The sequence below is a fragment of the Streptomyces hokutonensis genome (assembly GCF_042751305.1).
GTDB lineage: Bacteria > Actinomycetota > Actinomycetes > Streptomycetales > Streptomycetaceae > Streptomyces > Streptomyces hokutonensis_A.
Genome location: NZ_JBHYWD010000025.1, coordinates 112,267 through 155,888, shown reverse-complemented (window position 1 = coordinate 155,888; position 43,622 = coordinate 112,267). Strand labels below are relative to the sequence as shown.

The following is a 43,622-nucleotide window of genomic DNA, read 5'->3' as shown; positions in this document are numbered from 1 at the left end:
GCACTGTCCCCCACCGCCCCACCACCCCCGCACCTCCTGGCCCGCCACTACACCCGCAAACACGGCCCCGACGCCTACTACGGCAACCCGGCCCCGGAGGCGGCTCCCAGCTGACCGCAGCCGTCCACCCAACCGAACGCGATGACCTGCTCGTCCAGGTGCTTGGCCATCGCACTGACCTGTGACTTCGACAGCTGGGTTACGCCCAGGGACTCGGCGAGCTTTTCGACTCGGCGGGTGGAGACCCCCCAGCAGGTAGGCCAGGGGCCCGGCAAAGTCATGAAGTTAGGCCGTGACCTGCGGTGTCATAACTGCCGAGATGGGCCCGGCAGGTCTGAGAGCGGCGGGCGGGGCCCGGGCGGAACGATGGAAGCTCTCACACTCACCGTCGTCTGCCACGAAGGACGCCCGCCCGTTCATGCCATCTTCCTCGCTGACAACTGCTGCCCGCAGCCAGTGCCTTCTTGATCTCCTTGCCCAGCTCGCCGCCCCGCGGAAGAGACGCGGGCGGCGGCACTCGCTGGCTGGGCTGCTTGCCGTCGGCATCGCGGCGGTGACCGCGGGCTCAAGGTCGTTCGCCGCGAGCGGCCAGTGGGCCGCCGATGCCGGGGCCGACGTGCCGGCCGGGCTCGGAGCGGTCCGCGGGTCAGCGGAGGAGTCCACGTTCCGGCGCGCGTTCGCCCTGATCAGCGCTCGGGTACTCGACCAGGTCATTGGCGCCTGGCTTCACGCCAGGGCGACACAGGCCGACAGCTGGCTGGTAATCGCGGTCGACGGCAAGGCCATCCGTGGCGCCCGGAACAGGGAAAGGAAAGCTCCACACCTAGTCGCGGCCCTGGCGCACGGTATCGGCGCGGTCCTCGGCCAGGTCGCCGTGGACGCGAAGTCCAATGAGATCCCTGCCGTCCGGGACCTGCTGAAAGCGTTCGCTGACCTGGCCGGGGCGGTCATCACGGTCGACGCCCTGCACGCGCAGAGCGACACCGCGCAGGCCATCAAGCCGCTCCTCGACGGCATCGCCGAATACGAGCAGGCCATGCGCGACTACGCGTACCACGCACTGCGCATGTCCGCGTTCGTCGGCCAGAAGGTGATCGGGCACCTGCCTCTGCCCGAATAGGCACGAGCGTTGCTCGGGCGGTGCCCAAAAGCACCGCCCGAGGTCGCCGCCCACTCACACCGAACCGGCCACTTCCACAACATGCCGTGGCCGCTTGTAGCCCGACTTGTCTGGCTCCGCTGCGCCGCACGCGTCCGTACATGATCGGTACGTCGGTATCGGGACGACGAGGGGGCGGTGTGGCCGTGGGGGAGGAGTGCAGATCAGGACGGTGGAGGAGGCTGCCGGCCACGAGCTCGTCCTGGCGTTCGGGCGGCTGCAGGCAACGGCGAGCCGAACGGAGTACACCTCGGCCGGGCAGTAGAGGCGGAGCGTGGCATCAGCCATCTGGTCTTCGAGGTGCTGCTGATCCTCGGGCGCGCGGGCGAGCCGGGGCTTTCCGTTGACGGTCCGTCCGGGCCGGGCTCTCTTCCACCTGGCGCCCGGCCCTTCGGCTTACGGGGAGCTTGCACGGCGGAAATCCCTCCGTAACGCCAAACATGTCTACTCATATGCAACATTGATTCATAGCAGTAGACATCATGGAGGGATTCATGGCGACCGCCACCCCGGATCTCGCCGAGCTGGTCCGCGCCGACGGCATCGAGTTCGTCCTGGCCGTCTTCGTCGACCTGACCGGCAAGCCGTGCGCCAAGCTCGTCCCGGCCCAGGCCGTGGAAGAACTCCGGGACGCCGGCGTCGGTTTCGCCGGCTACGCGGCCGGTGCGCTCGGCCAGCAGCCCAGCGATCCCGACGTCATCGCCCGTCCGGACGCCGGCTCGTACACACCCATCCCCTTCGTGAAACCCGGTCTCGCACTGGTCCATTGCGACCCGTACGTGGAGGGGAAGCCCTGGCCCTACGCTCCGCGCGTCATCCTGCGCCGGCTGATCGAGCGGGCCGCCGGGCAGGGGCTGTCCCTCTCCGTGGGCGCCGAGGTCGAGTACTTCCTCGTCAACCGGGACGAGCACGGCGTGCTCAGCGTGGCCGACAGCCGCGACACCGCCGCCCAACCCTGTTACGACGCCCGCGGGTTGACCCGGATGTACGACCACCTCACCGCGGTCTCCAAGGCCATGAACTCCCTCGGCTGGGGCAACTACGCCAACGACCACGAGGACGGCAACGGCCAGTTCGAGCAGAACTTCCTGCACGCCGACGCCCTCACCACCGCCGACCGGGTCATCACCATGCGTTACCTGGTGTCGGTGCTGGCCGAACAGCGCGGCATGACCGCCACGTTCATGCCGAAGCCGTTCACCGACCGCACCGGCACCGGCATGCACCTGCACATGTCGCTATGGCGCGGCGACGACCCCGTCTTCCCGGACGCGACCGACGGGCGCGGACTCGGTCTCTCCCCGCTCGCCTACTCCTTCGTCGCCGGGATAGTCGAGCACGCGCGGGCCCTCCAGGCCGTCATCGCCCCGACGGTCAACTCCTACAAGCGCACCGGCGCGGTCTCCACCCGCTCGGGCGCCACCTGGTCACCGCGCATGGCGGGATACGGCGGCAATGACCGCACCCACTTCGTGCGCGTCCCCGACGGCAACCGCATCGAACTGCGCGGCGGCGACGGCGCCGCCAACCCCTACCTCGCCGCGGCCGCCGCCCTGGCCGCAGGCCTCGACGGCATCGAGCGCGGCCTCGACCCCGGCGAGCCGGGCGCGACCGGCAAGGGCCCCGCACTCCCGCCGACCCTCCTGCACGCCGTCGAGGCTCTCCAGGCGGACGACGTGGTCAGCGGAGCCCTGGACGCGGCCGGGGCCGGGGTGAGCCAGTACTTCGCCGACCTCAAGCGCGAGGAGTTCTTCGACTGGCACGCCACGGTCGGCCCCTGGGAGCTCGACCGCTACCTGACCGCCTTCTGACCACCTTCCGTTTTTGCCCCCTCCAGAAGGGACTTGAGATGTGCGGAATCGTGGGGCTCCATCTGCGTGAGCCCGCTCTCGAACCACGGCTCGGCGAGCTGCTGACTGCGATGCTGGGCCAGGTAGTCGAACGCGGACCCGACTCGGCCGGTGTCGCGGTCTACGGCGACCCGAACCTGTCCCCGCCAGGACGCGCCGTCGTCTCGCTGCTGGGTGTGACCCCGGCCGACGCGGAGGCCGCACTGCCGGGCACGACGGCCATCGCCGCCGACGCCACCACGGTCGTCCACGCGGACCTTTCCGTCGCCGCCCTGCTCGCGGCCGTCGCGGACGCACTGCCGCACACGACTGTCATCGGCTCCGGCACCGGCATGGCCGTACTCAAGGGCACGGGAAATCCCGTGGAGTTGGCCGAATCCTTCGGGCTCGCGAACGTCACGGGCTGGCAGGGCGTCGGCCACACCCGGATGGCCACCGAGTCGGCGGTCACTCCCGAGGGCGCGCACCCCTTCTCCGTCGGCCCCGGTCAATGCCTGGTCCACAACGGGTCGTTCGCCAACCACGCCACCATCCGGCGCGAACTCCGTGCCCGGGGAGTGGAGTTCGACAGCGAGAACGATTCCGAGGTCGGCGCCCGCTTCATCGCACACCAACTGTCCGAAGGCGCCGACCCGGAGAAGGCGCTGCGGCTGCTGTGCGAGCGCTTCGACGGCTTCTACACCCTGCTGGTGTCCACGAGTGACTCCTTCGCCATCGTCCGTGACGCCATCGCCTGCAAGCCGGCCCTCGTCGCCGAGACCGACGCGTGGGTGGCGATGGCCTCCGAGTACCGAGCCCTGGACGTCCTGCCGGGCGTGGAGAACGCCCGCATCTTCGAACCCGAGCCGGAAGAGGTGTACGTATGGCGACGCTGATCGACCTGGCCGAGACCCCGGTTCGGGAGCTCAATCAGGCCCTGCACACACCCTCGGCCGCGACCTGGCGGATTCTCAACCCGCGGGGCGCGCACGCCGTGGCCTGCGGCATCCGCGAAGACCTCGCCGTGGAGGTGGAAGGCCACGTCGGCTACTACTGCGCGGGCATGAACCAGCGCGCCACCGTCACCGTCCACGGGAACGCGGGGACCGGTGTCGCCGAGAACATGATGTCCGGCACCGTGCGCGTGCGCGGCAACGCCTCCCAGTCCGCCGGTGCGACGGCCCACGGTGGCCTCCTGGTGATCGACGGCGACGCCGCCGCGCGGTGCGGGATCTCCATGAAGGGCGTGGACATCGTCGTGGGCGGAAACGTCGGCCACATGAGCGCGTTCATGGGACAGGCCGGGCGACTGGTGGTCTGCGGTGACGCGGGCGACGCCCTGGGGGACTCCCTCTACGAGGCACGTATCTACGTCCGCGGAAGGGTCAAGTCCCTAGGTGCGGACTGCGTGGAGAAGGAGATGCGGCCCGAACACCACGCGGAGCTCGCCGAGTTGCTCAAGGCGGCGGAGCGGGACGAGGACCCGGCCGACTTCCGCCGCTACGGATCGGCCCGCGAGCTGTACCGCTTCAACGTCGACAACACGGCAGCGTACTGAGGGAGTTCGACACCATGGAACCCGCATCCCACGGCCTGCGCGAGTCCGCGACCTTCGACCGCGCCACCATCCACGCCATCCAGCGTGCCGCTGAGACCGGCATCTACGACATCCGCGGCTGGGGCGCCAAGCGCAGCCTTCCGCACTTCGACGACCTGCTGCTGCTCGGCGCCTCCATGTCCCGCTATCCGCTGGAGGGTTACCGCGAACGCTGCGACACGGACGTGGTCCTCGGCACCCGGCACGCCAAGAACCCCCTGCGCCTCGCCACCCCCGTCACGATCGCCGGCATGAGCTTCGGCGCCCTGTCCGCCCAGGCCAAGGAGGCGCTCGGCCGCGGCGCCAGCGAGGTCGGGACCTCCACGACCACTGGCGACGGCGGAATGACCCCCGAGGAGCGAGGTCACTCCAAGCACCTCGTCTACCAGTACCTGCCGTCCCGCTACGGCATGAACCCCGACGACCTGCGTGCCGCCGATGCCATCGAGGTGGTCCTCGGCCAGGGTGCCAAGCCGGGCGGCGGAGGCATGCTGCTCGGGCAGAAGATCACCGAACGTGTCGCCGGTATGCGGACGTTGCCGGTCGGCATCGACCAGCGCAGCGCCTGCCGTCACCCCGACTGGACCGGACCCGACGACCTCGCCATCAAGATCCTCGAACTGCGCGAGATCACTGACTGGGAGAAGCCGATCTATGTGAAGGTCGGTGCGACCCGGACGTACTACGACGTGAAGCTCGCCGTCCACGCGGGCGCCGACGTCGTGGTCGTCGACGGCATGCAGGGTGGTACGGCCGCGACCCAGGACGTCTTCATCGAACACGTCGGCATCCCCACCCTCGCCGCTCTGCCCCAAGCCGTGCGGGCGCTGCAGGAGTTGGGCGTCCACCGCGAGGTCCAGCTCGTCGTGTCCGGCGGCATCCGGGGCGGCGCCGACATGGCCAAGGCCCTCGCCCTGGGCGCGGACGCGGTCGCCATTGGCACGGCGGCTCTGATCGCTCTCGGCGACAACCACCCGAAGTACGACGCCGAGTACCGCCAACTCGGCTCCGCGGCAGGCTACTTCGACGACTACCAGGACGGCCGCGACCCGGCCGGCATCTCCACCCAGGACGAGGAACTCGCCGCCCGCCTCGACCCCGTGGAAGCCGGTCACCGACTCGCGAACTACCTCCGCGTGATGACCCTGGAGGCCCAGACCCTCGCCCGCGCCTGCGGCAAGGCCCACCTCCACCACCTGGAGCCCGAGGACCTGGTCGCCCTCACCATCGAGTCTGCCGCCATGGCGCGCGTTCCCCTGGCCGGCACCGACTGGATTCCCGGAGCCGTACGGTGATCGCCGTCGTCGGCGCCGGACTCATGGGTGCCGCCACCGCGTGGCAGCTCGCCCGGCAGGGCCACGAGGTCACCCTCATCGAGGCGTACGACATCGGCCACAAGCACGGCAGCTCCCACGGCAGTTCACGCATCTTCCGCCGCGCGTACGCCGACCCCTTCTACGTCGGCCTGACGGGGAAGGCGTACGAGGAGTGGCGCGAGCTGGAGCACGACAGCTCGACTCCCTTGCTGCGCACCACCGGTGGCCTCGACCTCGGTGAGGGACGCGACCCGGAGGGCCTGGCCGTCACACTGGGAGCGGCCGGAGTTCCGTACGAACTCCTCGGCCCGGAAGCCGCCTCGGAGCGCTGGCCGCAGATCCGCTTCGAAGGTCCGGCGCTGTATCACCCGGACGCGGGTGTCATCGACGCCTACGAGACCGTCGCGACGTGTGTGCGGCGGGCGATCGACCATGGTGCGGACGCGTGGATCGGGGTGCGCGTCGCGGGCATCGACGTACAGGCGAAGGTGCTGCTGCGCACCGACGACGGGCGCGAGCTGGTTGCCGACAGGGTGGTGGTCGCAACCGGGGCGTGGCTGCCGGAGCTCCAACTGCCCGTTGCGCTACCGCCGTTGAGGATCACCCAGCAGCAGGTTTTCCACTTCCGGCAGTGGGAGCCGTCCGACGCCTGGCCGATCCTGGTCTCCAAGGACGCGTCGATGCAGGTCTTCGGACTGCCGTCCGGCGCCGACGGCGGCCCGTTGCCCGCGGTCAAGGTCGCCGAGCACGACCGCGGCACCCCGACCACGACCACCACGCGCAGCGGGGTCGTCGACCCCGCCTCGCGCGCCCGCGTCGGCGATTTCGTCCACGACCGGCTCCCGGGGCTGGACCCCGAGCCGGTCGCCGAGACGACCTGCCTCTACACGACCACCCCGGACGAGGACTTCGTCCTGGACCGCCACGGCAGCCTCGTCATCGTCTCCCCGTGCTCCGGACACGGCGCGAAGTTCGCGCCGCTCATCGGCGCGATGGCGGCTGATCTCGCCACCGGCCGCAGCGAGCCCCACCCCCGCTTCCGTCTGGCACGCACGGCATAGGATGCGCCGGTGACCGAGCGCGACGAACACTCCGAACCGGCAGCGGACTCCGACGACCAGGCCCTGGAGCGTGTCATCGCGATCCGGGCCCGCGAGTACCGGCAGGCGGCCGGGCTGTCGGTCGGCGAGATGGCGCAGCGGGTCGGCATCTCCAAGGCCATGCTGTCGAAGATCGAGAACGCCCAGACCGCGTGCAGTCTCACCACGCTCTCCCGGCTCGCGCGCGGCCTCGACGTCCCGGTCACCGCCCTGTTCCGCGGCCTGGACGACGAACGCGAGGCCGTCTTCGTCCCCGCCGGACACGGCGCCCGCATCGTCCGGCGGGGCACCCGCGTCGGCCACGACTACGCCCAGCTCGGCTCACTCAGGGGCGCCCACAAGCGCATGGACGCCCTGCTGGTCACCCTCACCGAGTCCAGCGAGGTCTTCCCCCTCTTCCAGCACGCCGGCACGGAGATCATCTACATGCTGGAAGGCGTCATGGTCTACGGCCACGGGAAGTCCAGCTACACCCTGCGCCCCGGTGACGCCCTCCAGTTCGACGGCGAGGGCCCGCACGGGCCGGAGCGGCTGGTCGAGTTGCCGATCCGCTTCCTGACGGTGACGGCCTTCGGCGGCGGCGCCCCGCACTGAAACCCGGCCTTAATCAGCCATACAGGTGTCCTGTAACGCACCCAGGGTCTACTCCGGTGAAACGTTGTTTCCTCCTGCTGGGCCTCTCTGTGGAGTGTGCGCATGGACACCGGAAGTACCGCTTGGATGCTCGCGAGCACGGCACTCGTCTGTCTGATGGTGCCGGGCCTCGCGCTCTTCTACGGCGGCATGGTCGCCGCCAAGAGCGTCCTGAACATGATCATGATGACCTTCGGGTCCGTGGCCCTGGTCGGCTGCATCTGGGTCGTCTACGGCTTCTCGGCCTCGTTCGGCGACTCGATCGGCGGCGCCGGCATCCTCGGTGACGTCACCGAGTACTTCGGCATGAGCGGAGTGATGACGGACGACCCGAAGGCCGTCATCCCGCTCTCGGTCTTCGCCGCCTTCCAGGCACTCTTCGCGGCCCTCACCGCCGCCCTGATCTGCGGTGCCATCTCGGACCGCATCAAGTTCGGCGCCTGGATGGCCTTCACCGGCATCTGGGTGACCCTGGTGTATCTGCCGGTCGCCCACTGGGTGTTCGCCTTCGACGGGAAGGGCGTCACCGGCGGCTGGATCGTCAACAAGCTCGGCGCGATCGACTTCGCCGGCGGTACGGCGGTCCACATCAACTCCGGCGCGGCGGCCCTCGCCGTGATCCTGGTCCTCGGCAAGCGCATCGGCTGGAAGAAGGAGGGCGGCGCGGAACGCCCCCACAACCTCCCTCTCGTGATGCTCGGTGCCGGCCTGCTCTGGTTCGGCTGGTTCGGCTTCAACGGCGGGTCCGCGCTGACGTCGAGCAACACGGCCTCCGTCGTCGTACTGAACACCTTCACCGCCACCTGCTCCGCGATGCTCGGCTGGCTCCTCGTCGAGAAGCTTCGCGACGGGCACTCCACCAGCCTCGGTGCCGCGTCCGGCGCGATCGCGGGCCTGGTCGCCATCACCCCGTCCTGCGGCGCGGTCTCCCCGCTCGGCGCGCTCGCTCTCGGCGCGATCGGCGGCGCGGTCTGCGCCCTGGCCGTCGGCCTGAAGTACAAGTTCGGCTACGACGACTCCCTCGACGTCGTCGGCATCCACCTCGTCGGCGGCATCACCGGCACCCTGCTGGTCGGCATCCTCGGCACCGCGGACGCCCCGAACGGCGTCGACGGGCTCCTCTACGGCGGCGGCCTCTCCCTTCTCGGCAAGCAGGCGGTCGGCGCCTTCGCCGTTCTGGCGTACTCCTTCTGCATGACCTGGGTCATCGCCAAGGCCCTCGACAAGACCATGGGCCTGCGAGTCCGCCCCGAGATCGAACAGGAAGGCGTCGACGTCCACCTGCACGCCGAGAGCGCCTACGACCTCACCCACCCGCAGACGCTGGAGCCGACGCCCGCCCCGGCCGCCGCGGGCTAGGGAACCGGTGGGGCGCCGCCCGGAAGCCGCGAGCAGGGCCGGCGTCTCGCCGTGCGCGGCGCGCGTGCCGTCGGCGTCGCAGCCGCGAGCGGGTCAAGACTGCCGCTGCTGTGCGGCGCCGACGTCGGGAGGGCGGCGGAACCTCGCCGCCTTTCCGACCGGCGCCGCTCCGCGATGGCCGGACGTATTTCCTGGCCGGCGGCGCGCTCCGCCTGGCAGGTCCACGCCCGAGCATGGCAGAGGTCCGCGAGGGCGTGGTCGCCGTGGTGGAACGGATGACGGGTCTGGAGGTCGGCGAGGTGAACATCGGTGTCAACGCGGTGCACCTGCGGGACGAGGACATGTCGGAGACCGGTGAGGACCGGGTGCTTTAGTCGCGGGGGAGGGGCGGCCGCCGACGGCAGGCGGTGATCGCCTGATCCGGGCTCAACTCGGCCCTGCTGACGGGTGGTCCGAGGTGGCTCCGCGTTCGGATCCGTCGGCTGGAGGATGGAACCCATCCCTCGTTCAGCGTCGACTTGCGCTCCTCCGGCTGGAGTTGCCCCGGGTGGAGCCTCCCCGGCTGGAGCTTCGCCGGGTGGACCAGCCCGTCCCCACGCCGGCCGAGTGCGCGGCGAGGAAGGCAAGCCCGACGAGCATGAGGCTCGTCGGGCTGAAGATCACGTCGGTCGACGTTTCGGTGACACGGATGACGAAGGCGATGGCGAAGAACGCGGCGGCCACGAACGCAAGCATCTGTCTACCCCTACTGGTGGACGACGAGCCACGCGTGATCCCGGTGGCTGCGCCGCTGTCTGCCGGATGCCCCGGACGGGGCCGATCAGTCGCGTACATCCCGCACCGGAGCGGGCGGCAACACCTTTCGCCCGACCCGCTGATGCGGTGAACGAGGCAACCGGGATTTCTGAAACCACGGACCTCGGCCGCCCAGTCCGCAGGCCGACCGAATCGAGATGGCCAGGTGATGAACACATCCGGTGGTTCGTGCCGCGGACGCGATCCGTGCAAGTGTGGGAAGCGGACAGGCCGACATCGAGCACCTGGACACTGATCGGCTGCCGCGGTCGGCCGTCTGCGACAGTGAGGAGCGCCCCATGGGCGCGAACACGGCCGAAGCCGCGGTACCTGACGCCATTCAGGAGCTGACGAACCGACTGACGACCTCCTACGCCGACCTGCTGACCGCCGCCGTCGTGCGAGACGTGGTGCAGGACTCCTACCAGCCGCTCAGCAACGCTCGTATCCCCACCTACGTGCCGATCCTCGTCGAGCACAGCAGCCGCACCAAGCTGCGGCAGCTCACCCGGCGCTCCGATCCCACGGTCTTTTCCCGCGAGCACTCCGACGGGGCACGAGGCCACTCGATCACGAGGGCCTGTCGACGGGTTCGAGTCGCGCTGACCCGCTCGGCGTAGGCGCGGTGCCCACGGCTTTCGGCATGCAGAAGGGCGGTCCGCTACTGCAGTGCGTGGACCGCGGCCGAGAACAGCGGGGGCATCCGGTATGCCGCGGGGACGATGAGGCGGGCGGTGCCAGGGCGGCGGCTAGCGGCCAGCAGGGCCCCGGTCAGCAGCCGGTGGCGTCGGGTCAGCCGGGCCCAGTCCCGCTCGTAGTCGCCCGGCCGCCCGACGGCCAGGCAGCGGACGGCTGCCCCGGCCGTTGCCAGCGCGAGGGCGACGCCCTCTCCGGTGAGGGCGTCCAGGTAGCCCGCGGCGTCGCCGACGAGCAGGACACGGCCGGCGACTCTGCGCCGCACCCGCTGTCGCAGGGGTCCGGCGCCGCGTACCTCCGTTGCGGTCGGGCCGCGCAGGGATGCCGTCAGGGCCGGGAAGTCGGCCAGGTGTTCGTCGTAGCCGCGGCGGCAGCGGCTGAGGACGGCGACGCCCACCAGGTCGTCGTCGACCGGTGTCACATAGGCCTCGCCGTGCCGGGACCAGTGGACCTCGACGAAGTCCGTCCACGGTTGGACGCGGTAGTGGCGGCGCAGTCCGTAGCGGCCGTGGGGGCGCCCGGGCAGTTCCAGACCCAGGCTGCGGCGCAAGGGGGAGTGCAGGCCGTCGGCGGCGATCAGCCAGCGGGCCGTGGTTCCGGCGGCAGTGACCGTGTCCGCGCTCTGGCGCACCTCGCCGACCTTGCCCGGCAGCATGCGCACACCGAGGTCGAGGGCGCGCCGGTGCAGAGCGGAGTGCAGCGTCGTACGGCGGATTCCCAGCCCGTTGCCGTCGCGGAAGGACGCTTCGGCGCGGGTGCTGCCGTCCACGTAGCGGATGCCGCGCAGTTCGCGGCCACCGGCCCCGACGCCCAGTGCGCGCAGCGCGGCGACCCCGCCCGGCATGACTCCTTCTCCGCAGGCCTTGTCCACGGGCGTGGTCCGGGGTTCGACGACGACGGCCTCCAGGCCGGCGAGTGCGGCGTGGATGGCGGCGGCCAGTCCGGCGGGTCCGCCCCCGGCGACCAGGACGTCGATCACGCCGGCGCGTTCGCGGTCGCGGTGGCCAGGGCCTGGTTCTCGCAGCGGATGCGCACGGTGAGCAGGGCGGCGTTGAGCAGCGTGAACGCGGCCGCGGTGACCCAGGCGGTGTGGACCAGGGGCAGGGCCACGCCCTCGGCGACGACGGCCACGTAGTTCGGGTGCCGCAGCCACGGCCACCGGTAGGGGCCGCTCGTCACCAGCGGCAGGCCGGGTACGACGATCACCCGGGTGTTCCAGCGGGGGCCCAGGGTGCGGATGCACCACCACCGCAGTGCCTGCGCGCCCACCAGCACGGCCAGCATTGGCCAGGCCAGGGCGGGTACGAAGGGCCGGTCGCCCAGCCAGACCTCGGCCGGGCAGGCGACCAGCAGGCCGGTGTGCAGGGCGACCATCGCCGGGTAGTGGCCCTGCCCGGCGACGGTCGCGCCGCGCGCGGTGCTCCAGCGTTCGTTGCGGTGGGCGACGACGAGTTCGCCGACGCGCTCGGCGGCGACGGCGGCCACCAGCAGTCCGTACCAGATCATGTGTCCTTGAGTCCTTCGTGCACTTCGTGTCCTTCATGCCTTCGAGGGGTCGAACTACCAGCGCAGCAGCACGAGTTCGCAGGCGAAGCCGGGTCCCATGGCCAGCAGCACGCCCGGGGTGCCCGGCGGCGGGCGGTGTTCGGCGAGGGTGTCGCGCAGTACGTGGAGCACCGATGACGAGGACAGGTTGCCGACGTCGGCCAGGTGACGCCAGGTCACGTCGAGTGCGTCGGCGGGCAGGTCGAGGGCCTCGGAGACGGCATCGAGGACCTTGGGGCCGCCGGGATGGCAGACCCAGGCGGTCACGTCCTTCTGCTTGATCCCGTGGTCGCCGAGAAACCCCTCGACGTCGTCGGCGAGATAGCGGCGTACGACATCGGGGACCCGCGGGTCGAGGACGATCCGGAAGCCGGTGTCCTTGATGTCCCAGCCCATGACACGCCCGGTGTCCGGGTACAGATGGCTGCGGGTGTCCACGATCGTCGGGTCGGCGGTCTCGTCCGGGCGGCGCGGACGGTCCGCGCCGCAGGCGACGACCGCGGCGGCGCCGTCGCCGAAGAGCCCGGTCGCGACCAGGTTGGCCATGGAGGCGTCGTCGCGCTGGAAGGTGAGCGAGCACAGTTCGACGGACAGCAGCACCGCCACGTGGTCGGGCCGGCCCAGCAGGTAGTCGTGCATACGGGCCAGGCCGGCGGCGCCGCCCGCACAGCCCAGACCGAAGAGGGGGAGCCGTCTGACGTCCGGCCGCAGTCCGAGGCGGCCGACCAGGCGGGCGTCGATGGAGGGGATGGCGACACCGGTGACGGAGGTGAAGACCAACAGGTCCACGTCGGCCGGGGACAGACCGGCCAGGTGCAGTGCGTCCCGGACGGCCTTGGCGCCGAGGTCGGTGGCGGCGGCGATGTATACGTCGTTGGCGGCGCCGAACCCATCGAGCTCTTCGTACCGTTCGAGTGGCAGCGTCATGTGCCGGGAGCCGACCTTCGCGCTCCGGTGCAGCCGGTCCAGGACCCGGCGGTCGGTGCCCTCCGGCAGGCAGGTGCGGGCCACCATGTCGGTGATCTCGGACTGGGTACGACGGTGCGGTGCGAGAGCACCTCGAACGGCGGCGATCCGCGTCATGTGGTTCCCGTCCGGTTGGCGACTGGAGTGAGTCGCTCCCCACGTGTTCCCCGGACCGGGACTTCGACACCACGGATCGCCCGTACGGCCGTCCGCCCAGGAGCGCGCGTGCTGCGGCCGGGTGGGGCCCGGGCGCCTACGATCGGCCGGGTGGGCACTCCCGAGCACTCGACGACCGGCGGTCCCGGGGCGAGTTGGGCCGGCCGGGTGGCCGGCCTGGCCGGGTCCTGCCACCCCGGGCCCGTCGTGGCGGTCACCGCCCTGATGGCCGCGCTCGCCGTCACCTCGGGTCAGGGCGCCGCGCGTTGTGTCCTGACCGCCGCCGCCGTACTGACCGGGCAGTTGTCCGCCGGCTGGTGCAACGACGCGTTCGACGCGCGCCGGGACATCGCCGCGGGCCGCCACGGCAAACCCGTCGTCGACGGCACCGTCGCTGTGAGAGAGGTGTGGGTGGCCGCGTACGCCGCGCTGGCGCTGTGCGTGCCGCTGTCGTTCGCCTGTGGCCTGTGGGCGGGCGCTGTTCACCTGGCCGGGGTGGCGGCGGCCTGGGCGTACGACCTGCGGCTCAAGGCGACGGCATGGTCCTGGGCCCCGTACGCGGTGGGCTTCGCCGCGCTCCCCGCGTTCGTGGCGCTGGGGCTGCCCGGGCAGCCGTGGCCTGCCTGGTGGCTCGTCACCGCCGGGGCGTTGCTGGGGGTCGGCGCCCATCTGGGCGATGTGCTGCCGGACATCCGCCTGGATCTGGCGACGGGCGTACGGGGCTGGCCGCAGCGGCTGGGCCCGGACGGCGCGCGGCTGCTGCTGCCGGTGCCGCTGGTGGCCGCGTCCGCAGTGCTGGTGCTGGGGCCCGCCGGACCACCCGGCAGATGGGGAGTGACGGCGCTTGTGGTGGCCGGTCTGGTCGCCGTGGCGGGGACGGTGCTGGGACGCCGCCGGGAGCGGGCGGCGTTCGCTGCGGCGGTCGCCGTGGCGGTGGTGGACGTGGCGTTGCTGCTGGTGCGCGGCACCGGGATCGCCTGACCGTGTCGCCTGGCACCGTACGGAACCCGCAGGCGGCAGAGGGAGTTGCCGAACTTCCCGGTGGATGCCGTCAGTTCGTGAGTCAGTGATGACCGGGCGACGACGCCACCGGCCGCTCCCGCCACAACCTGCCGGCGACGGGCGGACTGTGGTGCGTTGGAGGCCGGTCGCGAATGGTCGGACGACCAGGCCGTTGAGCGGTTCGGTGCAGTCGATGAAGGTGCGGGAGAGGTCGGACAGGCGACGGGCGTAGGCGCGCCGCGCGGAGAAGGCCTGTTCCATGTCGATGTCGAGGCGTTCGGCGAGGTCCTGGGCGATGAGTGTGCCTGCCGGGTCGAAGGGGCCGGCAGGCAGAGCGGAAGAGGTTCAGGCTGCCGACGACCTCGTTCCGCAGGCACTTCCGTACGGCCTGGACCGCCGCGAACCCACTGAGGTGGGCCGCCTGCGCGGCGAAACGCGGCCAGCGGTGGATCTCCGTGGTCACGTCGGGGACGGAGACCGGTGCGCCGGTGCGAAAGCTCTCCAGCCCGAGTGGTCCTTGGCGCGGCCGAACCGTCCGTGGTTGTGTTCCGGGTCGGGCATTTTGATCGAGTTGCAGCTGTCGAAGGCCGCGGTGTGCCAGTGCCAGTGCCGGTGGCGTGCTTTGGGCGTACGTGGCTGTCTCGGAGACCAGGCCAACACCTCGGACAGTGACTTCGGCGGAACAGGTCCCAGACGACGCCGCAGGTCACGCAGCGCCTTTTCGGTGGGAACGGCGACTGGCAGTCCGGCCGGACCGGCGACGAGTTTGTCCCGGACCTTCGCGTGGCCCAGATGTCGGAACAGGCCGAGCGCGAGCAGAAAATACACGCCCACCCGGGACGGCAGGACCCGTAACCGGCGCTGGACGGCCCCGGTCTCGGCCGGCAGGGCGTCGACCGGCTCGAAGGAAAGGTACTTCGTCAACTCGCCCGGATGGCCGGGAGCGAAGATGCCATGGGCGACGGTCAGAGTTCGCGTGAGAGTGATGGCAGCAAGCTGGAGCCACAGGACCTCGGCGCGTGGATCGACCTTGGCGGATCACTCCTGGCTATCAGAGATCCCGTTGCTCCGTACGGTTCAACCGCCAGTACCCCCAACCCACTTGACGTGGGCAGCTTCCCCTCTGACTTCGAGCGGTGGCCGCTCTGACAATCCTCACTGGTTCATGAAGGGGAGCCTTGTGATCGGCTCCGATGCGGCGTACGTCAGCTCCCGTGTCCCTCCGCGTCCGGCCTCATCGCGTCCGAGACGGACTTGACCCCGCCGTGGGCAGTGAGCCCTCCGTCCACGGGGATCTCCACTCCCGTGATGAAGGAGGACGTGTCGGAGAGGAGGAAGACGACGAGAGGCACGATGTCGTCGACGGTGCCGCTGCGCCCGAGCGGCGTTTCCCGGAACATCGCCTCCCGGAATGCCGGGGTGGCGGCTGCGGTCATCTCGGTCTCGATGTATCCCGGGTGCACGGTGTTGACACGGATTCCTCGCGGTCCCAGCTCGGTCGCCGCGATCTTCGACACCCCGCGCAGCGCCCACTTGCTGGCGGTGTAGGCCACGGGGTAGTAGGCGGTGAGCGCGGCGGACGAACCGACGTTCACGATGGACGAGCCCGGCGGCATGAGGGGCGCGAGGTGCTGGATGCCGAGGAGCGGTCCGGTGGTGTTCACCGAGTGGACATAGGCGAAGTCGTCGGGGCGTACGTTGCCGAGGCGATCCCGCTGAATGACGCCGGCGTTGTTGACGAGACCGTGGATGTGGCCGTAGGTGTCGCGAAGCTCGGCTGCGAGGGCGGCCCAGTCGGCTTCGTTGGAGACGTCCAGCTTTCGGCAGTCCGGGTTTCCGTCGGGGTGGACGTCGGTTGCGATGACCGTGGCTCCGGCCTGGGCGAGGGCTTGCGCTTCGGCGGCGCCCTGACCTCGGGCGGCGCCGGTAATCACCACCACCTTGCCAGTGAGGGAGCGGGGGGCCTCGTCATCGCTTTGAGGGGTGCTCGTCATGGTGCACAACGTAGCGGCCGGAGGTAAAGAGAGGCCGCGGTTACATACGCCGCCGGCAGGATCATGAGCGCGCCGGAGAAGGTGCGGGTCCGTGGGCCGGTCGGCAGTCCCCGTACTCGCCCCAACGCGGTCGCCGGGAACAAGGCTTACTCGTCTCGCGGCAACCGCGCTCACCTGCGTACACGTGGCATCAAGGCAGTCATCCCGGAAAAGAAGGACCAGGCCGCCAACCGGAAGAAGAGAGGCTCCACGGGTGGCTGGCCCGTCAGCCAAGGCATCGAGCTCTACAAGGAACGGACCACTGTCGAGCGCCTGATCAACAAGCTGAAAGCCTGGCGGGGCATCGCCACCCCTACGACAAGACCCCTGCGAGCTATCTCGCCGGCCTCGGGAGTGTAAATCTAACGGCGCATCCGACGATCATGGGAGAGACGTCAAGTGACTTACACCGCCGTGGAGTTGGAGACCGTGGAGCCTGTCGAGCGTGCCCAGTTGGGGCAGCCTGTGCCCGTGTCCGACGAGCAGCTGGTCGCGATGCTGGTGGAGCGGGCCCGGTCGGAGGGACTGCAGCTGACCGGGCAGGGTGGGTTGTCGGCGTACGCCTGAATGTGCTCAACCCCGTACAGGTGAACGTGCTCAGTTGGTGATGGCTGACCACGGGCTCTCGTCAGTCCGCTACAGATGGTCGACGGCACCGGGCGGCCAGGCCACTTCTCATGCCACCTTGATGACAACCTTGCCCGCAGCGTGGCCGTTCTCGACGGAGGCGAGTGCGGCCAGGGCGTCGGAGAGCGGATGGACCGCAGTGATCACGGGTGCGAGAACTCCGTCGAGTGCCAGCCTGGCGGACCGCTCCAGACTCTCCCGGTCGAGGCGCCGCTCGATGAAACGCCCACCGAGATCGGGCACAGACATATCACCCACGGCGATGACGTTGCGGGGATCCCGGGCCAGCGGAGCGACCGTCCGCAGCGAGGCGCCTCCGACCAGGTCGACGATCCCGTCGAAGCCTTCCGGAACCAGCTGGCGTGCCGCGGCGACGACGTCCCCGGCGGTGTAGTCGATGAACCGCACCCCGATGGCCTCGGCCTGCTCGCGCTTGGCAGTACTCCCGGTGCCGATCACACGCAACTCGCGCCCGATGGCCAGCCGGGCGACGACGAGGCCGACCCCACCCCCGACCCCGTTGACCAGGACCGTGGCACCGGCCGGGAGGCCGAGCTGGTCGAGCACGTCCACCGCGGTCGTCCCGGTCACGGGCAGTGTTGCCGCCACGGTCACGGACAGGCCCGCCGGGATGCGCGCGGTGTTCGGCGCGGACAGCACCGTCGTCTCGGCGTAGGTGCCGCCACCAGTGAGTGCGAAGCCGAAGACCGCGTCACCCACCTCGAGCCCGTCGACGTCCTCGCCCCGGGCGAGAACGGTTCCCGCTGCCTCCATCCCCAGCACAAGGGGAAACGGACGCCCGCCGTCGAGCCCGGGGACCAGACCCGAGCGCAGCATGTGGTCGAGGGGATTCACGCCGGCCACGTCGACCCGGATCAGTACCTCGCCGCGACCAGGGGCGGGATCGGGACGATCGAAGAACTCCTGCACCTCGGGCCCGCCATACCTGCCGAAACCCCACGCCTGCCCCATCTTCTGCCGCCTCCCATGTGACCGACCCGGTGATTCCGGGCTCTGCAGTCATCCTCACCTGTCACATCGATGTCAGGGGCAAGCGGCTGAGACGCAGGTCACAGCATCAGTCCAACCGTGCCGCCGACTCCGGCGACGTGGACAGCTCCGCCCGGTGCCGGCTGTTGGCCCTGATCAGCACGTCGAGCGCATCCCGGGTCTCGATCAAGTGCGCGATGTCGGCGTCGATCCGGTCGCGCTCGCGCATCATCGCCGTGAACGTCTCCTCGGCGACGCCCAGGTCACCCGGGACGTCCACACACGGCAGCACAGTCGCGATCACCCGGCTCGACATACCCGCGTCGAACAGCTGTCGGATGAGCGAGACGCGCTGGACCGCCGCAGTGGAATAGTGACGCTGCCCGGTATCGGAGCGTGAGCTGGTCAGCAGGCCCTGCTCTTCGTAGTACCGCAAGGAGCGCGGACTCACGCCCGTGCGCGTGGACAACTCGCCGATCCGCATTCCTGAGAGCCTACGCTCGCGTGCTCCAGGCGCAGACCGCCGGCCAGTCATGGACACCCACGGACGCCGCCACAACCGCAGGGTTGTCGTCCCGGTCCCACAACTGAGCACGTTCGTCTGTACGCGCCTGACCAGCTTTCTCAGTACGCCGACAGATGGCGATTTGGCCGCGTGCGGCGGAGGGGGGTCAGGGGAGTGGACGGTTCGCGGGCGTGTCTGCGCAGTCCGGCGGCAGCAGGCGCAGAGAAGGAACCACGACCCCGGACGCGCTCGTGTCCTGGTACGGGTGGAAGCGCAGCCGAGAGAGGTTCGCGGGGGAGCCATGCAGATCATCGAAGTGACCGGGTATGCCGTCCGGTCTGCCGTGCTCACCATGCGGCGGAAGGGGACGCCGCTTGAATTCGTGATCTTCCCGATGGTGCATGTGGCGTCGCCGACGTTCTACTCCCAGGTCCGTCTCAGGCTGAGAGAGTGCGACCTCATCGTCCTCGAGGGGATCCGGGGAAAATCCGCGGGAGTGAGTGCCCTCACGCTCGCCTACCGGTTCGCCCCGCGCCGACGACGCAACGGCCTCCAGGAGCAGCGCAACGACCTTCTCCTTCCAGAAGGCATACCGGTCGTCAACCCGGATGTCACCGCGACGGAAGCGATGGAGGACCTGAAGACACTGCCACGGTGGATGTACATACTGCTGATCATCGGGGCCCCGCTGATGGGTCTGGTGTTCGCGCTGCGCGGTCCGCGCGCCTTCCTCGACCAGGACCACGAGATCGAGGATCTGCCGTCGACACTGCGCGCGGAGATGCTGGCCGACAGTCCCTTGGAGCACGCGCTGACCGATCGGCGCGACCAGCGGCTGCTCGACTCACTCGGCGAGATCCAGGCGGAGCACGGCGACACACCGTTCCGGGTGGCCGTCGTCTACGGAGCCGGCCACGTCCCGGCGATCGTGTCGGGACTGTGGGACCGCTACGGATACCGGCCACGCGAAGCGGAATGGCTTACCGTCCTTGTCCCGGGATGACCGCTCTGTGGGCCGCCGCCAGCCTGAACGGGGTGCATGCCATGGCCGCGGTGGTTCGCCGAACGGCCTTTGCGACCTCTGGCCGCTGAGGCACGTTACGACTATGGCAAGGGTTGGCCCGACTGCCCTGCTCCCTCCCCAGACGCAACAGACGGCCCTCGACGTACTCGCCACCCCTGGCTGACGACGACGCTGGGCGCATGACGGCCGCGCACACACACGGGACCGTCGCCCTCGGCGTCACCAACCACAGACCGCAGGCCTGGGGTTGGTGACAGGCTGGATCAATCTCAAGAGATGACCTCTACGGAATCCGGCCTGGGGAACGGCATCATTTCCCAACCCAGCGGCCAGCCTTCTCCACATTGCTCCGAGGCCTCGGCCTCCAGACGCCGGGGAACCCTCCAGATTCACCATTCGGTGTCGTCCTCAGTGTGCCCGGGCCACGAGGCGCCGACGCTCACACCACCGCCAAGCCGTTCGTCCCCATCCCTTTCGGGTCTTGTGTGGTCATCGTCGTCGGGTGGGGGCCGTGAGCGACACGGTGGGATCGTCGATGAACGGTTCTTCCTCCGCTGTGTGTCGCGGTTTGCGCATGGACAGGGTGTCGAACGCCCCCGCACCGTGATAGGTGAGCGTGATCGTCGGACTCTCGGTGTACGTCGCCCAGTCCAGCCTGGGGTCCCGACCGGCCGTGCGAGGGAACGTCAGACGCTGTGGCACGGGCGCTGATTGGGGGAAGTGCGGGGGATGGGCCGGCCGCGGTGTCGCCACGCCATGTTCGTCCAGTGCCGGCGCGAACTGTTCCCCGCCGCTGGTCACCACGATCGTGGCGCCAACGATGATCAGCAGTAGCCCGGGGATCGTCGCGATCACGATGTCCTGGCCCATGAACTGCCAGGCGGCGAGCGCGGCTACGGGGGTCTCGAGCAGGAGCAGGACGCTCATTGTCGTGGCCGATGTTCTGCCCAGAACGAAGTTCAGTGAGCCGAGCCCCAGGATCTGCGGGAGGAGCAGCAGTCCGAGCAGCGACAGCTGGGTGGACCTGTCGAAGCCGGTCAGCGGGATGTCGGCCAGCCGGCAGACGACGAGGAGTTCCATACCGCAGACCAGCGAGGTGAACGTCGAGTAGAGCGGAGTGCTCACATCCGCGCGCGACTTCTCGCTCAGGGCCGTGTATCCGGCCTGGGCGATGGCCCCGACCAGGGCGAGCAGGTCGCCAAGGAGCGCCGTACCACCGGACTTGATGTCGAGACCGGCCGCCGCGGCCGCTCCCGCCACCGAGAGCAAGAGTCCTGTCCAGGTCCTGCGGGAGGCCTTGGCGCCCTGAACTGCGGCGATGAGGGCCTGCCAGACGGGCTGGGTGGCCACGAGGGCGGTGGACATGGCGACCGAGGTGAGCCGGGTGCTCGTCATGAAGGCCGCGAAGTGCAGGGCGAGTGCGGTGGCGCCGAGGAAGCCGAAGACCAGGGGCCGCCACTGTTCGCGGCGCAGGATGCCGCGTTCACCGCGCGCGACGCGCACCACCTCGCGGCGGCGCAGAAGCAGGAGGAGCGGTCCGAGTACGGCGAAGCCCAGGCAGTTGCGCCAGAAGGCCATGGCGAGCGGTGAGGCGGTGGCGGCAGCGGTGAGGGGGGCAGTGGCCGAGATGGAGACGACGGTGACCGTCATCGCCGCGATGGTCAGCGGATCGATCCTGGATTTCACGCGCGCGTACCGCCAGCCGTGTCGGTACCGCTGTCCGCGTATGCCAGTGCTCGGCAGCCGTTCGCTGACCGTCCAATTCTGATCATTTGGTACGCGGTTCCTGTGGGGTGGGAATCGATGGGGGAGAACGGTGAGGGGAGAGAGGAGAGCGGCGCCGGTGGGCAAGGGCTCCCGTTGGGCTCGTAGCCCGAGGTGTCACTGCGCTCGCGTTGGCTGCACTGCCTTCCGCAGAGATATGACGGGCTCCAGTTGATCGGCCGGTACTGGAACCGGGCAACCCACTTGGGGCCGAAGTGCCCCTACGGGACAAGGATCTTGCCTGCCAGGGCAAGATCAGCCAGGGCAGTGAACCGCACGGCCCGCACCAGCGTCTGCGCTCACGGATCGGCCGACGCCGTCTTGCGGAAGCCCTTCGTCACACAGCTGGGCGCGATGCCCGACTCGGAATCGGCGTAGCCGGGAGACCGCTGGGCCCGGGGTGGCCGAAGAAGCCCGAGGCCGGGAACGGGGACGTCTTGGGGTGCGGCAGACCCCTTCAACTGCCACACCGGTTACGGGACAACCTCTCCCGGCGTTCCGGGAGGCTGAACGTTCTCGGCCGGCCGCCCCTGTACTTGGGATAGAGGGAGCCGAAGCCGTCGGCGTTGAAGTTGTGGATCACGTCCCGGACCCGGTCCGCGCTGGTGAACGTCACCTCGGCAATCTTCGCTATGGGTATGCCCTGCGCGGATAACAGCACCATCTGGGCACGCCGTCAGGTCACCACCGACCCGGTGCCCTTGCGGATGATCCGCAGCAGCCGCCTGCCCGCATCGTCATCGAGCTCGCGAACACGCACTCGCTCTGCCACGGGCACAGCCTGACGGCTACGGCGTACCGGGCACAAACACCTCACGCCGTTACACGACGCCAGGACAAGGCAACACCGCTGCGGGCTACCGGACTCGAACCGGCTCAGACCGACGAAGGGTCACAATCTCGAAGATTGAAGCGGATTTCCCATCGCGCCTTTGCGCGCGACGGCTGACCACAGCCTACCGACAACCACCACGTCCTACAGGGCGAATGTTGCCTGATGCGGCACTACCAAGGTCCACCTCGCGGCAGACCGGCGATGCCGCCCGCTGGCGTTCGTGCTCACGCCTGGGCAGGCCGCCGACAGTCCCCGGTTCGTCGCGGTATTGGAGAAGGCCAAGGTGTGCGGGCCGGTGGGCCGTCCGCGCACCCGACCGGACGCGGTAGCTGCCGATAAGGCGTACTCCTCGCGGGCGAATCGCGCCCACCTGCGCAGACGCGGGATCAAGGCGGTCATCCCGGAGAAGGCTGATCAGGCTGCGAATCGCAAGAAGCGAGGCAGGGGCGGCGGTTGACCAGTGTCACATGACGCTGAGCAGTACAAGGAGCGCAACACGGTGGAACCGTGCATCAACAAGCTCCGGGCTGTCGACGGTCGCGTAATTGGTTCTGGCCGCGATTCCGTGAATCCCCAGGTAGACGCGCGAGTGCGGGAACGTTTCTCGTGGGGATTGCCCCGGTATGGGGGTCGTGGCGATCGGGGATGTGCTGTTTCCCGGGATCGATGTGCAGGTCACGGCGGTGCACGCCACCGCAGACGGGGTCGTGGTCGAGGCGGCGGCCTGCGGTCGGCCACCGGACTGCCCAAGTTGTGGTCGGCTGGGGCGTCGGGTGCACTCCCGCTACCGGCGCCGACTGGCCGAACGTCCGGTAGCGGGACGGCCGTTGGTGATCTCGCTGCAGGTGCGGCGGTTCTTCTGCGAGTGGGCCGGGTGCCGACGGCGGACGTTCGTCGAACAGGTCCCTGACCTCAGCGAACGATACCGTCGCCACAGCGTCGGTCTGCGGCAGTGGACGCGGGCTGTCGCGACGTTCCTCGGCGGGCGCCCCGGTCAACGGCTGTGCCAGACCCTGCAGTTCCCCGCCGGCCGCACCCACCTCCTGGGGCTGCTGGCCGCCCCGCCGGTGGCCGAGCGGGCACCGAGGGTGCTCGGTGTCGACGAGTTCGCCTTCCGCAAGGGCTGGCGCTACGGCACCGTCCTGGTCGATGTCGAGGCAGCTCAGGTGGTGGACGTCCTCCCGGACCGGGACGCGGCTACCTTCGCCGCCTGGCTGCGCGGACACCCCGGCGCCGAGATCATCTGCCGGGACCGGGCCACGGCCTACTTCACGGCGATCCGCGAAGCCGCCCCCGACGTCCAGGAGATCGCGGACCGATGGCACCTGCTGCACAACCTCTCCGCCGCAGTCGAGAAGACCTGCCATCAGCACCGCCCGTGCCTGCGCAAACGGGTCGACGAGGAGCGAGAGGCCGCACCCCGGAAGATCATCAATCCGCTGCCGCCGCCGACCCTGCCGCCTACCAAGATGGCCGTCCGCACCGTCGACCGGTACTCCGACATCCACCGCCTGCTGGGCGAAGGATGCTCCATCTCCGCGATCGCCCGCCGCCTGCACCTGGACCGCAAGACCGTCCGCCACTTCCGAGACACCGATCTCGACACCCTGCTCGCCTCCTCCCGGATGGGGCGCCCCAAAGGGGTGCTGGAGCCCTTCACCGCCTACATCACCGAGCGGTTCACCGAGGGCGTGACCAGCCCGACCGACCTCTACCGGGAGATCCGCGACCGCGGCTACCAGGGCAGCGACCAGCCCGTCCGCACCTACGTCGCCGGACTGCGGACCGGCACCATCGAACCCGCCCGCGGCGCCGTCCCCCGCCCACGCAAGATCACCAAATGGATCATGCTGCCCCGCGGCGCGCTGACGCGTCACGAGGAGGACGAACTCCTGGCCATACGCCTGGCCTGCCCGGACATCGCCCGGGCCTGTGACCTCGCCCGCGCCTTCCACGACCTGCTCCAACACCGCCGCGGACACCAGCTGTTGGCGTGGGTCCGAGAGGTCGAGCGGGAGTCGCCCGCCCCGATCCTCGCCTTCGCGCAGGGGTTGTGCCTCGACCTCGATGCGGTGACCGCTGGCCTCACCCTCACCTGGAGCTCAGGCATCGTCGAGGGCAACGTCAACCGCATCAAGACGATCAAGCGGGCCATGTACGGCCGAGCCTCGTTCCGCCTCCTGCGCACCCGCATCCTGCTGCGATCATGACCCCGAATCCGCGCAATCGCGGTCAGAACCAAATACGAGACCGTCGACAACTCTCCGCCATCACCAATCGGCGAGCCTCATCCACGAGCCGCGATAGGGCTGTTGCGGGTCATCGCCGTGTCCGGTCAATTGAGAGAGGCAACTGCGGCAGTCCAGCACGAGGCCGTGGTCGGGGCCCAACGCTTCGGAGACGTCGGCAAGCAGTGAGTCGAACCGGGTGATCGCCCCTTCCGGATCTCCGCATGTCCCGGTCCACAGGGCCGCCTCGAAGCGGGCGTTGAGTATCACCGGATGCACGGCGGGAGTGCCGTCGCGCCCGTCGGCGATCACGGCTTCGGCGATCCGCAGGGCCTGGTCAGGTTGTCCGGCCTGGGCGGTCGCGTGTGCCAGCCCGGTGCGCGCCGCGAGGGTGAGCGGATGCTGGGCACCGAGGATACGGACGTGGTCGGCTGCGACGCTCTCGAAGAGGGGCAGGCCGTGTTCGACCTCCCCCGCGATCAGCGTCCAGTAGGCGAGATTGCGCCGCACGTCCAGGATCAATTCCACTGAGCCCAGACCTTTTCCTATGAGGTGGTCGTCCAGAGCCTCCCAGAGGCGTACCGCGCCAGCGGCATCGCCGTCGTAGCCGGTCCAGACAGCGACCTCGAATCGGCAGGACAACGTCGTCGGATGGTCCTCTCCCAGGAAGCGGATTCCGTCGGCCTCCGCCGCACGTGCCAGCTGAAGCGCCAGGGCCGTATCACCCGACTGCCCTGTCGACCGCGCGACGACGATACGCGGGGTCAGTGCCTCGCCGGGACCGAGGACAGCGCTGTCGGCGACCGCCTGCCGGGCAATCTCAAGTGCCTCGGAGTGCCGGCCAGCCAAACCGGTCATGAACGCCAACTGCTCTGTCAGCTCGACGAGTTGTGCCGACCCGACGTCCGTCGTGTCGGCGCGGGCGACGGCAATGGCCGATCGGAGCGTGTCTATCGCGGTATCCAAGTCGCCTCTGACCAGGCCCTGGCACGTCGCGATACCTATCGCCGCCATCACATGTCCCCCGTGGACGGCCGCGACGAAAGCGGCCTCTGCGTGATCCCACTGCTGATACCAGCCGTAGGCGGCCCATCCGAGGTAGGCGGCTTCCGCCGGCTCCGCCTGGCCGATCAGCTCCTGCCAGGTCTCCCCAGGGATGGGCGCCGGGGGCAGGGCGGCATCGACGACGTCGGGAAGGTAGTCGAAGGCCACGTAATGATCAGGACCGTCGGGCATGAGCAGGCCCGTGGTGGCGTACACGGCCCGCGTGGCCCAACAGAGGGCTTGCTCCCAGGACTCCGGCCGCAGCCGGGCACCGCCGCGTTGTCGCAGGTAGTGCTCGTGCAGGGTCCGAAGAGCCGCAGGTGTCAGGCCACGGTAGAACCCTGCCCGCCGGGCGTCGACAGCCGCGGCGACGATGGCGGCCCCGCGCGGATGAGTACTGGGCGCCCACCCGTCCTGCCAGACCGCGAGCAGTTTCGGGCCAGCCGCCAGGTACTCGGCCAATCCGAACTGGTCGCAATGCTCCAGCGCGGCAGCAACGCGCGGATCATCAGCGAACGCTCGCGCCCGCTCCACCTCGGCATTGGTCCAGGTCCGGTCGATCCGTATCTCGGTCGCACGGTCCAGAACCTCGCGCTGCTCCCGGGCCATCTCGGCGCTTGTGGCATCACCGGACATGCCGTCTGTGAGGAAATGGGCGCGCTCCTGCGCCCGCATGGTGGCGAGGACCACGACATGTCGGGTGCCATCACCGAGAAGCCTCTCCAGCAGATGCGCCGTCAGCCCGTCGCTGCCCAGATACTTTTGAAGGTCATCCAGCCAGACGACACAGTGCCGTTCCCGCTGAACGGCTTCTACCGCCGCGCGGAGTCCTGGCCGGTTCCGGGGGCGGATAAACGCGTGATCGGGCAGGCACGCGCGCATCGCTTCGAAGGCAGCACGGGACTTCCCCGCTGTGGACTCACCGACGACCACGACGAAGCCCCCACGCTGTACGGCTCTTTCCAGTTCCGGGCTTCGGTCCCTGCGGACGAAGGCAGGTGCACGGGCCGGGGACGGATCGCCGGTTTCATCGGATTCGATGGGCGCGGCAGCGTAGACGCCAACGCGGACGGGATCGGCAATCTCCCGGACGCGGCGCCCGCCCTGGTCGTGGAAGAACAGTTCATCGGCGAGCCGACGGGACTGCTGGGCATCAGTGTCGAGCCTGCTGGTGGCCCGGGTCGACAACACGCCGACAACCACACCAACACCCGCGACCAGCACGGAACCTGCCGTACCTGGCCAGACATCCGCCACGGCCGACAGCACGCCGGCGATCACCGCCGCCACGACCACGAGCCCCCAGCCCCCGATACGCAGCCAACGTGAACGGGCTCTCCCCATCGCGCCCCCCGTGACCTACCCAGCGCCGAAACGACCCGATCGTCGCGTGGTCTCCCTCCAACGAGTATGAAGACTGCCGACGAGATGAACACCGGAGTTACCAGGATGACGCTTCACGGAATCGCGGCCAGAACCAATTACGCCGTCGTCGACACGGGCCTGGCGGGGCCTGGCCACGCGCTACGACAAGACGCCCGCGAGCTACATGGCGGGGCTCCAGCTACGCGGATCCATTATCTGGATGCGCAGCCTCACCCCGGGACCGCGGTCGCGGCGCCCGGCTGGCAATCCGGACGCCGCAACCGCGCACGTCAGGCCAGTGAGGTGATCGGCCGGCCGAGGTGCCGGGCGAAGAACCGGACCGCGCTGTCGGCCTCGAACCGGGGCAGCTCCTTGTGCTTACCCGAGTTCACGTGCAACGACTTCTCCTTTGAAGCGAAGGCGTCGAACAGCGCGAGACCCTCCTCGCGCGAGATGTGCTCGTCATCCCACTGCAGGTCGAACTCGATCGGGATGGTGATCTGCTTCGCCTTCTCGGCCAGGACATCGGGCCAGTGCTGACCGAAGACCGCCGCGGTGATCCTGGGTTCGTTGGCCACGAACGGTATGCCGATCGCGGTGCCCATGTTGATGCCCCAGAAGCCGACCGGCCCGTCGGTGCCGATCTCCGGGAGTTCCTGGAGGGAGTCCAGGGTCGCCTGATACTCGGGCACGGCGAGCTCCGCCAGGTGTGCGTTGTAGCGCACGACGATCGGGCCTTCCGGCTCGCCCGCCGCCCGCGCCCGGAACAGCTCGGCGATCTCCGCCTCGTCGTGCGTCGTGCGCGGCCGGTCGCCGTGACCGGGCGCGTCGATGACGGCGACGTGCAAGCCACAGCCGGTCACGAGGAGACGGGCGCGGCCGGACATCGCCGGATGCTTCTTGTGGTTGCCGCCGCCGTGGGCCATCAGCACCAGGGGTGCGCGATCGGCTGCGCTGGAAACCGGCGACCAGAGAACGCCGGGGACGCCGCCCACGATGAAGTCGCGTTCGACCATGCCGTTCGACGACGACTCGGCGGTGAACTGCAGAGAGTGCATAGGTGTTGCCTTTCGGGAGTGCCTTGTTGTCGAGGCGCTCCCGGCGACACCTACGTCAATCGCCGGCCGTGATGGGAAGGGGGAGCACCCACGTTGATACAGCGTTCATGGGTCTCACCTCCTCGGGCGGTGTCACGGTCGACTGAAAGCTACCAGCCCGATGATCATCCCTCAACCCTTTCCCCGCCACGTCGTTACGACTCCAGACAGGCCATAGGAGTACCGGTCAGCCGGAACACCCCGCTGCGGCTGACCGCCTCGCTGCCCGATCCTCCGGCTGGAGGAAGGACTTCACGAGCGGCAAGCTCACCATCGAGCGCGTCTCCCTGATCACCAGCCTGCCGCCTGGTGCGGTTACCGGCGCCCAGCCCGCCGACTGGATCAGAGGGCACTGGAAGATCGAAAATCTTCTGCACCACGTCCGCGACCGCACGTTCCCCGAGTTCGACTCCAAGATCCATGCCGGCCTTCTCCCGCGCACCGTGGCCGGTCTGCGCAACCTCGCCATCGGCGTCCACCGTCAGGACGGCCACACCGACATCGCCGCCGCGCCACGTCGCACCGCCCGCGACTGGCGAAGGCTTCTCGCCCGGCACCACGGCAGGTGAGGGGAGCCCTGGCCGTGGCGTGCTGAGGGAGGGACCCCCTCCGGGGTGGCCGGGGCGGTGTGGTCTTCGCCGGTTCCTTCAGCCCGTGCGCGACGTGGCGTGGTGGGTCTGCGCTTGGCAGGAAGCTTGGCCTGGCCCTTCCCGTGTGAGCGGCCTCGCCTACGGGCGGGCTGCGGCGAGCAGCTTGCTTGCGTGACGGGAGACGGCTTCGGTGGGCGGGATATTTGGTGGGGTGATTCGGCGGCGGGCGGCTTGACCGGGGCTGGCGGCGCATTGACTCGTGTGGCGGGGCGCCCGGCGGCAGCAGTCTGCCACCCAATTGATCAAACAAGAGCGCACAACTTCACACACATGACATGTACGAGACATACGCTGCCGCCTGATCGTTTCCCTCGTACCCGTGAATATCTGAGAGGACTCGGATGATCAAGGTGGGACTGTTCCGTACCCGACTGGCGGCGTTAACCGCCCTGTTCAGCATCCTGATGACTCTGATCTGGGCACTTCCCCAGACCGCCACCGCCACCACCGAGGCAACCGCCGACACCGCCTCGACGGCCTCGGCCGTGCCGACGCACCCCCTCTGCGCGAGACCCGACAAACCCAACCAGATGGCCTGCTTCGCCGTCGCCCGCGACGATGTCCGCCAGACCGGCAAAGGCTTCCAACCCCTGCTGGCCCCCGCCGGATTGGGCCCCGCCGACCTCCAGAGCGCCTACGACCTGCCGTCCGACGTGGCCGGGGCGGGGGTCACGGTGGCCATCGTCGACGCCTACGACAACCCGAACGCCGAGGCCGACCTGGCCGTCTACCGCTCCCAGTTCGGCCTGCCGCCCTGCACCACGGCGGGCGGCTGCTTCCGCAAGACCGACCAGCGCGGCGGCACCGAGTATCCACAGCCCGACCAGGGCTGGGCCGGCGAGATAGCCCTCGACCTCGACATGGTCAGCGCCGCCTGCCCGCTCTGTCACATCCTGCTGGTCGAGGCCGACGAGCCGTCCATCGACGGCCTCGGCGAGGCGGAGAACACGGCGGTCGCGCTCGGCGCCGCGTACGTCTCCAACAGCTGGGGCGGGAGCGAGAGCGCGTTCGGCGACCTGCCCGGTGACGACTACTACAAGCACCCGGGCGTGGCGATCACCTTCAGCACCGGCGACAACGGCTACGGCACCAGCTACCCGGCCTCGCTGCCGTACGTCACGGCGGTCGGCGGGACCTCGCTGAGCCGGGACAGCGGGACCCCCCGGGGCTGGAGCGAGTCCGCGTGGACCGGGGCGGGCAGCGGCTGCTCGGCCTACTCCTCCAAGCCCTCCTTCCAGACCGACCGGGGCTGCGCCAACCGCGCCGTCGCGGACGTGTCTGCCGTCGCCGACCCGGCGACCGGGGTCAGCGTCTACAACACGTACGAGGACCGCGGTTGGGGCGTCTACGGCGGCACCAGCGCGTCCGCCCCGATCATCGCCGCCACCTACGCGCTCGCCGGGAAGCCGGGCGCGAAGACCTACCCCAACGCCTACCCGTACGCCCACTCCGGCGCCCGCGACGGCGCGCCGAACGGCGCTCTGAACGACGTGACCAGCGGCACCAACGGCACCTGTGCCACCGCCTATCTGTGCACCGCCGGCCCCGGCTGGGACGGCCCCACCGGCCTCGGCACCCCGAACGGCACCGTCGCCTTCACCACCGGCCCGTACGGCAGGTTGACCGGCAAGGTCACCGACCCGTCCGCCGGCGGCCCGATCGCCGGGGTGCGGATCACGGCCGGCGCGAACGCCACGACGACCGGCGCCGACGGTACGTACGACATGACGCTCCCGGCGGGCACGTACGACGTGACAGCCGCCAAGTTCGGCTACGGCAGCACCACGCCGGCCGCCGTCGAGGTCGGCGACGACGCGACCGTGGCCCGGGACTTCACGCTCTCCGCCCAGCCCCTGGTCACCGTCAGCGGGCGGATCCGGGACGGCTCCGGGCACGGCTGGCCGCTCTCCGCGGGCATCCAGGTCACCGACGAGCCGTCCACTCGGACGTACACCGACCCGGCGACCGGCCGCTACACCCTCAGGCTGCCCGCCAACAGCACCTACACCCTGCAGGTCGACCCGGTCTACACCGGTTACCAGGTCACGACGGCCGACCTGACGGTGGGTGCCAAGGCCGGCCGCAAGGACTTCGGCATCCCGGTCGACGCCGCCGCCTGCGTGGCGCCCGGGTACAAGCAGACGTTCAGCGAGGCCACCGAGACCTTCGACGGCACGCAGGCGCCCGCCGGGTGGAGCGTCACCGGCAGCGGCCACACCTGGCGCTTCGACGACCCGGCCGGGCGCGGCAACCTCACCGGCGGGTCGGGCGGCTTCGCCATCGCCGACAGCGACTACTCCGGCGACCGGCAGAACACCTCCCTCCTCTCCCCGGTCCTCGACCTGACCGGCTACGACACGCCCGCGGTCCGCTTCAGCACCTTCTACAAGCCGTTCGACGACGACTCCAAGGCCGACGTCGACTTCAGCGTCGACGCCGGCACGACATGGTCCACGGCCTGGCACCGCGACACCGCCTCCGCGGGCCCCGGGACGCAGAGCATCGCCCTCCCGGGCGCGGCGGGGAGGTCCGCCGTCCAGGTGCGGTTCCGCTACAACGGCGACTACGCCTACTACTGGCAGGTCGACGACGTCGCCTTCGGCGGCATGACCTGCAAGCCGGTGCCGGGCGGGCTGCTGTACGGGACGGTGACGGACCGCAACACCGGCCGGCAGCTGAGCGGTGCGACGGTGAGCGGCAAGACCGGTGCCAAGGCGACCACGGCGGGCGACGGTTCGTACGTACGCTTCGCGCCGCGGACGGGCCGTCAGCAGGTCGCGTTCAGCGCCGAGCACTACACCACGGCCACGAAGAAGGTGAACGTCAAGGCCGACCACGCCACCCGCCTCGACGCGGTGCTGCTCGCCGGACAGCTGGCGATCAGCCCGGCGGCGGTCGACAAGACCGTACGCAAGGGGAAAGCCACCACCGCCCTGGTCACCCTGCGCAACACCGGCTCGGCCCCGCTCACCGTCAGCCTCGCCGAGCGGTCCGGGGACATCCCGACGGCGACGACGGCCCGCGCGGCAGCTCCGCAGTACGTTCCCGGTGACTTCACCCCCGACCGGCTGACGAATACGAAGCCGAAGACCACGTCCACGTCCACGGACGTGACCCCCGCCGCCTCGGCCTGGACCTCCCTGGCCGACTACCCCACCCCCGTCATCGACAACGCGGTCGCCACCGGCCCGGACGGTCGCGTCTACTCGGTCGGCGGCACCGACGGCACCTCCGTTCTGTCCGGCGGCTACGTCTACGACCCCGTCACCGCCGCCTGGACGGCGATCCCCGGCGGCCACCCCACCCCCCGCGAGTCACCCCAGTCCGCCTTCCTGAACGGCAAGTTGTACGTCACCGGCGGCTGGACAGCCGACGGCGGCACCGTGACCAGCACCGAGGTCTACGACCCGCAGCACCGCACCTGGTCCACCGCCGCCCCGGTGCCCGCCGGGTACGCGGCAGCGGCTTCCGCCACACTCGACGGCAAGTGGTACCTGGTCGGCGGCTGCGGCCAGGGATACTGCACCGGCGCCACCGCAGTGCAGGTCTACGACCCGGCCACCGACACCTGGGCCGCCACCACCCCCTACCCCGAGGCCATCTCCTGGCTCGGCTGCGGCGCCGTCTCGGGCACCCTGTACTGCGCGGGCGGCACCACCGTGGTGGAGGGTACGCGGCACGGGTACGCCTACGACCCGGCCACCGCCGCCTGGACTCCGATCACCGACCTTCCCATCGACCTGTGGGCCTCGGCCGCCACCACGGCCGACGGCCGCTTCCTCCTCTCCGGCGGGGTCAGCAACCTCCTCGGTGTCGTCACCAGTGCCGGCTACGCCTACGACCCGGCCGCCCGCACCTGGACGGCCCTGCCCGCCGCCTCCACGCCGCTCTACCGGGCCGGTGGCGCCTGCGGGTTCTACCGGGTCGGCGGTGCGCCGAGCGTCTTCGACGCCCGTGCGAATGTCGAGCAGTTGCCCGGCCTCGACAGCTGCGTCCCGGCAACCGACGTCCGCTGGCTCTCCACTACGTCCACCACCCGTACGCTCGCCCCTGGCCAGCGCCTGACCGTCACCGTCCGGCTGGACGCGGGCGCGACGTCGGTGGACGTGGCCGGGACCTACACGGCCGCACTCGCGGTCAGCACGGACACGCCGTACACGTACCCGGTGGTGCCGGTCCGGATGACCGTGCGCTGACAAACCGGCATCCGACAACCGTCGGGCCGTTCTCCGCCGCCCCCTCGCGCCGCATCAGTCGCGAGGGGGCCTCCTCGCGTCCTTCCTCCTGCCGCCCGTGTTGCTCGTGGGGCCCTGGCTCACGCCGCCAGCCGATGGAGAGCTCGTCTGCGTGGGCGCAGCGGCGGTACCTGCGCCGCCACCGGGCAATGCGGGGCTGGCCGTGAGGTCCGGCGGAAGCGGCCGGGCGGTCGGCAACCTCGGGGCGGAGACCGGAACTGTGCCGCCCGGGGTGGGGTGGGAGGAGACAGTCGCGCTGACGGTCGACAGCGCGAACCCGAAGCCGCCCGCGTCAGACGACGGCGATGAAGCCGCCGAAGGGCGCGGTGTGGACGGTGAAGGCGCTGCCCCGAAGGTCGCAGTGGCGCAGGGCGCCGTCCGTGGCGGCGGTGGCGGCGGTGTCGGCGAACAGCTTGATCCTGCGCCTGCCCCGGATACCCAGGTCGCGCAGGTCGACGCTGAGGGGCTGAGCCTGGCCGGTGGGCGGGGTGTAGCCGGGGACCGAGGAGTCGAGGCCGGGCCAGATGGTGAGGGTACGGCCGTTGACTCCGGCGATGTACCAGGTGCCGCCCTTGCGGCGGGCGACGACGACGTGGCTGCCAGGGGCGGCGGCCAGGTAGCGGGTCTCGTCGAAAGCGACGGGAACGGTGCTCAGCAGTTCGCGCACCTCGGCGGGCTGGGCGAGGTAGCGGTCGGGGCTGTCTGCGCAGCCGTTGAAGCCGGACTGGTAGATGACGGTCCGGGCCAGCTCGTGGGCGTCCGTCGTCCGGCGCGGGTTGGCCCCGTAGACGTACGGGGAGAGCAGGGTGGTGCCGTAGTCGAAGGCGCCGACGGCGTTACGGGTGATGGCCGCGATGGTGGTCTGTTCGGGGATCTGGTCGGCGTACGGCTTGGTGTTGGCGTAGTACTCACTGGCGATGCCGGCCTCGACACCGAGCAGGTGGGAGTAGGTGCGGTCCCAGCCGCGCGGCACGGTGGTGTTGTGCAGCACCACGTGCAGCCGGTAGCGGGCTGCGTCCTCGAGGACCTCGCGCTTGCGGGCGATGAGCTGCTGTTTGTCGCTCTGCCAGCCGTCGGCCTTGATGCCGGCGATGCCCAGGTCACGCAGTCGGCGGAAGGTTGCGCGGCGGGTGGCGGCGTCGGCGATCAGGTCGCGCGGGGTGTTGGCTACGGCGTCGTTGTTCTCGCCCGCGGAGTTGTACCAGAGGAAGAGTCGGATGCCGCGGGTATCGGCCTCGGCGACGAGGCGCTCCAGCGGCACCGCGTTGCCCGCCGCATCGGTCATCTTGTCCCACTTGGCGTCGACGAGGGCGTATGGCCAGCTCATCTCCTGGGCCAGGTCGAACCAGCGCAGCGTCTGCTCCAGGCTGGTAGGACTGGTCGGCGCCGTCAGCCAGCTGAAGGCCGACGCCCCCGGGCGCACCCAGGACGTGTCCTCGACCGCGCAGGACAGCGCGAGGTCGGTGGCCAGGGTGGTCTCCGCGAGCCCGGCCGGGTCCCGGCTCACCGCCACGAACCGCCAGGGCGTCTGCCAGGCACCGGTGACCTGGGGTGCGCCGGGGCCGAGGTTGCCGAGCGCCTCATCGTCGGCGGGGAAGGCGATGGTGTACGTCACGCTGCGGGCGGCCGTGTCGAGCGTGGGCTGCCCCAGGTGGCAGGCCGGGTAGGTACCGTCCATGCCGGACTCACCGGCCAGCACCCACCACGTACCGCCGTCCGCCGCCTCGGTGCGGGCGAGCAGCGGGAAGGACGCACCACCGGCCGAGGTGGTCGCGGCACCGAGCACAGGCGTGGTGTGGTTCGCGCGGGAGACGTACCACTCCTGGTACTTGGGGGACTTGAGGGTGTACGGCTGGGTGTACTGGGCGCCGCCGTCCGCCGGGAGGGTCAGGGTCAGACCGGTGACCTCGGCGGTAACAGTGCGGGTGGTGCCGTCACCCAGGCCGGGGAAGCGGCAGCGCAGGGCCACGCCCTCCTGGCCCGCCCTCAGCACGATCTCCATGGGCAGTCCCTGCGCGTTGCGCACCGAGACCACCCGTTCGGTCATCACCTTGCGGACCCGGGAGGTCTTCCCCTGCGGCAGGCCGTACCGGATGTCCACGCTCTTCGGGCGGCCGGTATCGGTCACCGTCAGGCGGGAGGAGAAGTCCGCGTCGTCCAGCACCACCCCCACCGGACTGGACGGCACGACCTCGGTGCCGCCCACGCTGACCGCGTACGCCGCGACGCCGGAGTCCACCGTCAGGGTCAGCGACACCCGACCGCGCCGGCATATGACGGTTGTCGGCCCGCCGCCGGACCGGTCCGCGATCCGGTCGGCACGAGCGCGGCGGCGAAGGCGATCGCGTAGGCCGACAGCACCCACGACACGCTCGCGACGCCCGTGCCCGGGAACGACCGTCCGATTCCGTCGAGGGCGACGTTGACGACGAAGAAGTCGAGCTGCGCCATGAAGGCGACGGCACCCAGCACCGCCATGATGCCCCAGCGGCGCGGGTGACCGGCCTCGGTTACGGCCAAAGCGGCCGACGCAGGGGCGAGGCGCCGTGTCGTCGCGACGGTCTGCGGTGCCGCCTGTGTGGACGTCCCGTCCACCTCGCAGAGAAAGTGAGCTTGCAGGCCCTTTTTTTGGCCTGCCTCCAGGGGGCATCTCTTGGAATGGGTTCTCAAGCCCTTTTGTGCGGTATGATGGTGACCATGACCGCCACCAGCGAAGCGCCGGGTCAGAAGCTGACCGCCAAGGGCCTGGCCACACGCGAACGCATCGTCGGGGCGGCCGCCGAGCTGATGTACGAACACGGCGCGCAGAACACCAACAACGAGCAGATCCGCGAGGCCGCCGGGGTCAGCGGCTCACAGCTGACGCGTCACTTCCCCACCAAGGAGTCCCTGGTGCGCGCGGTGCTCGCCTGGCAGGCCGACACCATCGTCGCCCGCCACCAGGCGCCCGAACTGGGCGAGTTGGACAGCTTCGCCGCCCTGCACCGGTGGGCCGACTCCTACATCGCCTCCCAGGACATGGTGCGGGGCGGGTGCACGTTCGGCTCGCTGGCCGCCGAGGTCGTCAAGGCCGAGCCCACCCACCGGGACGCGGTGGCCGACGGCTTCGGGCGGTGGCAGGAGCTGTTCAAGCGCGGCCTGGGCAAGATGCGCGAACGCGGCGAACTGCGGCCGGAGGCCGACCCGGTCGCACTCGCCCACCTGCTCACCGCCGCGTTCCAGGGCGGAGCCCTGCTCGACCAGGCGGCCGGCGAGTCCACGCCCCTGCGTGACGCGCTGTACGGAGCCCTGGCCTACATCGAATCGTTCGCCGTGCAGCGCGGACCGGACACGGTCTTGGCCACTGGCCCATGACTCCTGGCAGGTCCGGGCCGGTCCGCGATGACGCCGTCTCGGGCGGTGCACATCCGCGATGCCTGCTCGTCCCAGGACCCTGAGCGGCCAGACCTGCCCCCGAGAATCGGGTGTCGGGCTGCCGGGGCCTGGGTGCCGCAATCAGTCACAACGGCTGGCGAAGAGGCGCGAGTTCGGTGCCGCGCCTGGTCAGCACGGGTACGTTTCCAGAGTGGCGGTCGAAAGGTCGACGCAATGCCTTTCATTCTGAACACCGATGAGGTCGAAGAGCGTGATCGTGCCGACTTCGTCCACGAGGCGCTCGGCGCGACGATGGTGCCGATCGAACTGCACTGGCCCGGGCACCGACGGGCGGTGGCGGCGCATGGCGTCGTCACCGACCTGGGCGACCTGACCATCTGCGCGGGACGTACCACCGCCCTGCGGGTGGCACGCACCGCCGCCCTGGCCCGTGACTCGATGGAACCGAGCATTTTCATCAACGTGCAGCTCTCCGGGTCGAGCATGGTCGTCCAACACGACCGGGAAGCGGTGCTCCGGCCCGGCGAACTGGTCATGTACGACTCCACATCCCCCTACACACTGCTGAACGACACCGGCATGACCGGCAACTTCTTCCGTGTGCCGCATTCGGCGCTGGCGATGCCGCACGACATGATCCGCGCGGCGTGCGCGGTCAAGCTGGGCCCGGGGCACCCGGTGGTCTCACTGACCCACGACTATCTGCGCCGACTGGCCGCCGATCCCGCCCTGACTACTGCGGTGAACGCCGACCTCGTCGGTCAGCCGAGCATCGAACTCATCCGCGCCGTGATCGCGATCCATCTGCGGGCCGAGGAGTTGGCCGCCGAGCCCATGGCCGCCACCTTACAGATGCGCATCCTTGAATACGCCCGTCGGCACCTCCACGACCCCGGCCTGTCTGCTGAGCAGATCGCAGCCGTGCACCACATCTCGGTGCGCTACCTGTACAAAGTGCTTGCCGCAAGTGGCATCAGTCTCGCGGACTGGATCCGCACCCGCCGCCTCGAAGCGTGCAGGCAGGCCCTCGCTGACGACGACGCCGTAGCCATCGGTGCTGTTGCACGACGTCACGGTTTCTCTGATCTGTCCAGTTTCAGCCGGGCTTTCCGAGCCGCATACGGCATGTCCCCCAGCGAATGGCAAAAACGCTGAACGGACCGCCAGTGGACCAACGGGCCGTCGTGGGCGACACCTCAAAGACAGAGCCAGGGCGTCAGATCAGGTTCAGCTTGTCAAGAAAAGCGGCGGCGACAGAGGTGTCCCCGGTCACCTCGGTCCCCTCACGCCAGGGGATACGGGTGGTCGACCAGGCCAGGAAATCGAGCGTGGACGACGTCACCTGAGCCGCCGGGGCCGGTGCGGTGGCGGGGTCCTCGACGAGGATCGTGTCCCCGACGCGGTGAAGGACGACATGGGTCGACGCCGGGCCCGTCAGAACCAGTGCCAACGGCGCGAGGAGCGAGCGGTGCAGGTCGGGCTGCATCTTCGGAATGCCGCCCAGCAGCCAGTGGACGGAGGGCTCCATCCGGTCCTCATCCATGGGCGGCACATCGGCGTCCAGCGGCCCGCGGGGACCGAGCAGGTCGAAGCGCAGATGGGTCGCGAAATCGAAGGAGAACATGTCCGGGATGGCGTGCAGTTCATAGACGCCGAGGTCGAGCAACTGGGCGGTGGACGATGCCAGCGGCTCGTCCTGGAGGCTGTCGAACACGGGGAAGGCAAGCTCCGACTGGACTCGAAGGAAGTCGACGGTCGCAGCGGGCGTCTGCTCCCTGGCGGCTTTGACCAGCACCTCGTTGAGCTGCTCGATCCCGAGCGGCGGATCCGGGTACCGCAACGTCCCCTGCACGGCGGACACCAGCAGCGAGATGAGCTGTCCAGCGTGCGAGAACACGTCCTTGACCCGCCATCCCTCCGCACCGCTGGGCTGGTTCCAGCCGACGTCGTCGATAGTGCTGGCCACTAGAAGCAGATCTTGCGTCGCCAGGCGAAAGCCCTTCATACCCGCAACGGTCATGAGGGTCATCACTCCTTGGTGAGGCCAGAGCGCAGCGCGCACCAGCAGGGAATGTCGATCTGCGGCGGTTCATCGACCTATGGGCTGCCGTCTCGCCCACTCCGCGCGCCCTGCGTGGGCGGCCGCGAGGCCGGCACATGCGGGTGAAGGCACAACACCGTGTGCCCGGCCCGGTATTCGAGGCCGACGGTCGCTGCGTTGTCTCGGGCAGATCACATGCTAGGTGCCGACCCGCGCAGCGCACTGTGCGAGAAGTGAACCCTGCTGTGCGTGCCGTGCACAGCAGGGGGCGCCAGCTCCCGCCGCGCCGTACGGGACTGACAAGATCTTCGAAGGCGCTTGTCACGGTGAACGGCAACGTGGCGAACCGTGCGAGCGCACTCGAAGACCGACCAGATCGACGGCGTCTGTCATGTTGTCATCGCTGCGAACGGACAGGGAGAAGCGAGCATGCCCTCCATCACCACCTCCGACGGCCTCGACATCCACTACAAGGACTGGGGTTCCGGCCGGCCCATCGTGTTCTGCCACGGCTGGCCGCTCTCGTCGGACGACTGGGACCCCCAACTGCTGTTCTTCCTCAACGAGGGCTTTCGGGTGGTCGCCGCCGACCGCCGCGGCCACGGTCGCTCCACCCAGACCGACAGCGGTCACGACATGGACCACTACGCAGACGATCTGGCCGCGGTGGTCGACCATCTCGACCTGCACGACGCCGTGTTCGTCGGCCACTCCACCGGCGGTGGTGAGGTGGCTCACTACCTCGCCCGACACGGCCAGGACCGGGCTGCCAAGGCCGCACTGGTCGCCGCCGTTCCTCCGCTGATGGTCCAGACCGACGCCAACCCCGGCGGGTTGCCCAAGTCGGTCTTCGACGACCTGCAAGCGCAGCTCGCGGCGAACCGCTCGGTCTTCTACCGCGCGCTGGCGGCCGGCCCGTTCTACGGGTTCAACCGTCCGGGCCGCGAGCCCGACGAGGCGATCGTCGACAACTGGTGGCGCCAGGGCATGATGGGCAGCGCCAAGGCCCACTACGACGGCATCGTGGCCTTCTCCCAGACGGACTTCACCGACGACCTCACGAAGATCACGGTGCCCGTCCTCGTCATGCACGGCGACGACGACCAGATCGTGCCCATCGATGACTCGGCGCACCTGTCGTCCAAGTTGCTGCCCAACGGGATTCTCAAGGTTTATCCGGGCTTCCCGCACGGCATGCCGACCACCGAGGCACCAACGATCAACGCGGATCTGCTGGAGTTCATCCGCTCCTGACTTCCGCAATGACGTGCCCGCAGTAACGGGAGGGACGGTTCACGGATGCACGCGCTACTGCATGCGCTGTCGATCGCAGGCTCAATGACCTGGGACATCACCTGGGCCCTCATCCTGGGGTTCGCGCTGTCCGCTGTCGTTCAGGCCGTGGTACGCAAAGGCACCGTCGTCTCGTTGCTCGGCGACGATCAGCCCAGGACTCTCGCCCTCGCCGCGGCCCTGGGCGCGGCGTCCTCGTCCTGTTCGTACGCCGCGGTGGCACTGGCCCGCTCGCTGTTCCGCAAGGGCGCGAACTTCACCGCCGCCATGGCCTTCGAGATCGCATCCACCAATCTCGTCGTCGAACTCGGGGTGATCCTCGCGCTGCTGATGGGCTGGCAGTTCACCGCCGCGGAGTTCATCGGCGGACCCGTCATGATCATCGTTCTGGCCGTCCTCTTCCGGCTGTTCCTCCGCGACCGTCTCCTGCGTGAGGCGCGCGAACAGGCCGAAAAAGGACTCGCCGGATCCATGGAGGGACATGCTGCGATGGACATATCCATCCAGCGCGAAGGCTCCTTCGCCGGCCGGTTGTTCTCCCGTGAGGGATTCACCTCCACCAGCCACGTCTTCGCCATGGAGTGGGCGGCGATCCTGCGTGACGTGGTCGTCGGCCTGCTCATCGCCGGCGCCATCGCCGCCTGGGTGCCGGACTCCTTCTGGCGCACATTCTTCTTCGACGGGCACCCCCTGGAGGCCAGACTGTGGGGGCCCGTGATCGGGCCCCTCGTGGCAGTCGCCTCGTTCGTGTGCTCCATCGGCAATGTGCCATTGGCAGTGGTGCTGTGGAAGGGAGGCATCAGCTTCGGCGGCGTCGTGGCGTTCATCTTCGCCGACCTGCTGATCCTGCCGATCATCAACATCTACCGTAAGTACTACGGCGCCAGGACGGCCGCATTCATCTTCGCCACCTTCTACTTCGCGATGGTCATCGCCGGTTATGTCGTGGAACTCGCCTTCTGGGGCCTCGGTCTGATCCCCCGTCAGGACGACGCGAAGCTACCCGCGGAAGGCATCAGCTGGAACTACACCACCTGGCTCAACATCGCCTTCCTCCTCCTCGCCGCCGTGCTCCTCGCGCGCTTCTGGCGCACCGGTGGACGGACCATGCTCCGTATGATGGGTGGTCCTCCCGAGACCGAAAGCCACAGTGACGTCCACCATCAGCACGGCACCAAGCCGCAGGGGGCGTCGCAGACCACGACCGAGGCGTAGGTCCGATACAGGCTGGGACCGCGGCACCCGAAGCGGCGTGGCCTCCAGTCCGTGCCCGCATGGTGCAAGCAGCCATTTTTGATCGGGCCGGCATCCGCACTGGCCAAGTCGTCGCGATGGCAGCGCGCTTGCCCGGCGGCGGTGCGCGGACCCCGGGGTCGCCGCGCACCCACTGCAACCCGTCCGCATTTCGGCGGCCCGGATCATGCTCTGCACCCGCTGCAGGTGTGTGACGAAGCCGGACAAGCAGGCACCCGGTGCCCGTCCCGACCTCGATGTCCGCTTGCGTGACCGCCGTTTAAACAGCAAACCAGCAAATCGACCAAGACGTCGCCCTCCGAACTGCCCGATCAAATACACGCTGCAGGAGTTGGACCCATGAGTGCAAAGACCTGGCTGATTACCGGTGCGTCATCCGGATTCGGCCGTCAGCTCGCCGAGACCGTGGCTCATCGCGGTGACCATGTCATTGCCACCGGTCGTCGGAGCGACGCTCTCAACGAGCTGGCTCAACAGAACTCCCGGATCAGCACCGTGACCGCCGACGTGACGACCCCCGAGGGCATCGCAGCAATTGTTGCCGCGGTCGAGACCGCTGGAGGCGTAGACGTGCTGGTCAACAATGCCGGTTACGGTGTCTTCGGCGCCGTCGAGCAGATTTCCGAGGACACCGCTCGCGCGGTATTCGAGACGCACGTCTTCGGCCCGCTGGCCATCATCCGCGCCGTCCTGCCCTCCTTGCGATCCCGCCGAGGACGCATCATCAACCTTTCCTCGGAGCTGGGTGCGTACGCCTGGCCTGGATCGGGACTCTACTCCGCGAGCAAGGGCGCCCTTGAACTCATTTCCGAGGCTCTGGCCCTGGAACTCGCTCCGACAGGCGTCACGTCTACAGCCATCCAGCCCGGCACCTACGGTACGGGGTTCATCGCCAACGCCGTAGTGGAGGCACCCAACGAGGTCTACGCTCCCTCCGTCGGCGCTCAGTTGGCGAAGATTGGCCAACTCGGACCGGATGCCGTTGGGGACCCGCAGGATGTCGTGGAGGCCATCCTGTTGGCTGCGGATGCGGCAAATCCGCCCGTACGACTCGCTGTGGGGGCAGAGGCGTTGACGACCATCCGCGAATCCCTCCAGAAGCAACTGCGGGAGCTCGATGCCGTCACGGGGGCCACGCAATCTTGATGTCGGTCCTCAGCCAAGAACCTGATCACTCAGGCGCGGCGAACTCCTCGTGATACGCGGTTCGTGTGGACGCCATGGACCGCCAGGAGCGTCCGGGCACCTCAGAGCACAGGCCCTTGACCAGGAGGCGGTGCAACAGCGCGCCGAGGCTTGCCTGCTCCTTAAAGCTGCCTCGGTAGTCGGCGACGTTCGCGATCTTGGGCGTGACCTCGATCTCGGCGGCGACGACCCAGACGTGGGATAGGTCTGGCTTCTCGTCCGCCGTCGGCGGGAGAGCAGGACCAGCGGGATCAGGCCCCGTGAGCGTCTTCGTCTCAGATGCAGGCGTTGGACTGCGAGTGCTCTGCTTGGCTGGCTTGGCTCCAGCCGAGCGAAAAGGCTCTCCTGCCAAAGGGCGCGGTTGGTGTCGTGCCAGAGGGGGGTGTCGCGGCCGTGACCGTTCCTCCGGATCGCTTCGAGCTCGTAACACGGTCACGGTGCGGTCTTCTTGAGGAGCGACCAGCTGCTCATGGTGCAGCGGACGGTGACGGGGGTGTCTTGGGGGTCGTGTGGACCGCGGTGCCGGTCGTCAGTGGGTTGCTGCCCTTCAATGGCAGTCGCTGCGGAAGTCCAGCGGCATTTCCGGGCAGGCGGTGCAGGCAAAGAGGTAGAGGCCGCCGTTGTCGCCGAAGCTGACGTCCAGCGGGGCCCGGTTGGCCTGCGCCTGGGGCCCCTGGTCGGCGGCCGGTTCGATCCCTCCCGTGTAGCCGTTGACGGCCCACTCCTCGCGCGGTATCCAGTTCCGGTCGCCCTCCCAGCCGGTGAGCGTGAGCAGGTGTTCGGTCCCGCCCCCGCAGCGCGCGCAGATGGGCCAGTCCGGTTCCTGCGTCCAGGAGGGGAAGCCGCCGACCTTGCAGCCGGGGACGATCAGCAGGTCCCACATGCTCCAGCCCTCCTCCTCTTCCTCGACGAAGGGCTCGTCGTGGGCGAGGAGCCGCTCGCGCAGCCCCTCCGGGGCGTCCGCATAGGGGTAATCGGTGACCGGCTCGGGGTCGAACACACAGGGGCGCGGCACCAGGTTGTTGTCCGCGTCCGGGTGCGGCGCGGGCGGGAGTTCCAGCAGGGGGTCGAGCGCGGTCGAGTCGCGCCACAGCAGGAGCGGACGGTCCAGCGCGTGGAACTCCTCCACCGGGCACCACAACAACTGCAGCAGGTCCATGCCGGTCGGGTGCGGCAGTGTCGGCACGTCCCGCGCGAACAACTGCAGCACCGGCACCAGCGGCACCGGCCCGGTCACCTCCCGCCCCGATATGATCCGGTGCGAGGCTTCCGGGCACACCGGCCAGGGCTCACCCGCCGGCCACAGCACTGGACCGCCGATGGAGCTGTGCTCGACCGTCGGCGTCCCGCGCCGCGGGTGCAGCCGCGTGGCGTTCCGGACGAGCGGCGCGAGCGCAGGGAACAGCGCCTCGACATCCAGGGGGCGCGGCGGGGTGGTGCGTGTCATGGCGGCACTCCTGACTGCGGCTCAACAACTACGCTGATCGTCTCTGCTGGCTGACGGGAGCCTAGATCACTGCGCCGACACACCAGCCGCCCCCCGAAGAGCTCGTGGCACAATCACCGTGCGGCCCTCTTGAGGCGACGCCGGCAGATGGGTGTGCAGCCGGCTGGTCGTGGTTGAGCAGGAGCGTGATGGCCAGGGCAGCGCTGCCGTCGGCAAGGTCGATGCCCCAGGTCACCTCGCCGCCCAAAGCCAGGACATCGGTGAGGAGTTCGAGGAGTTCGGCTTCGTCGTCGGCGACGCGTCGGGACAGCAGCCGGTGCCCGCTGTCGTCGGTCGTGACGCAGTGCTGGTGGGTCTTGCCCGCGTCGATGCCGGTCCAGATCGCGGCCATGTGGTGCCTCCGTGCGGTGTGGTGCTGGAGCCTCCCGACGGACGACCACGCTGTCGATTCCCTACTCAGCGATCATTCGCAATTCC

35 protein-coding genes and 9 pseudogenes are annotated in these 43,622 nt (G+C 69.5%); 25 read left to right on the top strand and 19 right to left on the bottom strand.

Features of this window, described 5'->3' with window-relative positions; translation table 11 throughout:
- Positions 1–114: pseudogene (araD, locus tag ACFXC1_RS42345) on the top strand (L-ribulose-5-phosphate 4-epimerase); the annotation flags it as partial.
- 20 nt (positions 115–134) lie between these two features.
- Here araD and ACFXC1_RS42340 read toward each other — a convergent pair.
- Positions 135–248 (bottom strand): annotated as a pseudogene (locus tag ACFXC1_RS42340) (transposase); the annotation flags it as partial.
- Between the two features lie 170 nt (positions 249–418).
- On the opposite strand from ACFXC1_RS42340, the gene ACFXC1_RS42335 reads away from it, so the two are divergent.
- The 10 genes and pseudogenes from ACFXC1_RS42335 (at position 419) to ACFXC1_RS42290 (ending at position 9,367) form a co-directional block, all read left to right on the top strand.
- Entirely contained in the window at positions 419–1,120 is a 702-nt protein-coding gene (locus ACFXC1_RS42335) for an ISAs1 family transposase (protein ID WP_381253338.1), read from the top strand.
- Between the two features lie 196 nt (positions 1,121–1,316).
- Positions 1,317–1,504 (top strand): annotated as a pseudogene (locus tag ACFXC1_RS42330) (MarR family winged helix-turn-helix transcriptional regulator); the annotation flags it as partial.
- 149 nt (positions 1,505–1,653) lie between these two features.
- Positions 1,654–2,970 carry a type III glutamate--ammonia ligase gene (gene glnT / locus ACFXC1_RS42325; protein ID WP_381253335.1) on the top strand — a complete coding sequence of 439 codons (1,317 nt, stop codon included), beginning with the start codon at positions 1,654–1,656 and terminating at the stop codon, positions 2,968–2,970.
- A gap of 38 nt (positions 2,971–3,008) precedes the next feature.
- Entirely contained in the window at positions 3,009–3,884 is an 876-nt protein-coding gene (locus tag ACFXC1_RS42320; protein ID WP_381253332.1) for a class II glutamine amidotransferase, read from the top strand.
- On the top strand, positions 3,872–4,546 hold the full coding sequence (locus ACFXC1_RS42315) for a GltB/FmdC/FwdC-like GXGXG domain-containing protein (protein WP_381253329.1): 675 nt from the start codon (positions 3,872–3,874) through the stop codon (positions 4,544–4,546). Before ACFXC1_RS42320 ends, ACFXC1_RS42315 begins: the two co-directional genes overlap by 13 nt.
- Before the next feature lie 14 nt (positions 4,547–4,560).
- Positions 4,561–5,880 (top strand): FMN-binding glutamate synthase family protein, encoded by a 1,320-nt coding sequence (locus tag ACFXC1_RS42310; protein ID WP_381253326.1) that lies wholly within the window; start codon positions 4,561–4,563, stop codon positions 5,878–5,880.
- On the top strand, positions 5,877–6,962 hold the full coding sequence (locus ACFXC1_RS42305) for an FAD-dependent oxidoreductase (RefSeq protein ID WP_381253323.1): 1,086 nt from the start codon (positions 5,877–5,879) through the stop codon (positions 6,960–6,962). Before ACFXC1_RS42310 ends, ACFXC1_RS42305 begins: the two co-directional genes overlap by 4 nt.
- A gap of 9 nt (positions 6,963–6,971) precedes the next feature.
- Positions 6,972–7,595 (top strand): helix-turn-helix domain-containing protein, encoded by a 624-nt coding sequence (locus tag ACFXC1_RS42300; RefSeq protein WP_381253318.1) that lies wholly within the window; start codon positions 6,972–6,974, stop codon positions 7,593–7,595.
- 102 nt (positions 7,596–7,697) lie between these two features.
- On the top strand, positions 7,698–8,993 hold the full coding sequence (locus tag ACFXC1_RS42295) for an ammonium transporter (protein WP_381253316.1): 1,296 nt from the start codon (positions 7,698–7,700) through the stop codon (positions 8,991–8,993).
- Between the two features lie 233 nt (positions 8,994–9,226).
- Positions 9,227–9,367, top strand: a complete 141-nt coding sequence (locus ACFXC1_RS42290; protein ID WP_381253313.1) for an Asp23/Gls24 family envelope stress response protein — start codon at positions 9,227–9,229, stop codon at positions 9,365–9,367.
- A 133-nt stretch (positions 9,368–9,500) separates the two neighbouring features.
- Here ACFXC1_RS42290 and ACFXC1_RS42285 read toward each other — a convergent pair whose 3' ends face one another.
- Entirely contained in the window at positions 9,501–9,728 is a 228-nt protein-coding gene (locus ACFXC1_RS42285; protein ID WP_381253310.1) for a hypothetical protein, read from the bottom strand.
- Positions 9,729–10,087: 359 nt separating this feature from the next.
- Here ACFXC1_RS42285 and ACFXC1_RS42280 point away from each other — a divergent pair, with 359 nt between their 5' ends.
- Positions 10,088–10,408: a three-helix bundle dimerization domain-containing protein gene (locus ACFXC1_RS42280; RefSeq protein WP_381253307.1), complete on the top strand. Its 321-nt coding sequence runs from the start codon at positions 10,088–10,090 to the stop codon at positions 10,406–10,408.
- A gap of 41 nt (positions 10,409–10,449) precedes the next feature.
- On the opposite strand, the gene ACFXC1_RS42275 is transcribed toward ACFXC1_RS42280, so the two are convergent.
- Genes ACFXC1_RS42275 through ACFXC1_RS42265 form a run of 3 tightly spaced genes read right to left on the bottom strand, consistent with a single transcriptional unit; the run spans position 10,450 to position 13,112 of the window.
- Positions 10,450–11,463, bottom strand: a complete 1,014-nt coding sequence (locus tag ACFXC1_RS42275) for an NAD(P)/FAD-dependent oxidoreductase (RefSeq protein ID WP_381253304.1) — start codon at positions 11,461–11,463, stop codon at positions 10,450–10,452.
- On the bottom strand, positions 11,460–11,990 hold the full coding sequence (locus ACFXC1_RS42270) for an isoprenylcysteine carboxyl methyltransferase family protein (RefSeq protein ID WP_381253301.1): 531 nt from the start codon (positions 11,988–11,990) through the stop codon (positions 11,460–11,462). Before ACFXC1_RS42270 ends, ACFXC1_RS42275 begins: the two co-directional genes overlap by 4 nt.
- A gap of 54 nt (positions 11,991–12,044) precedes the next feature.
- A complete protein-coding gene (locus tag ACFXC1_RS42265; protein WP_381253299.1) occupies positions 12,045–13,112 on the bottom strand; it encodes a type III polyketide synthase in 1,068 nt (355 codons plus the stop codon).
- Positions 13,113–13,262: 150 nt separating this feature from the next.
- Between ACFXC1_RS42265 and ACFXC1_RS42260 the strand changes: the two genes are divergently transcribed.
- Positions 13,263–14,132, top strand: a complete 870-nt coding sequence (locus tag ACFXC1_RS42260) for a UbiA family prenyltransferase (RefSeq protein ID WP_381253296.1) — start codon at positions 13,263–13,265, stop codon at positions 14,130–14,132.
- Between the two features lie 480 nt (positions 14,133–14,612).
- On the opposite strand, the gene ACFXC1_RS42255 is transcribed toward ACFXC1_RS42260, so the two are convergent.
- Together ACFXC1_RS42255 and ACFXC1_RS42250 are read right to left on the bottom strand one after the other, a co-directional pair.
- Complete coding sequence (locus ACFXC1_RS42255; RefSeq protein ID WP_381253293.1) at positions 14,613–15,077, bottom strand: transposase domain-containing protein; 465 nt, start codon at positions 15,075–15,077, stop codon at positions 14,613–14,615.
- A 281-nt stretch (positions 15,078–15,358) separates the two neighbouring features.
- Positions 15,359–16,147, bottom strand: coding sequence for an SDR family NAD(P)-dependent oxidoreductase (locus ACFXC1_RS42250; protein ID WP_381253290.1), 789 nt, complete (start codon positions 16,145–16,147; stop codon positions 15,359–15,361).
- Between the two features lie 78 nt (positions 16,148–16,225).
- Here ACFXC1_RS42250 and ACFXC1_RS42245 point away from each other — a divergent pair.
- A pseudogene (locus ACFXC1_RS42245) lies at positions 16,226–16,536 on the top strand (transposase); the annotation flags it as partial.
- A gap of 64 nt (positions 16,537–16,600) precedes the next feature.
- Positions 16,601–16,738, top strand: a pseudogene (locus ACFXC1_RS42240) (IS256 family transposase); the annotation flags it as partial.
- A 123-nt stretch (positions 16,739–16,861) separates the two neighbouring features.
- Here ACFXC1_RS42240 and ACFXC1_RS42235 read toward each other — a convergent pair.
- Complete coding sequence (locus ACFXC1_RS42235; RefSeq protein ID WP_381253287.1) at positions 16,862–17,785, bottom strand: NADP-dependent oxidoreductase; 924 nt, start codon at positions 17,783–17,785, stop codon at positions 16,862–16,864.
- Between the two features lie 106 nt (positions 17,786–17,891).
- A complete protein-coding gene (locus ACFXC1_RS42230; protein ID WP_381253284.1) occupies positions 17,892–18,287 on the bottom strand; it encodes a MerR family transcriptional regulator in 396 nt (131 codons plus the stop codon).
- 322 nt (positions 18,288–18,609) lie between these two features.
- Here ACFXC1_RS42230 and ACFXC1_RS42225 point away from each other — a divergent pair, with 322 nt between their 5' ends.
- Positions 18,610–19,311, top strand: coding sequence for a hypothetical protein (locus ACFXC1_RS42225; RefSeq protein WP_381253281.1), 702 nt, complete (start codon positions 18,610–18,612; stop codon positions 19,309–19,311).
- Positions 19,312–19,821: 510 nt separating this feature from the next.
- Here the strand turns inward: ACFXC1_RS42225 and ACFXC1_RS42220 are convergent.
- Together ACFXC1_RS42220 and ACFXC1_RS42215 are read right to left on the bottom strand one after the other, a co-directional pair.
- Positions 19,822–21,018, bottom strand: coding sequence for a DMT family transporter (locus ACFXC1_RS42220; RefSeq protein WP_381253278.1), 1,197 nt, complete (start codon positions 21,016–21,018; stop codon positions 19,822–19,824).
- A 565-nt stretch (positions 21,019–21,583) separates the two neighbouring features.
- Positions 21,584–21,868 (bottom strand): annotated as a pseudogene (locus tag ACFXC1_RS42215) (helix-turn-helix domain-containing protein); the annotation flags it as partial.
- A gap of 232 nt (positions 21,869–22,100) precedes the next feature.
- Here ACFXC1_RS42215 and ACFXC1_RS42210 point away from each other — a divergent pair.
- Both ACFXC1_RS42210 and ACFXC1_RS42205 read left to right on the top strand, forming a co-directional pair.
- A pseudogene (locus ACFXC1_RS42210) lies at positions 22,101–22,469 on the top strand (transposase); the annotation flags it as partial.
- Positions 22,470–22,554: 85 nt separating this feature from the next.
- The gene (locus tag ACFXC1_RS42205) at positions 22,555–24,141 is read left to right on the top strand and encodes an ISL3 family transposase (RefSeq protein ID WP_381253275.1); all 1,587 of its coding nucleotides are present in this window, start codon (positions 22,555–22,557) and stop codon (positions 24,139–24,141) included.
- 60 nt (positions 24,142–24,201) lie between these two features.
- Here ACFXC1_RS42205 and ACFXC1_RS42200 read toward each other — a convergent pair whose 3' ends face one another.
- A complete protein-coding gene (locus ACFXC1_RS42200) occupies positions 24,202–26,493 on the bottom strand; it encodes a hypothetical protein (RefSeq protein WP_381253272.1) in 2,292 nt (763 codons plus the stop codon).
- A gap of 208 nt (positions 26,494–26,701) precedes the next feature.
- Here ACFXC1_RS42200 and ACFXC1_RS42195 point away from each other — a divergent pair.
- Positions 26,702–26,800, top strand: a pseudogene (locus ACFXC1_RS42195) (IS5/IS1182 family transposase); the annotation flags it as partial.
- Positions 26,801–26,858: 58 nt separating this feature from the next.
- Here the strand turns inward: ACFXC1_RS42195 and ACFXC1_RS42190 are convergent.
- Positions 26,859–27,626, bottom strand: a complete 768-nt coding sequence (locus tag ACFXC1_RS42190) for an alpha/beta hydrolase family protein (RefSeq protein ID WP_381253270.1) — start codon at positions 27,624–27,626, stop codon at positions 26,859–26,861.
- 194 nt (positions 27,627–27,820) lie between these two features.
- On the bottom strand, positions 27,821–28,222 hold the full coding sequence (locus tag ACFXC1_RS42185; RefSeq protein ID WP_381253268.1) for a hypothetical protein: 402 nt from the start codon (positions 28,220–28,222) through the stop codon (positions 27,821–27,823).
- 434 nt (positions 28,223–28,656) lie between these two features.
- On the opposite strand from ACFXC1_RS42185, the gene ACFXC1_RS42180 reads away from it, so the two are divergent.
- A complete protein-coding gene (locus ACFXC1_RS42180) occupies positions 28,657–32,511 on the top strand; it encodes a carboxypeptidase regulatory-like domain-containing protein (RefSeq protein WP_381253265.1) in 3,855 nt (1,284 codons plus the stop codon).
- A 331-nt stretch (positions 32,512–32,842) separates the two neighbouring features.
- Here the strand turns inward: ACFXC1_RS42180 and ACFXC1_RS42175 are convergent, their stop codons facing one another.
- Positions 32,843–34,807, bottom strand: a complete 1,965-nt coding sequence (locus tag ACFXC1_RS42175) for a glycoside hydrolase family 97 catalytic domain-containing protein (RefSeq protein ID WP_381253262.1) — start codon at positions 34,805–34,807, stop codon at positions 32,843–32,845.
- Positions 34,798–35,145, bottom strand: a complete 348-nt coding sequence (locus ACFXC1_RS42170) for a hypothetical protein (protein ID WP_381253259.1) — start codon at positions 35,143–35,145, stop codon at positions 34,798–34,800. Before ACFXC1_RS42170 ends, ACFXC1_RS42175 begins: the two co-directional genes overlap by 10 nt.
- A gap of 102 nt (positions 35,146–35,247) precedes the next feature.
- On the opposite strand from ACFXC1_RS42170, the gene ACFXC1_RS42165 reads away from it, so the two are divergent.
- A complete protein-coding gene (locus ACFXC1_RS42165) occupies positions 35,248–35,904 on the top strand; it encodes a TetR/AcrR family transcriptional regulator (RefSeq protein ID WP_381253256.1) in 657 nt (218 codons plus the stop codon).
- Between the two features lie 234 nt (positions 35,905–36,138).
- Positions 36,139–37,080: a helix-turn-helix domain-containing protein gene (locus ACFXC1_RS42160; protein WP_381253254.1), complete on the top strand. Its 942-nt coding sequence runs from the start codon at positions 36,139–36,141 to the stop codon at positions 37,078–37,080.
- 61 nt (positions 37,081–37,141) lie between these two features.
- On the opposite strand, the gene ACFXC1_RS42155 is transcribed toward ACFXC1_RS42160, so the two are convergent.
- Positions 37,142–37,954, bottom strand: a complete 813-nt coding sequence (locus ACFXC1_RS42155) for a maleylpyruvate isomerase N-terminal domain-containing protein (protein WP_381253251.1) — start codon at positions 37,952–37,954, stop codon at positions 37,142–37,144.
- Positions 37,955–38,395: 441 nt separating this feature from the next.
- On the opposite strand from ACFXC1_RS42155, the gene ACFXC1_RS42150 reads away from it, so the two are divergent.
- The 3 genes from ACFXC1_RS42150 (at position 38,396) to ACFXC1_RS42140 (ending at position 41,659) form a co-directional block, all read left to right on the top strand.
- Complete coding sequence (locus ACFXC1_RS42150; RefSeq protein WP_381253248.1) at positions 38,396–39,220, top strand: alpha/beta fold hydrolase; 825 nt, start codon at positions 38,396–38,398, stop codon at positions 39,218–39,220.
- Positions 39,221–39,265: 45 nt separating this feature from the next.
- The gene (locus ACFXC1_RS42145; RefSeq protein WP_381253245.1) at positions 39,266–40,474 is read left to right on the top strand and encodes a permease; all 1,209 of its coding nucleotides are present in this window, start codon (positions 39,266–39,268) and stop codon (positions 40,472–40,474) included.
- 378 nt (positions 40,475–40,852) lie between these two features.
- Entirely contained in the window at positions 40,853–41,659 is an 807-nt protein-coding gene (locus tag ACFXC1_RS42140; protein WP_381253242.1) for an SDR family oxidoreductase, read from the top strand.
- 586 nt (positions 41,660–42,245) lie between these two features.
- Here the strand turns inward: ACFXC1_RS42140 and ACFXC1_RS42135 are convergent.
- The gene (locus ACFXC1_RS42135) at positions 42,246–43,145 is read right to left on the bottom strand and encodes a YwqG family protein (protein WP_381253239.1); all 900 of its coding nucleotides are present in this window, start codon (positions 43,143–43,145) and stop codon (positions 42,246–42,248) included.
- 127 nt (positions 43,146–43,272) lie between these two features.
- A pseudogene (locus tag ACFXC1_RS42130) lies at positions 43,273–43,536 on the bottom strand (IS110 family transposase); the annotation flags it as partial.
- Between the last annotated feature and the right edge of the window lie 86 nt (positions 43,537–43,622).

What these genes read in the sequence shown, in the direction of transcription:
- ACFXC1_RS42320 (WP_381253332.1), top strand. Translation starts at nt 3,009, where the DNA reads ATGTGCGGAATCGTGGGGCTCCATCTGCGTGAGCCCGCTCTCGAACCA.
- ACFXC1_RS42140 (WP_381253242.1), top strand. Translation starts at nt 40,853, where the DNA reads ATGAGTGCAAAGACCTGGCTGATTACCGGTGCGTCATCCGGATTCGGC.
- ACFXC1_RS42205 (WP_381253275.1), top strand. Translation starts at nt 22,555, where the DNA reads ATGGGGGTCGTGGCGATCGGGGATGTGCTGTTTCCCGGGATCGATGTG.
- ACFXC1_RS42230 (WP_381253284.1), bottom strand. Translation starts at nt 18,287, where the DNA reads ATGCGGATCGGCGAGTTGTCCACGCGCACGGGCGTGAGTCCGCGCTCC.
- ACFXC1_RS42285 (WP_381253310.1), bottom strand. Translation starts at nt 9,728, where the DNA reads ATGCTTGCGTTCGTGGCCGCCGCGTTCTTCGCCATCGCCTTCGTCATC.
- ACFXC1_RS42265 (WP_381253299.1), bottom strand. Translation starts at nt 13,112, where the DNA reads ATGACGCGGATCGCCGCCGTTCGAGGTGCTCTCGCACCGCACCGTCGT.
- ACFXC1_RS42270 (WP_381253301.1), bottom strand. Translation starts at nt 11,990, where the DNA reads ATGATCTGGTACGGACTGCTGGTGGCCGCCGTCGCCGCCGAGCGCGTC.
- ACFXC1_RS42250 (WP_381253290.1), bottom strand. Translation starts at nt 16,147, where the DNA reads ATGACGAGCACCCCTCAAAGCGATGACGAGGCCCCCCGCTCCCTCACT.
- ACFXC1_RS42310 (WP_381253326.1), top strand. Translation starts at nt 4,561, where the DNA reads ATGGAACCCGCATCCCACGGCCTGCGCGAGTCCGCGACCTTCGACCGC.
- ACFXC1_RS42235 (WP_381253287.1), bottom strand. Translation starts at nt 17,785, where the DNA reads ATGGGGCAGGCGTGGGGTTTCGGCAGGTATGGCGGGCCCGAGGTGCAG.
- ACFXC1_RS42150 (WP_381253248.1), top strand. Translation starts at nt 38,396, where the DNA reads ATGCCCTCCATCACCACCTCCGACGGCCTCGACATCCACTACAAGGAC.
- ACFXC1_RS42165 (WP_381253256.1), top strand. Translation starts at nt 35,248, where the DNA reads ATGACCGCCACCAGCGAAGCGCCGGGTCAGAAGCTGACCGCCAAGGGC.
- ACFXC1_RS42155 (WP_381253251.1), bottom strand. Translation starts at nt 37,954, where the DNA reads ATGACCCTCATGACCGTTGCGGGTATGAAGGGCTTTCGCCTGGCGACG.
- ACFXC1_RS42180 (WP_381253265.1), top strand. Translation starts at nt 28,657, where the DNA reads ATGATCAAGGTGGGACTGTTCCGTACCCGACTGGCGGCGTTAACCGCC.
- ACFXC1_RS42160 (WP_381253254.1), top strand. Translation starts at nt 36,139, where the DNA reads ATGCCTTTCATTCTGAACACCGATGAGGTCGAAGAGCGTGATCGTGCC.
- ACFXC1_RS42135 (WP_381253239.1), bottom strand. Translation starts at nt 43,145, where the DNA reads ATGACACGCACCACCCCGCCGCGCCCCCTGGATGTCGAGGCGCTGTTC.
- ACFXC1_RS42280 (WP_381253307.1), top strand. Translation starts at nt 10,088, where the DNA reads ATGGGCGCGAACACGGCCGAAGCCGCGGTACCTGACGCCATTCAGGAG.
- ACFXC1_RS42335 (WP_381253338.1), top strand. Translation starts at nt 419, where the DNA reads ATGCCATCTTCCTCGCTGACAACTGCTGCCCGCAGCCAGTGCCTTCTT.
- ACFXC1_RS42290 (WP_381253313.1), top strand. Translation starts at nt 9,227, where the DNA reads ATGGCAGAGGTCCGCGAGGGCGTGGTCGCCGTGGTGGAACGGATGACG.
- ACFXC1_RS42225 (WP_381253281.1), top strand. Translation starts at nt 18,610, where the DNA reads ATGCAGATCATCGAAGTGACCGGGTATGCCGTCCGGTCTGCCGTGCTC.
- ACFXC1_RS42145 (WP_381253245.1), top strand. Translation starts at nt 39,266, where the DNA reads ATGCACGCGCTACTGCATGCGCTGTCGATCGCAGGCTCAATGACCTGG.
- ACFXC1_RS42315 (WP_381253329.1), top strand. Translation starts at nt 3,872, where the DNA reads ATGGCGACGCTGATCGACCTGGCCGAGACCCCGGTTCGGGAGCTCAAT.
- ACFXC1_RS42190 (WP_381253270.1), bottom strand. Translation starts at nt 27,626, where the DNA reads ATGCACTCTCTGCAGTTCACCGCCGAGTCGTCGTCGAACGGCATGGTC.
- glnT (WP_381253335.1), top strand. Translation starts at nt 1,654, where the DNA reads ATGGCGACCGCCACCCCGGATCTCGCCGAGCTGGTCCGCGCCGACGGC.
- ACFXC1_RS42295 (WP_381253316.1), top strand. Translation starts at nt 7,698, where the DNA reads ATGGACACCGGAAGTACCGCTTGGATGCTCGCGAGCACGGCACTCGTC.